This is a genomic window from Streptomyces sp. NPDC051738 (assembly GCF_044453205.1).
Taxonomy (GTDB): domain Bacteria; phylum Actinomycetota; class Actinomycetes; order Streptomycetales; family Streptomycetaceae; genus Streptomyces.
In genome coordinates, this window is sequence record NZ_JBITCM010000006.1 from 447,134 (window position 1) to 504,804 (window position 57,671).

34 protein-coding genes and 1 pseudogene (1 of these 35 cut by a window edge) are annotated in these 57,671 nt (G+C 69.6%); 32 read left to right on the forward strand and 3 right to left on the reverse strand.

Annotated features, from left to right (window positions below; genetic code table 11):
- Positions 1 to 124 precede the first annotated feature (124 nt).
- A complete protein-coding gene (locus tag ACIA8X_RS17430; RefSeq protein ID WP_393447999.1) occupies positions 125 to 1,042 on the forward strand; it encodes a 3-oxoacyl-ACP synthase in 918 nt (305 codons plus the stop codon).
- A gap of 193 nt (positions 1,043 to 1,235) precedes the next feature.
- On the opposite strand, the gene ACIA8X_RS17435 is transcribed toward ACIA8X_RS17430, so the two are convergent.
- Positions 1,236 to 1,502 carry a hypothetical protein gene (locus ACIA8X_RS17435; RefSeq protein ID WP_393448001.1) on the reverse strand — a complete coding sequence of 89 codons (267 nt, stop codon included), beginning with the start codon at positions 1,500 to 1,502 and terminating at the stop codon, positions 1,236 to 1,238.
- On the opposite strand from ACIA8X_RS17435, the gene ACIA8X_RS17440 reads away from it, so the two are divergent.
- From ACIA8X_RS17440 to ACIA8X_RS17530, 19 genes are all read left to right on the forward strand, one after another.
- A complete protein-coding gene (locus ACIA8X_RS17440) occupies positions 1,501 to 2,736 on the forward strand; it encodes an acyl-CoA dehydrogenase family protein (RefSeq protein ID WP_393448003.1) in 1,236 nt (411 codons plus the stop codon). The two genes, ACIA8X_RS17435 and ACIA8X_RS17440, sit on opposite strands and share 2 nt — an antisense overlap.
- Positions 2,737 to 2,846: 110 nt before the next feature.
- Entirely contained in the window at positions 2,847 to 4,142 is a 1,296-nt protein-coding gene (locus ACIA8X_RS17445; protein WP_393448005.1) for a lysine N(6)-hydroxylase/L-ornithine N(5)-oxygenase family protein, read from the forward strand.
- A gap of 3 nt (positions 4,143 to 4,145) precedes the next feature.
- On the forward strand, positions 4,146 to 5,222 hold the full coding sequence (locus ACIA8X_RS17450; RefSeq protein WP_393448007.1) for an NAD(P)/FAD-dependent oxidoreductase: 1,077 nt from the start codon (positions 4,146 to 4,148) through the stop codon (positions 5,220 to 5,222).
- Entirely contained in the window at positions 5,219 to 7,234 is a 2,016-nt protein-coding gene (locus ACIA8X_RS17455) for a class I tRNA ligase family protein (protein ID WP_399458623.1), read from the forward strand. The genes ACIA8X_RS17450 and ACIA8X_RS17455 overlap by 4 nt, the downstream gene beginning before the upstream one ends.
- Positions 7,231 to 8,769: an AMP-binding protein gene (locus ACIA8X_RS17460; RefSeq protein WP_399458624.1), complete on the forward strand. Its 1,539-nt coding sequence runs from the start codon at positions 7,231 to 7,233 to the stop codon at positions 8,767 to 8,769. The genes ACIA8X_RS17455 and ACIA8X_RS17460 overlap by 4 nt, the downstream gene beginning before the upstream one ends.
- Positions 8,759 to 9,019, forward strand: a complete 261-nt coding sequence (locus tag ACIA8X_RS17465; protein ID WP_399458625.1) for an acyl carrier protein — start codon at positions 8,759 to 8,761, stop codon at positions 9,017 to 9,019. The genes ACIA8X_RS17460 and ACIA8X_RS17465 overlap by 11 nt, the downstream gene beginning before the upstream one ends.
- 1 nt (position 9,020) lies before the next feature.
- A complete protein-coding gene (locus ACIA8X_RS17470) occupies positions 9,021 to 9,635 on the forward strand; it encodes a GNAT family N-acetyltransferase (protein WP_399458626.1) in 615 nt (204 codons plus the stop codon).
- A complete protein-coding gene (locus tag ACIA8X_RS17475; RefSeq protein ID WP_393448017.1) occupies positions 9,632 to 10,720 on the forward strand; it encodes a C45 family autoproteolytic acyltransferase/hydolase in 1,089 nt (362 codons plus the stop codon). The genes ACIA8X_RS17470 and ACIA8X_RS17475 overlap by 4 nt, the downstream gene beginning before the upstream one ends.
- A 28-nt stretch (positions 10,721 to 10,748) precedes the next feature.
- A complete protein-coding gene (locus ACIA8X_RS17480) occupies positions 10,749 to 11,684 on the forward strand; it encodes a thiamine pyrophosphate-dependent dehydrogenase E1 component subunit alpha (RefSeq protein WP_393448019.1) in 936 nt (311 codons plus the stop codon).
- 3 nt (positions 11,685 to 11,687) lie between these two features.
- Positions 11,688 to 12,695, forward strand: a complete 1,008-nt coding sequence (locus ACIA8X_RS17485; protein ID WP_393448021.1) for an alpha-ketoacid dehydrogenase subunit beta — start codon at positions 11,688 to 11,690, stop codon at positions 12,693 to 12,695.
- Complete coding sequence (locus ACIA8X_RS17490; protein WP_393448023.1) at positions 12,688 to 13,863, forward strand: 2-oxo acid dehydrogenase subunit E2; 1,176 nt, start codon at positions 12,688 to 12,690, stop codon at positions 13,861 to 13,863. The genes ACIA8X_RS17485 and ACIA8X_RS17490 overlap by 8 nt, the downstream gene beginning before the upstream one ends.
- A 482-nt stretch (positions 13,864 to 14,345) precedes the next feature.
- A complete protein-coding gene (locus ACIA8X_RS17495; RefSeq protein ID WP_399458627.1) occupies positions 14,346 to 16,145 on the forward strand; it encodes a flavin-containing monooxygenase in 1,800 nt (599 codons plus the stop codon).
- 259 nt (positions 16,146 to 16,404) lie between these two features.
- The gene (locus ACIA8X_RS17500) at positions 16,405 to 23,028 is read left to right on the forward strand and encodes an amino acid adenylation domain-containing protein (protein ID WP_399458628.1); all 6,624 of its coding nucleotides are present in this window, start codon (positions 16,405 to 16,407) and stop codon (positions 23,026 to 23,028) included.
- A gap of 174 nt (positions 23,029 to 23,202) precedes the next feature.
- A complete protein-coding gene (locus ACIA8X_RS17505; RefSeq protein WP_393448029.1) occupies positions 23,203 to 24,510 on the forward strand; it encodes an MFS transporter in 1,308 nt (435 codons plus the stop codon).
- Between the two features lie 19 nt (positions 24,511 to 24,529).
- A complete protein-coding gene (locus ACIA8X_RS17510; RefSeq protein ID WP_393448031.1) occupies positions 24,530 to 28,336 on the forward strand; it encodes an amino acid adenylation domain-containing protein in 3,807 nt (1,268 codons plus the stop codon).
- A complete protein-coding gene (locus tag ACIA8X_RS17515) occupies positions 28,333 to 29,388 on the forward strand; it encodes a TauD/TfdA family dioxygenase (RefSeq protein WP_393448033.1) in 1,056 nt (351 codons plus the stop codon). Before ACIA8X_RS17510 ends, ACIA8X_RS17515 begins: the two co-directional genes overlap by 4 nt.
- Before the next feature lie 171 nt (positions 29,389 to 29,559).
- Positions 29,560 to 29,778 carry an MbtH family protein gene (locus ACIA8X_RS17520; protein ID WP_393448035.1) on the forward strand — a complete coding sequence of 73 codons (219 nt, stop codon included), beginning with the start codon at positions 29,560 to 29,562 and terminating at the stop codon, positions 29,776 to 29,778.
- Between the two features lie 241 nt (positions 29,779 to 30,019).
- On the forward strand, positions 30,020 to 30,979 hold the full coding sequence (locus tag ACIA8X_RS17525) for a fatty acid desaturase family protein (protein WP_393448037.1): 960 nt from the start codon (positions 30,020 to 30,022) through the stop codon (positions 30,977 to 30,979).
- 45 nt (positions 30,980 to 31,024) lie between these two features.
- Positions 31,025 to 34,387 (forward strand): amino acid adenylation domain-containing protein, encoded by a 3,363-nt coding sequence (locus tag ACIA8X_RS17530; protein ID WP_399458629.1) that lies wholly within the window; start codon positions 31,025 to 31,027, stop codon positions 34,385 to 34,387.
- Between the two features lie 325 nt (positions 34,388 to 34,712).
- Here the strand turns inward: ACIA8X_RS17530 and ACIA8X_RS17535 are convergent, their stop codons facing one another.
- On the reverse strand, positions 34,713 to 35,756 hold the full coding sequence (locus ACIA8X_RS17535; protein ID WP_399458630.1) for a MupA/Atu3671 family FMN-dependent luciferase-like monooxygenase: 1,044 nt from the start codon (positions 35,754 to 35,756) through the stop codon (positions 34,713 to 34,715).
- A 222-nt stretch (positions 35,757 to 35,978) separates the two neighbouring features.
- Between ACIA8X_RS17535 and ACIA8X_RS17540 the strand changes: the two genes are divergently transcribed.
- From ACIA8X_RS17540 to ACIA8X_RS17575, 8 genes and pseudogenes are all read left to right on the forward strand, one after another.
- Positions 35,979 to 36,206 (forward strand): MbtH family protein, encoded by a 228-nt coding sequence (locus tag ACIA8X_RS17540; protein ID WP_393448043.1) that lies wholly within the window; start codon positions 35,979 to 35,981, stop codon positions 36,204 to 36,206.
- Complete coding sequence (locus ACIA8X_RS17545) at positions 36,203 to 36,460, forward strand: phosphopantetheine-binding protein (protein WP_393448045.1); 258 nt, start codon at positions 36,203 to 36,205, stop codon at positions 36,458 to 36,460. The genes ACIA8X_RS17540 and ACIA8X_RS17545 overlap by 4 nt, the downstream gene beginning before the upstream one ends.
- Positions 36,461 to 36,725: 265 nt before the next feature.
- Positions 36,726 to 38,132, forward strand: a complete 1,407-nt coding sequence (locus ACIA8X_RS17550) for an acyltransferase domain-containing protein (RefSeq protein WP_393448047.1) — start codon at positions 36,726 to 36,728, stop codon at positions 38,130 to 38,132.
- A 5-nt stretch (positions 38,133 to 38,137) separates the two neighbouring features.
- Positions 38,138 to 41,497: an amino acid adenylation domain-containing protein gene (locus tag ACIA8X_RS17555; protein WP_393448049.1), complete on the forward strand. Its 3,360-nt coding sequence runs from the start codon at positions 38,138 to 38,140 to the stop codon at positions 41,495 to 41,497.
- Entirely contained in the window at positions 41,490 to 44,048 is a 2,559-nt protein-coding gene (locus tag ACIA8X_RS17560; RefSeq protein WP_393448051.1) for a type I polyketide synthase, read from the forward strand. Before ACIA8X_RS17555 ends, ACIA8X_RS17560 begins: the two co-directional genes overlap by 8 nt.
- 22 nt (positions 44,049 to 44,070) lie before the next feature.
- Positions 44,071 to 47,319 carry an aminotransferase class III-fold pyridoxal phosphate-dependent enzyme gene (locus ACIA8X_RS17565; protein WP_393448053.1) on the forward strand — a complete coding sequence of 1,083 codons (3,249 nt, stop codon included), beginning with the start codon at positions 44,071 to 44,073 and terminating at the stop codon, positions 47,317 to 47,319.
- Between the two features lie 70 nt (positions 47,320 to 47,389).
- Positions 47,390 to 49,087: a carbamoyltransferase N-terminal domain-containing protein gene (locus ACIA8X_RS17570; RefSeq protein ID WP_393448055.1), complete on the forward strand. Its 1,698-nt coding sequence runs from the start codon at positions 47,390 to 47,392 to the stop codon at positions 49,085 to 49,087.
- A 210-nt stretch (positions 49,088 to 49,297) separates the two neighbouring features.
- A pseudogene (locus tag ACIA8X_RS17575) lies at positions 49,298 to 49,770 on the forward strand (transposase family protein); the annotation flags it as partial.
- Between the two features lie 23 nt (positions 49,771 to 49,793).
- Here ACIA8X_RS17575 and ACIA8X_RS17580 read toward each other — a convergent pair.
- Positions 49,794 to 53,045: a condensation domain-containing protein gene (locus ACIA8X_RS17580; protein ID WP_399458631.1), complete on the reverse strand. Its 3,252-nt coding sequence runs from the start codon at positions 53,043 to 53,045 to the stop codon at positions 49,794 to 49,796.
- 614 nt (positions 53,046 to 53,659) lie between these two features.
- On the opposite strand from ACIA8X_RS17580, the gene ACIA8X_RS17585 reads away from it, so the two are divergent.
- The 4 genes from ACIA8X_RS17585 to ACIA8X_RS17600 form a co-directional block, all read left to right on the forward strand.
- Positions 53,660 to 54,328 carry an LmbU family transcriptional regulator gene (locus ACIA8X_RS17585; RefSeq protein WP_399458632.1) on the forward strand — a complete coding sequence of 223 codons (669 nt, stop codon included), beginning with the start codon at positions 53,660 to 53,662 and terminating at the stop codon, positions 54,326 to 54,328.
- A gap of 336 nt (positions 54,329 to 54,664) precedes the next feature.
- Entirely contained in the window at positions 54,665 to 55,372 is a 708-nt protein-coding gene (locus ACIA8X_RS17590) for a thioesterase II family protein (protein WP_393459704.1), read from the forward strand.
- Entirely contained in the window at positions 55,369 to 56,217 is an 849-nt protein-coding gene (locus ACIA8X_RS17595) for a mycofactocin-coupled SDR family oxidoreductase (protein WP_393459701.1), read from the forward strand. The genes ACIA8X_RS17590 and ACIA8X_RS17595 overlap by 4 nt, the downstream gene beginning before the upstream one ends.
- A 58-nt stretch (positions 56,218 to 56,275) precedes the next feature.
- A protein-coding gene (locus ACIA8X_RS17600) for a non-ribosomal peptide synthetase (RefSeq protein ID WP_399458633.1) crosses the window boundary here: on the forward strand, positions 56,276 to 57,671 show its start. It continues 1,502 nt past the right edge of the window; the window shows 1,396 of its 2,898 coding nt (coding positions 1–1,396); the start codon lies at positions 56,276 to 56,278; its stop codon lies beyond the right edge, outside the window.

The following is a 57,671-nucleotide window of genomic DNA, read 5'->3' on the forward strand; positions in this document are numbered from 1 at the left end:
GCGGGACCTGTACATGATCGAGGAGGCCCGGTCGGGCGAATCGGCGGCGGGTGCCGGGCCCGAGGCCGAGCCGGCCACCGCCGTGGCTTGACCGACCAAATACACATCCCGTTGTGGAGCCTCGATGAGTTCCTCCTCTGTCTTCCTGAGCGGACCGCAGTACGTGCTGGGGGAGGTCGCGTCGCACCATACCGAGACTCCGGATCTGGAGGCGCGGGCCGGTGAACTAGGGGTGCCGTATGCCCCGGAGCTCTGGGGCTGGGGCCATGTGCACCGGAGCCACAAGTCGCTGGAGGACCTGGCGGTCGAGGCGGGCAAGGCGACTCTCCGCGCCGCCGGCGTCGACCCCTCCTCCGTCGACGCACTGGTGCTGTGCTGCACCAGTTTTCCAGGGGGGCCGGACAGCCACGGCAGTTTCGTGCGGACCATCTCGGAGGGGTTGGGAACGTGTGAGACCGACTTCCTCGGCATCACGCTCGACCGATGCACGAACCTGCTGGCGGGCCTGCGAGTCGCCGAGGCCTTCGTAGCTGCCGGAATCCATCGGCGGGTCCTGGTCATCACCACCGATCGAGTCACTGTCGAGGCGGAAAGACTGGCCAAGTTCGCCCTGTTCAGCGATGGCGCGGCCGGTGTGCTGGTGTCGGACACCGACGGGGAGTACGAGATCGTCGCAAGTGCCGCAGCGCACGAGCTGAAGGACCTGGACTGGTCGAACCAGATCAGTCCGGACCTCTCCCGCCGCGTGAACACGCAGCTGATGAAACGTGCGTCCATCGGAATCGACCAGGTCGACATCCTCATGCACGCCAATATCTTCGAAGCCATCATCGTGATGAAAGAGCTTCAGGCGGGATTTGCCGCAGCGCAGTTGTACACAGACAACATCGCACGGGTGGGCCACTGCTTCGCCGCTGACCCGATCATCAACCTGACGGACCTCGCAGCAGCCGGTCGCCTTCGCGACAACGGCCACTACCTGCTGGCCGCCTCGGTTCCTGGAGTACGGTACGGGGTTCTGCTCCGCAAGCAGACGCGCTAGCACTCGAACCGGCATCTTCGGAATGGTCGGCGGGGGGCGTTGTCTCGCTGGCGAGACATGCGTCGGCCGACACGTCGCAGCAGGCTCATGGCGAAGACGGCAGGCGGAGCGCGGATGCTGCGGTCGTACGGTTTCCGACACCAGACGATCATCAGGTTCCGTGCCTTCTTGCCGAATCCCCGCCACAAGGTGATCAACCGATATCGGTGAATTGAAGACGCGCCCAGTGATCCACGATTTCGCCGTCTGTCATGCCCGTGAGTCCACGACCATCGTCGTTTCCTGATGGGAGGAGGCCCGTCACGGCGCCGACATCGGCGTGGTGCCGCGAGAGGCGGCGGATCTGGCGGGGCTGCGCCTCGGCCGCGTAACTTTCATCGAGCATCGCCTGATCAAGGCGCCGCCGGGGTCGCGGCCGTTTCTCGACCGATGCTGACCTGCGGATCTGAAAGGGCGACATGACTTACGCGCTGCTCAGTGGTCTCGATGAGGACATCCTGGCGTTGCCGTTCTACGAGGAGCAGCACCGCACGTTGGCCGTGGAGCTCGCCGACTGGTGCGCCGGTCATTCCGGCCTTTGGTCACGTCCTCTGGAGCAGACCCCGGAGAAGGCCGGCAGGGAGATCCTGAGCGCGCTCGGCTCCGCCGGATGGCTGGGATTCCTCGATCCCGCGAAAGGGTCCGCCGCCGGTGACCACCGCTCGATCTGTCTGGCCAGGGAGATCCTTGCGTACGCCGACGATCTGGCGGACTTCGCCTTCTCCATCCAAGCGCTGTCGGCGACCCCGATCGTCCAATACGGAAACAGTGAGCAGCAGTTGGAGTATCTGCCGCGAATGGCGTCGGGCGAGGTGACGGGATCGTTCGCGATCTCGGAGGAGGAGGCCGGCTCCGACATCTCGGCAGTCGGTCTGACTGCCGACCGAGTGTCCGACGGCTATCTGTTGAACGGCCGAAAGGCCTGGATCGCCAATGCCGGCATCGCGGATCTGCACTGCGTGATCGCGCGAACGGGTGGGGGACCCGGTGCGCTGGGGCTCACGGCGTTTCTGGTGCCGGCGCGTACGCCTGGAGTCCGGGTGCTGGAGGAGGTGCGGTTGGTTGCTCCGCGCTCGTTCGGACACCTGGCCTTCGAAGACTGCCTGGTCCCCGAATCGAGCGTACTCGGACGCCCCGGACAGGGGTTCGTGGTCGCGACGGACCTGCTGGAGCGATTCCGGATGACGGTGGGGGCGGCCGCGGTGGGGTTTGCGCGGCGCGCTGCCGACTCGGCAGTCCAGCGGGCCCGTGAGCGGCGGATCCACGGCGGCAAGCTGATGGACCTTCAGCTGGTGAAGGGTGCGCTTGCCGACATGGAAATAAAGCTGAACTACTCTGCGATGCTGGTCGCGCGGGCTGCGTGGGAACTCGACCACAAGAACCCCGGCTACGCGAAGCACTCGAGTATCGCCAAGTTGGCCGCCACCGAGGCCGCACAGGAGATCGTCGACGCTGCCGTCCAGATCCACGGGGCAGCCGGCCTGGTTGCCGACAGCGTCCCCGAGCGCTTGTACCGGCAGGTCAGGTCCCTGCGTATCTACGAGGGAGCGTCCGAGGTCCAGAAGATGATCATCGCGGACGCGCTGGGACGACGGCCGCACGCGGGCCGATCCCGAGCAGCATCCGGACGCAGTGCAAGTCGAGTGGAGCGCTGACTTGTCCTCCCCTGTCGTAGCAATGACACGGGCAGATCCGTATCCATACATCCTGGCTCACCCTGGCTGCCGGGTACGGAAAGACATTTGATGCATACACGGGGAGAGCCATGAGTGACCAACAGCACTACGAGTGTGTCGGCGTCGGCGTCGGCCCTGCGAACCTGAGTCTTGCATCTCTGTTGCACGGTTGTCCGGGGCTGCCGAATCTCTTCCTTGAGAAGCGTGAGGAGTTCAGTTGGCATGATGGACAGCAGATCCCCGATGCGACCCTCCAGGTATCCATTTTCAAGGATCTGGTGAGTCTGTCGGACCCGACCAGTCCCTTTTCGTTCCTGTCCTACCTGAAGGACAAAGGGCGGGTCTACCACTTCATCAATGCTCAGTTCAGCGCGGTGCCGCGGCAGGAGTTCCGCAACTACCTGGAATGGGCCAGCCGGCGCAACCAGAACGTGGTATTCGGAGAGGAGGTCGTCTCCGTCGACTTCGACGGCGTATTCGTCCTGCGCACCAACCGGCGCACCGTCACGGCGAACAACGTGTCAATTGGCATCGGCAGCAATGCCTGGGTGCCGGCGGAAGCCCGTGACCACCTCGGCCTCACTCAGTTCCACGTCAGCGAATTCGTGCCTCTCAGCCGCGACTTGGCGGGGAAGAGAGTCTGCGTGGTCGGCGGAGGCCAGTCGGGCGCCGAGGCGTTCCTCGACCTCATCTCGCGTCCGTCCACTGAGCGACCGCGCCGGGTCTCGTGGGTGTCACGTCGCCGCAACTTCTACCCCATCGACGACTCGCCCTTCACCAACGACTTCTACATGCCCGGCTACTCGGACTACTTCGCCAGGCTGGACCAGGGGACGCGCGAATCGTTCAACCGGGAGCACGTCCTCACCAGTGACGGCATCTCCGAGGGCACACTCCGCGAGATCTATCAGCGCATCTATGCCGAGCGGTTCATCCACGGCAACACCGACCTGGTCTCGCTGTACCCGAACCGGAACGTGATCGCGGTCTCCGCCTCCGACAACGCGTGGTCGTTGAAGCTGTCCAACAGCAACCATCCGGCGGTCCTCGGGCAGGTCGACGCCGACGTAGTGGTCTGGGCGACCGGGTTCCGCACCGTTGCGCCCGACTTCCTCGCGCCGATCGCGAACCGACTCGAGCGTGAGGGCGACGAGTACCGCATCGACAGTGATTTCGCCGTGATGTGGGACGGCCCTTCGAACCGAAGCATCTTCCTCCAGAACGCGGCTCTGCGACAGCGCGGACTGGCGGACAAGAACCTCAGCCTGCTTGCCTGGCGGAGCCAGCGGATCATCGACCGCGTTCGATGTGTACGCAGCGACGACACGGTTCCTTCGTTCATCGAATGGTCGGCGAAGCTCAGCCCCGACGAGAGCGTGGGATGAGCCATGACGCATGTCGACTTCGCAGTCGTGGGCGGCGGAATCATCGGGTGCACGATCGCACGGGAGCTGGTGCTTCGGGCTCCGAACGCCTCCGTGCTGGTGCTCGACCAAGACGCCGTCGGATCCGGAGCCAGCCGCCGCTCGGCCGGTCTGCACTTCCCCCGTGGCGCGACGGAGCGTGTCCGCCGCATGTCCGGCTACAGCCAGGCCTGCTACCGGGCTCTGCTGGACGCTGATCCGACTCTGCCGATCCACCCGGTTCCCATGCTGGTGGTGTCCGACCGCGCGAGCGCGGGCCAGGTGGAGGCGGCCTATCTCGACGAGGCCCGGATGTCCCGCGTGGACGCGCTGCCGGACTGGCTGCCGCCACTGTCGGACGAGACGGCGGCCTGGAAGGGCGAGGGCTGCCAGTACGCCGACGTCGGCGCACTGGCCCGAGCACTGGCCCGGTCGCTGCGGCCGGGGACGAGTTTCCGGGACGGGGTCTGCGTCGCCGCTCTGGACCAGGCCGGGAACGGATACGAACTCGCGCTCGGCACCGGAGAACGCGTCACGGCCGACGCGGTCGTGCTCGCACCCGGCCCGTGGCTGGCCGCACCGGCCTGGCGGGAACGGCTCGCGCCCTTGGGCGCCAGGGTGAAGAAGGTCGTGGCGCTGCACATCGAACAGCCGCCCGCGGCCGAGGACGGAGTCGTCGTCTTCCATGACGAGGACGCGTTCCTGCTCCCACTCCACGAGCAGCGGCGCTGGCTCTTCAGCTACACCAGCCAGGTCTGGGACGTCGACCCCGACCGGCTCACCGGCAGCGTCTCCGCGTCGGACCTCGCCGAGGCCCGCGAGGTGCTGCTCCGCCGCGCCCCCCGCCTGGCCGACTCCGCCCGCAGCGGAAGGGTGTTCTGCGATGCGTACAGCGCGGATCGGGAGCCGCTGGTACGCGCACTGGACGAGGAAGGCCGACTGGTGTTCGCGGGTGCCGCCAACGGCTCCGGCTACAGGCTCGCACCCGCCATCGCCGCAGAGGCAGCGCACCTGCTCCGTAGAGCCGTTGAGAACGTTTCCCACCAAGGGGGCCAGCAATGAACGTGAGCGTCTTCTCCGCTGAGGAACTGCACCAGGCATTCGGCATCGAGATGAGCTCCGTGGAGTCGATGAGTGCCGGAGCCGGCTGGGGCCGGGTCGCTCCGGGCGTCACCTCCGATCCGCACCAGCACGACGAGATCGAGATGTTCGTCGTCGTCGCCGGAACCGGATGGGTGGCTTTCGACGGCCGCCGCATCCGGGTGGAGCCGGGAACGGTGTGCCAGTTCGAGCCCTTCGAGACGCACGTCATCGAGAACGACGGCGACGTCGACCTGGTCTTCTTCGACCTGTACTGGCGCGACCCGGTGCGCGCCGCCCAGGCCGCAGCGGCAGGCGGTACGCGCCGCCGGTTCCACGAGAGGCCGGTCTTCGTCTTCTCGACCCCGCCCACTCCGAACGGCGACCTCCACCTCGGTCACCTGTCCGGTCCCTACCTGGGAGCGGACGCCTACGTCCGGTTCCAACGCATGCAGGGCACTGAGGTATGGCACCTCACCGGGAGCGACGACTTCCAGAGCTACGTGGTCGACTGCGCCCGCCGTGAGGAGCGCGAACCGGCGCGTACCGCCGAGCACTACAGCGCCGAGATCGCCGCGACGCTCCGTCTGATGGACATCGAGGTCGACCAGTACACCGTGACCAACGAGGACCCCGGCTACCGGGACGGCCTGCGTGGGTACTTCTCGAAGCTGGTCGACTCGGGTGCGGTCGCCGTCCGGCAGACGGCCGCCCTGGTGGACGCGGAGACGGGCGCCTACCTCTACGAGGTGGACGTCTCGGGCGGTTGTCCCGGATGCGGCGGCGGCACCAGCGGCAACATCTGCGAAGAATGCGGCGAGCCGAACGTCTGCGTCGACCTGGTCGACCCGCGGAGCAGCCGGTCGGAGGCGCCGTCGAAGCAGCAGCCGGTCTCCCGCTTCGTCCTGCCGCTCCACGAGTTCGGCAAGGAGGTCACCGATCACCACCGCCTCGGCCGGGTCCCGGCCCGACTCCGCGAACTGGCGGACCGGGTGTTCGCGCGTACCGGCCTCGACATTCCCGTGACGCACCCTTCGGACTGGGGCGTCGCACCCGCGGAGACGACCGTGCACGGGCAGGTGATCTGGGTCTGGCCTGAGATGTCCTACGGCTTCCTCCACGGCATCGAAGCCCTCGGCGGGCGTCTGGGCCGCGACTGGCGAGCCGTCGCTCCCGAGCAGGACTGGAAGTTCGTCCACTTCTTCGGCTACGACAACAGCTTCTACCATGCTGTGCTCTACCCGGCGCTCTACCGGTCGGCGTACCCGGCGTGGAATCCCGACATCGACTACCACGTCAACGAGTTCTACCTGCTGGAGGGCGGCAAGTTCTCCACCAGCCGACGCCATGCCGTCTGGGGCAAGCAGATCCTGTGCCCGGAGACCGTGGACGCGGTGCGCTACTACCTGTCGCTCACACGTCCGGAGCAGCAACGGACGAACTTCGAGCTCGAGGCGTACACGGAGACCGTCCAGAGGGTCCTGGTGGACGGCTGGCAGAGCTGGCTGAACGACCTGGGCGCACGGATCGCCGGGCAGTACGGCGGGATCGCCCCCGACGCCGGCGTCTGGACTCCCGAGCACACGGCGTTCCTCAACCGCCTGGGAATACGGCTCGCCGCTGTCGCCGACAGCCTCGGACAGGAGGGATTCTCGCTGAACCGTGCGGCCGCCGAGCTGGACGGGATCGTCGTGGACGCTCGGCGGTTCGCCGAGGCAGAGGCACGGACCGCGCTGATCGCCGACTGGAACGACGAGGCCCGAACGGCCCTCGCGCTGGAACTGGCCGCGGCACAGCTGCTGGCGCGCGCGGCCGCGCCGGTCATGCCGCGATTCGCCGCCCGACTCGCCGAGGCGCTCGGGACGGCCGACCTTTCGTCCTGGCCCTCCCAGGTCGAGCTGGTCGCGCCCGGGACCGTGATCAGGCTTGAGGACCAGTCCTACTTCGCGGCTCTGCCGTCGGACTGGCCGCTCGCCGCGGAGACCACACGATGACGGACTCTGTGATCAACCGCGTGGTGGCGGGGCCTCCGGCTCCCGGCCACCGGATCTCGTTCCTCCGGCTCGGCAGCCGCAGGACGCTGGACCTGATCGAACTGTACGAACAGTCGGGCCGTGTCGCCGCCTACCTTCGGAGCCTCGGCGTCGAGTCCGGGGACCGCATCGGGATCCTGGCGGCCAACAGCCTGGAATGGGTCCTGCTGGACCTTGCCGCGCTGCGGCTCAAGGCCGTGGTCGCGGGTTTCGAGCCGGGCAAGTTCGCCGACGCCGGAGAGCTGGTGGCGCGCTACGGGCTCAAGGCTCTGTTCACCGACCAGGACGTGCCGGCGGGCGCGCCGGCGGCGGTCCGAGCCTTCGCCGACGTCGCCGAGGCCGCGGGACGGACATGGACGGAGCTGCCCGAGCCCGTCGTGTACGAGCCCGAGGAGGTGACGACGATCAAGTTCACCTCCGGCAGCACCGGCGTGCCGAAGGGGCTCGGGGCCACCGTCGGCAGCATCGACGCGTCGATGCAGGCCGTGCAGGAGATCTTCGAGCACCGGGGCGGTGACAACCTCTTCGTCTTCCTTCCGCTGTCGCTGCTGCAGCAGCGGTACTGGGTCTACTCCGCCCTCTGCTTCGGCCACGACGCGACCGTCACCACGTACGAGGCGGCCTTCGCCGCGCTCGCGACGGCCCGGCCGACCGTGGTGATGGGTGTGCCGGCGTTCTTCGAGGCCGCCAGGCAGCAGATCAGCCAGGACGCCGCGCGCGCGGACGGCGTCACGCCGGACGCGGCGCGCCGCGCGGCCGCGCGGCGGCTGTTCGGCGATCGGATCCGCTACCTGTGGACGGGATCGGCACCGGCGGACCGGGAGGTGCTGCGCTACCTCACCGACGCGGGCCTTCCCATCTATGAGGGCTACGGGCTGAACGAGACGTGCATCGTCAGCAAGAACCACCCCGGTGCCCACAAGGAGGGCAGCGCGGGGCGGGTGCTGCCGGGGAAGCAGGTGCTGTTCGACGAGGACGGCGTGATCCTGGTCCGCAGCGAGCATCCGGTGAACCGGCGCTACGAGTTCGCCGAGCCCGGCGACTCCGAGCGGATGTTCGTCGCGGACGGGGTGGTGCGCACCGGCGACCTCGGCTACGTGGACGAGGACGGCTTCCTGTTCATCCAGGGGCGCGCCGACGACGTCATCGTGCTCGGAAACGGCAAGAAGGTGATCGTCCGGCCGATCGAGGAGCACATGCGGACGAGTCCGGCGATCGAGGAGTGCGTGGTGTTCTGCCCCGCACAGACGTCCCTGGTCGCGGTGGTCTCGCCGTCCTCCGACACGCCCGACCTCGAGGCGATCGCCGAACAACTGGCCCGCACCAACGCCTCGTTCGGCCGTGACGAACAGATCCGCAAGGTCGTGGTCGCGAGCCCCCGGCCCAGCATCGCCAACGGAATGCTCACTTCGCAGTTCAAGCCGAAACGACAGGCCATCTTCGCCGCCTTCCAGGCGGAGATCACGAACAACCAGGACGGTATCCATGCCCAGTGACATCGAGACCATCGCGCGGGAGAACCTGTCGGCCGCGCTCCAGCCGGCCGCGGATCCGCAAGAGATCGACCCGGACGCCGCGTTGACCGACTACGGACTGACCTCGCTGCAGAAGGTCCTGTTCCTGACCCGGCTCTGCGAGGACCTCGCGGTCGACCTCGCGCAACTGACCGAGCGCGACGTCGCCGAGATGCGCACCCTCCACGACGTCGTCGACACCCTGTCGGGCTACGCGGGAAAGGCTGCTTAGAGTGAGTTGGGCGGAGCTGGCCGCGGCCACGCTGGAGAACGACCACGTGAGGCTGCGTCCGATCAGTCCCGAGGACCGCGAGTCGATCCACGACATCGCGATGGACCCGGTGATCTGGCGCTACTTCGTGAGCCTGGTCGAGACGGAGGAGGACTTCGACGCCTTTTTCCAGGGCATGGTCGCTGACCAAGCGGCAGGCAGGCGTGTGGTCTTCCACATCACCGACAAGACGACGGGGCGATGCGCGGGGAGTATGAGCTTCGGCAACCTCTCCGAGGCGGACTCGCGCCTGGAGATCGGCTGGTCCTGGTTGGGCGTCGACTTCCAGGGCCGCGGCATCAACCGCTGGGCCAAGTACCTCTTGCTCGAGCACGCCTTCGAGAACCTGGGCGCCGAGCGCGTGGAGTTCAAGACGGACCAGCTCAACGCGCAGGCCCGAGCGGGCCTGCGCAACATCGGCGCCCTGGAGGAGGGCGTCCTTCGCAGCTTCAACCCGATGCCGGACGGCAGGCGCCGGGACGCTGTCTACTACAGCGTGTTGCGCGGTGAGTGGTCGTGGCTCAAGGGCGAGCTGGCCACCAACGCGAAGGTGACCCGTCAGGGCATGGCGGTGTGACCGGCGGAGCGGGCGTCACCCATCTGCATCTCTGCGGCGATCCATATGAGGTCGGCCGACAGCACGGGGCAGCTCTCGCCGGTCCGCTGCGCGGCTTCGTCGACGACTCGCTCTGCCGCCTCAACCTGCTTCTGGACGAACCGGTCACGACGGCCGGGCTCGAACCGGTGCTGTCCGCGTTCGACAAGGTGATCACGGCAGAGCTGCCACGGCTGGCCGAGGAGATCACGGGTCTCGCCGACGGGATCGGAATCCACCGCGACCAGGCGCTGCTGCTGCAACTGCGCCGGGAGATCCTGGGCTACCGGAAGATCCCGGCGCGAGGCGACTGCACCACCTACGCCAAGGCCGGTTCCCATCCGGTCCTGGCCCAGACGGTGGACCTCAACGGCGACCTGGACGATCAGATCAGCGTCCTCGACGTCCGACTCACAGGTTCCCCGCGCCGGGCCCTGGTGCTCAGTTTCGCGGGCCTGCTCGGCTATCTCGGGGTCAACAGCGACGGCCTGGCCGTGGGCCTCAACCTGGTCCTCGGCGGCGACTGGAAACCCGGAGTCCCGCCGTACCTGGCCATTCGCCACGTGTTGGACTCCGCTGCCACCGTCGATGAGGCGGTCGAGTGCCTCCGCGGTCTCCCGCTGGCCAGCTCACGGTCGTTCATGCTCTGCGACGCGGGCAAAGCGGTCTGGGTGGAGGCTCTGGACGGCCGGTTCCGGTGCCTCGAAGCCCAACAGGCCGAGCACACCAACCACTTCCTCCACCCCGAGTTCGAACCCTTCGACGAGATCAACGTCTTCGCGCGGAACTCCTCACGCCGAAGGCTGGAGGCGTGCCGCGCCGGTCTCGCCGCGATGGCGCCGGCCGCAGGGGTGGAGGAGCATTTCGCTTTGCTCTCGGTCCCTCCCATCCGAGTTGTCGGAACCGGTGACATCCGATACGAGCGCACCGTCGCTGCTGCCGTCGCATTGCCGGGGAGCGGTCAGTTGCACATCAGGCCGGGTGATCCCGCCACATCTGTCACCAGGGAGTTCACCTTTGCGGACCCGGACTGCTGCACGCCAGACACTCATGCGACCTCATCTTGATCTTTTCGAAACTCCGACGGGCGGGAACATGAATGTGAAAGAAGGTACTGACATCAGCGTCGCCGGGATCGACGCCGGGATCGACGTCGACGACCTCTCCAGCCTGCTGATGATCAGGCACTTCGAGCAGACCGTCCTTGACCTGTTCGCGCGCGGGCTGCTGAACGGCACCACGCACACCTGCCTCGGCCAGGAGTACGTGCCGGTGGCCCTGGGGCCGCTGCTGGCCCCGGACGACTTCGTGTTCAGCAACCACCGCGGCCACGGGCACTACCTGGCCCGCTTCGACGACCCCGAGGGCCTGCTGGCCGAGATGACCGGCCGCGAGGGCGCCGTCTGTTCGGGCGTCGGCGGCAGCCAGCACATCTTCCGGGGCACCTACCTGTCCACCGGGGTGCAGGGCGAGAGCCTGCCGGTGGCCGTGGGCACGGCCTTGTGGTTCCAGCGGACCGGCCGGCCCGGGATCGCCGTGGCCTACATCGGCGATGGCACCTGGGGCGAGGGCGCCGTTTACGAGGCGTTGAACCTGGCCGCGCTGTGGCGGCTGCCGCTGCTGGTGGTCGTGGAGAACAACGGCATCGCGCAGACCACGCCGACCGCGCGCGCCATGGCCGGCGACATCGCCGGGCGGGCCGCGGCGTTCGGAATCGCCCATGAGTCCGTGACCGGCAGCGACGTCGCCGCGATCCGCGCGCGCCTGGCACCCGTGGTCGAACGGACGCGCACCGGCGGCGGGCCGTCCGTCGTGGAGTTCGCGACCCACCGCCTCGGCCCGCACAGCAAGGGCGACGACACGCGCTCCGCCGCCGAGGTGGCCGCCGAGCGGGAGCACGACTGGCACGACGCCTATCGGCGTCTGGACCCCGACCTGTTCGCCAAGGTCGAGGACGAGCAGCGGACGCGGATCGCCGAGGCCGTGGACCGGGTCCTGGCCCGTCCGGCCTCGGTGTGGGAGAGGGGCTGAGCCATGGAGCGTGTCGCTGAGAACCTGAACCGGGCGCTGCACGCGGCCTTCGCCGCCGACCCCGACCTGTTCCTGCTGGGGGAGGACGTCGCCGATCCGTACGGCGGCGCCTTCAAGATCACCAAAGGGCTGTCGTCGGGCTACCCCGACCGGGTCCTGAGCACGCCCATCAGCGAGCAGTCGCTGGTGGGCGTGGCCAACGGGCTGGCGCTGTCCGGCGGGCGCGCCATCGTCGAGATCATGTTCGGCGATTTCGCCACCTTGGCCTTCGACCAGATCGTGAACTTCGCGGCCAAATCGGTCGCGATGTACGGCCGCCGCGTCGAGGTCCCGGTGATCGTGCGCTGTCCCACCGGCGGGCGGCGCGGGTACGGCCCGACCCACAGCCAGAGCCTGCAGAAGCACTTCATCGGCGTGCCGCACCTGTCGGTGCACGAGATCTCGCCGTTCCACGACAGTACGGCGGTGCTGGCCGGCCTGCTCGCCGATGGCGAGCCGGCCGTCCTGTTCGAGGACAAGGTGCTCTACACGCAGCCGATGCACGAGCCGGGGACGGACGGGCCGTTCGTCGCCGATTTCCCGTTCGGAGCCGGCGGCCCGGCGCGGCTGCGGGCGTCGGACGGCGACGACGCGGCCGACTGCGTGATCATCGTGCCCGGCGGCGTGGCCCGGCGGGCGCTGGCGGCGGCCGGGACGCTGTTCGCCGAGCACGAGATCACCTGCGAGGTGATCGTTCCGACCCGGTTGTACCCGTTCGACGTGGAGCCACTGCTGCCCGCCCTGGCCGGCGCCGAGGTCGTGTGCCTGGTCGAGGACTGCGCCGCCGGCGGCACCTGGGGGTCGGAGGTCGCCGCGCGCGTCTATGAGCGGCTGTGGGGCCGGCTGCGGCGCCCGGTCGTGCTGTGCAGCGCCGAGGCCGAGGTGATCCCGACCGCCGCACACCTGGAACAGACCGTGCTCCCCCAAGCTTCTGACATCCACCGCGCCATCTGGGAGGCGTTGCATGCGTGAACTGCTGCTGCCGAAGTTCAACAACAACGACGAGGGCTGCGTCCTGGTCGGCTGGACGGTCGACGACGGCGCCGCGGTGTCCGCGGACGCGGTCGTCGCCGAGGTCGAGACTGCCAAGGCCCTGGAGGAACTCGTCGCGGATGCGGACGGCGTCCTCCACCGGCTCGTCGAGGCCGGAGCGCACTGCGAGTTCGGGCGGCCCGTGGGGCTGCTGTTCGACAGCCGCCAGGAACGGGACGACTACCTGGCGGCCGCCGTCGTGACCACCGCACCCGAGGGTGAGGGCGAGGGCGAGGACCACGATGGCGGCCCGGACCCGATCCTCAGCGACGCCGCGCGCACCCTCGCCCAGGATCACGGCATCCGGACCGAGCAACTGCGCACGCTCGGCAAGCGGGTGGTGAAGGCCTCCGACGTCCAGCGGCTCATCGACCAGGGGTTCATGGGCCAGGGGGCGGCGTCCGTGGCGGCTGGGGCGTCCGCGGCGTCCGCGGACGCCGTCGTCGTCAGCCTCAGTCCGCGCCAGCGCGCGGTGGCCGCCGTCGTCAGTGAGGCGCACCGCACCATCCCGGCCGCCTTCGCCGCGATCGCGGTCGACCTGACAGTGTTCCGCGCCACGCGCGGCGGCGCCCCATACGGCCTGGTCGAGCTCCTGGTCAAGGCCATTGCCGCTCGCCACGCCGACTTCCCGCTGTTCTTCGCCACGTCCGGTGCGGACCACACCCTCACCCTCGCGTCGGCCGCCAACGTCGGGGTCACCGTCGACGTCGGGACCGGGCTGTTCATCCCGGTGCTCAAGGACGCCGCCCGCCGTCCGATCGCCGACCTGGCCGACGACCTCATGGACTTCCGAGTCAGCGCCCTGCGGCAGAACTTCCGCGAGGACGCGTTCGCCGACGAGGCCATCACCCTCTCGCTGCATAACGATCCGGACATCATCCTGGCCGCGCCGATCGTCCATCCGGGCCGCACCTGCGTCGTGACCCTGTGCGCCGAGCGGAGCGAAGTCGCGCTGGCCGAGGACGGTATGCCGTTCGCCCGGCCGGTCACCACGGTCGCGGTCACCTACGACCACCGCTATCTCAACGGCCGCGACGCGGTCCGCTTCCTCACCGCGGTGAAGCAGGACCTGGAGACCGCCGACGCCATCGCCCGGCTCGCGGGCTGACGGGAGGACGACGAAGCCACTGCCGCTCTTCGACGCCCCTGTGGACCTCCGCGCGCTGCACGCCGCCTACCAATCAGCCGACGACCCGGCGTCGGCCGGTCCACGGATCGGGATCGCGGCCGGCTGCACCGCCGACCCGATCCTGCCCTACCTCGGCGCGGCGCTCGCCCGCACGCTCGGCTACCCGGCCTGGCCGGCACCCAGTCCCCGATCGCGGACAACCCGGCCTCGGGGATGGCAGACTCAACCAGCAACGGAGCTCCGGTTCAGGCGATTTGGCGTGAGAACCCTCGTCCTAGCGGAGCTCCGCTCTGCTCAGCGCGCCGACACGCGGCCCGCCATCCACCTCGATCCGATCTTGAAACGGCCGTGGGTCTGTCTCGCCGGCGAGACAGACCCACGGGCCTCGTCGAGTACCGACCACGACACATTCCAGGTGCTGGCCGGGCGGCCGGAGAAATGCATTCGGAGGAGAGACTTTTATGTCCAAACAAAAGGTGTCGGAGCATTTCGCGAAAATCGCCGCCGAGCGGGCCAAGAGACTGCGGCCGGACGGTATCGACCAATACCCGACCCTCAGTGGCGGGTTCGCGCAGATGAACGAGGACCCCTTCACCGATCGCATCGAGCGCGAGCCGTGCCGCGACCACGTCACGGTCGCGGTCATCGGCGGGGGGTTCGCCGGCCTGATGACGGGCGCCCACCTGAAGGAGGCGGGGGTCTCCGATGTCAGGATCGTCGACACCGGCGGCGACTTCGGCGGAACCTGGTACTGGAACAGGTACCCGGGCGCCCGGTGCGACATCGCGTCCATGATCTACCTGCCGTTGCTGGAGGAGACCGGCTACGTGCCCACCGAGTGGTACGTGCGCGGCCCGGAGATCCTGGAGCACTGCCAACGCATCGGCAAGCAGTACGGGTTGTACGAGAACGCGCTCTTCCACACCCGGGTCACCGGCTTGGTTTGGGACGAGTCCGCCCGGCTGTGGACGGTGCGGACCGATCGCGGTGACGAGTTCACCGCCCAGTTCGTGAGCCTGGGGCTCGGCCACCTGTCCGTGCCGAAGCTCCCCGGCATCCCGGGCATCGAGACCTTCGCGGGCCATGCCTTCCACGCGAGCCGATGGGACTACGCCTACACCGGCGACCCGGCCGGCGGACCGCTGGGCAACCTGCGGGACAAGCGGGTGGCGATCATCGGGACCGGCGCCACCGCGGTGCAGTGCGTCCCTCACCTGGCCACCGCATGCCGGGAACTGTTCGTGTTCCAGCGCACGCCTTCCGTCATCCAGGTCCGCGACAACCGGCCGATCGACCCGGAGTGGTTCGCGCAGATAGCCACGCCTGGATGGCAGCAGCGCTGGCTGGACAACTACGCGGCCAACATGACGGCGGCCGAGCAGCCGGCCGAGGATCTGATCAACGACGGCTGGACCGCCATGGCCAGGATGTGGCGCAACGCCGGAGAGGCCCCGCGGCCGGACTCGGACACGTCCGAGGAGATCGGCGCCGCGTACTACGCGGACATCGACAAGATGGGCCAGCTCCACGCCCGGGTGGAGGAGACGGTCAAGGACGCACGGACCGCGGAACTCCTCAAGCCCTGGTACTGGCTTCCGTGCAAGCGCATGACCTTCCACGACGAGTATCTGAACGCCTACAACGAGCCGACGGTCCGTCTCGTCGACACGGACGGCAAGGGGGTCGAGCGGATCACGCCGCGAGGTGTCGTGGTGGACGGCACCGAATACGAGGTGGACTGCATCATCTACGCGTCGGGGTTCGAGGTCGGCACCGCGCCCACCCGGCGCGCCGGATTCGACCCCGTCGGCAGGGACGGCAGGCGACTGTCGGAGCACTGGACCGATGGCATGCGCACGATGCACGGACTCCATGTGCACGGGTTCCCCAACGCGTTCCTCGTTCAGTCGCTCACGGGCGGGACGCGGTTCTCCAACCTCTCGCACAACCTGTCCGAGGCCGCCAAGACCGTCGCCACCGCCATCGCGCACGCGGTCACCACGGGGGCCGACGTCGTCGAACTCACCCGGCAGGCGGAGGACGCCTGGATGAGCAACGTGGGAGTCGATCCGGAGTGGCGCACGTTCCTGGGCACGGAATGCACCCCCGGCTACTCCAACAACGAGGGAACGGATCTCGGTCCGCATTCCCTTTGGGACGAAGCCGAGTTCCCCGATGGCCTGGGCTTCTTCCAGCACCTTCAGGAATGGCGGGGCAGCGGGGAGTTCGCCGGCCTGGAATTCCACCGTTCGGACAGGTGAAGTCACTTGCCTCGTCTCGCCGGCGAGACAGGCCTCCCGGGCTCCGTCGAGTGATGCCCGGGAGTCATTCACCCTGGCGAGTGCCGCCTGTTAGCCTCGCGAAGTCGATACAACTCCGTTTTATCTTTGCCAACTAATTCTGCCGAAATTAACGGCTCCCGATCCCGCTGCGGCCCGACGCCTGGCCGGTGATTTCGGCGCCTGAGCCATCGGCTGCGGATCGCGACTGGTAGCGGTCGGAAACAGCGAGGTAGCCTGCATGATTCCGTTGTCGTTTGCGCAGCAGCGGTTGTGGATCATCGGTCAGTTGGCGGGGCCGAGCGCGGCGTACAACATGCCGTTGGTGCTGCGTCTGTCCGGGGCGTTGGACCGGCAGGCGCTGGCGGCGGCGCTGGGTGACGTGGTGGGCCGGCACGAGAGCCTGCGGACCGTCTTCCCGGTCATCGACGGCGAACCCGTCCAGCAGATCGTGCCCGCCGACGCGGTCACGCTGCCACTGACATGGACGGACACCGACGACGAGCAGGTGACCGACCTCGCGGTCCAGGCCGCCGAACATGTCTTCGACCTCGCCACCGAGATCCCGCTGCGCGCCCACGCCTTCCGCACCGGACCCGACGAACACGTACTGGTGCTGCTGGTGCACCACATCGCCTGCGACGGCTGGTCGGTCGGCCCCCTCGGCAAGGACCTCGCCACCGCTTACGGGGCACGGCTCGCCGGCACGGCCCCGGCCTGGACCGAACTCCCGGTCCAGTACGCCGACTACACCCTGTGGCAGCGCGACCTGCTCGGCTCCGAAAACGACCCCACCAGCACCGTCGCCCGCCAGTCCGCCTTCTGGCGCGACGCACTGGCCGCACTGCCGGTGGCACTGGACCTGCCCTTCGACCGGCCACGCCCCGCGACGGCTGCCCAGCACGGCGCCCAGGTACCCCTCACCATCGACGCCGACGTCCACACCCGCATCACCGAACTCGCCCGACAGACCGGCGTGACACCGTTCATGGTCGTCCAGGCCGCCCTCGCCGTCCTGCTCTCCCAGCTCTCCGGCGAAACCGACATCCCGCTCGGCACACCGGTCGCCGGACGCACCGAAGAAGCCCTGCACGACCTGGTCGGCTTCTTCCTCAACACCCTGGTCCTGCGCACCGACGTCTCCGGTGACCCCACCTTCACCCAACTCCTGACCCGGGTACGGGAAGCAGACCTCGCCGCCTTCGAGAACCAGGACCTCCCCTTCGAACGCGTCGTGGAGATCATCGCTCCACCACGGACCGCGGCACGCCACCCCCTCTTCCAGGTCATGCTGTCCTTCGACACCAACACGGAAGCCGCCTTCGACCTCCCCGGACTCAAGACCAGCGAATTCGAGATCCCCGGACACGAAACAGCCAAATTCGACCTCAACCTCGAGTTCGAGGAGCGGTTCGGTCCGGAGGGACGGCCGACCGGTATCAAGGGGATTCTCGAGTACGCCACCGACCTGTTCGACCACCACACGGTCCAGGCATGGGCCGAGCGGCTCAACCACCTGCTCGGAGAACTGACCTCCGACCCCGACCAGCCCATCGACCTGGCGGACCACCAGACGCAGACCCGCGGGTTCCGCAGCGAACTCGGCGAGGTCGAGGCGGTACTCGCGGGGTATCCCGGCATCGCCGAGGCCACGATCGTCGCCCGCGAGGACATCCCGGGCGACAAGCGTCTGGTCGGCTACGTGGTGCCCGGCCCCGGCCTCGACCCGGAAGTCACCGTACGGCTGCCCGCGATCCTGCGTGAGCACGCTGCCGGGCTGCTGCCCGCGCACGTGGTGCCGGCCGCGGTCGTGGTCCTGGACCGGCTGCCGCTGACGGATCACGGGAAACTGGACCACGAGGCCCTGCCCGCACCGGACCATGCCGTCGTGGCCGCCCGCCGTGCTCCGACGACCGTCCAGGAAGAGATCCTGTGCGCCGCGTTCGCCAAGGTGCTGAACCTGGAGCTGTCCACCGTCGGCATCGACGACAACTTCTTCCTTCTCGGCGGCCACTCCCTGCTCGCGACCCGGCTGGTCGCCCGCATCCGCGCCCTGCTCGGGGTCGAACTCGGCATCCGTTCGCTGTTCGAAGCCCCCAACATCGCCGCCCTGGCCAAGGCGCTGGCCGGGGCGGGCCCCTCGCGTCCGGCGCTGGTGACCGCGGATCGTCCGGAGCCGCTGCCGTTGTCGTCCGCGCAGCAGCGGTTGTGGTTCCTGCACGAGTTGGAGGGACCGAGCGCCACCTACAACATCCCGGCGGTCATCAGGCTTTCCGGTGCGATCGACACCGGTGCGCTGGGCGCGGCGTTGCGGGATGTCCTCGGGCGCCACGAGGTGCTGCGCACGCTCTTCCCGTCGGTCGAGGGACGGCCGTACCAGCGGGTGGTGCCGGTCGAGGAGCTCGACGAGGTGCTCACCGTGGTACCGGCCGACCGGATCGGGCCGTCCGGCGTGACCGCTTCGGTCGCCGAGACGGAGCGCCACTGCTTCGACCTCGCGGCCGAAGTGCCGTTCCGGGCCTGGCTGTTCGAAGCCGGTGCGGACGAACACGTGCTGGTGATGCTCGTGCACCACATCGCCGGAGACGGCTGGTCGCTGGTCCCGCTGGCCCGAGACCTCTCGGTGGCGTACACGGCTGGCCTGGCCGGCCAGGAACCGGGATGGGCGCCGCTGCCGGTCCAGTACGCGGATTACACGCTCTGGCAGCGTGAACTGCTCGGCGAGGCGACGGACCCCGAGAGCCTGATGAGCAGGCAACTGGCCTATTGGCGCGGTGCGTTGGCCGACATACCGGAGGAACTGCCGCTGCCCGTCGACCGTGCCCGCCCCGCGGTGGCCACGCACCAGGGCGGGAGCGTGACGCTGGAGATCCCCGCGGCGCTGCACGCCCGGGTCGCCGAACTGGCCCGGGACGAAGGCGCGACGGTCTTCATGGTGCTCCAGGCCACGTTGGCCGTGCTGCTCTCCCGGCTCGGCGCCGGCCAGGACATCGTGATCGGAACCCCGACGGCCGGGCGCACCGACACCGCGCTCGACGACCTCGTCGGGTTCTTCGTCAACACCCTCGTCCTGCGCACGGACGTGTCCGGCGGTCCGTCCTTCGGCGAACTGCTCGCCCGGGTGCGGGAGCAGGCGCTCGACGCGTTGGCGCACCAGGACGTGCCGTTCGAGCGCCTGGTCGAGGAGCTGGCCCCGGCCCGCTCCATGGCCCGCCATCCGCTGTTCCAGGTCGCGCTCGCGCTCCAGAACAACGCCGATCCCGTGCTCCAACTGCCCGGCCTGCGCACGAGCGTCCTGCCCGACGAGGACACCCCGGCGAAGTTCGACCTCTCCTTCGACCTGCGCGAACACTTCGACGAGCACGGCCGGCCCGCCGGAATGACCGGCGAGGTCTTCTACGCCGTCGACCTGTTCGACCATGCAAGCATCGAGCAGCTCGCCGAACGCTTCACCCGTGTCCTCGACACCCTGGCCACCGGCCCGGACCAGCGGGTCGACCAGGTCCCGGTGCTCTCGGCCGCGGAGCAGGAGAAGGTGCTGCACACCTGGAACGACACCTCCCGCTCCGTCCCGCCCACGACCCTGCCGGCGCTCTTCCAGGACCAGGCCGCCCGCACCCCAGGGGCCACCGCGGTCGTCTTCGACGGCACCACCTTGACCTACGGCGAGCTCAACACCCGCGCCAACCGGCTCGCGCACCACCTGATCGAGCACGGGGTCGGCCCCGAGGACATCGTGGGCATGGCACTGCCACGGTCGATCGACCTCGTCGTGGCGATGCTCGGCGTACTCAAGGCGGGCGCGGCGTATCTCCCGATCGACACCGAATACCCGAAGGAACGGGTCCGGTTCATGATCGAGGACGCGAAGCCGTCGTACGTGGTGACGCTCCAGGCCACCGTGGCATGGCTGCCGGCCGACGCACCCCTTCTGGTCCTGGACGACGCTGCCACCCAGGAAGAGCTGACCGCACACCCGGCCTGGAGTCACGACCCGACCGACATCGAGCGCACCGGCCCGCTGACCCCCGCCCATCCTGCCTACGTCATCTACACCTCCGGCTCCACCGGAACTCCCAAGGGCGTGGCGGTACCGCACCACAGCATCACCAACTTCATCACCGTTCACCGTGAGTCGGTCTTCGCCTGCGCCGCCGATCTGTCGGACAGTCGCCCGCTGCGGGTCGCGCTGACCACCTCCATATCCTTCGACGCGGTCTGGGACCAGCTGTCGTGCCTGCTGGAGGGGCACGAGCTGCACGTCGTGAGCACGGAGGTGCTCTCCGACATCGGCCTCCTCGCGACCTGGCTGGACGCACACGACGTCGACTTCCTTGAGCTGACCCCCACGCACATGGCCGCCGCTGTGTCGGAAGGCCTGTTCGACAACGGCCGCCGTACTCCGGCACTGCTCGTGGTCGGTGGCGAGGCCGTGCCCGACTCGCTCTGGGAGTGGCTCGGATCGCTGGGTGAGGGCACCCGCAGCTTCAGCTTCTACGGGCCCACGGAGTGCACGGTCTACCAGGTCTTCGCCGAGCCGCGATCCACACCGCGGCCGATACTCGGCGGACCCACCTTCAACATGCGGGTGTTCGTGCTCGACGACGGCCTGGAACCGGTGGCCCCCGGTGTGACGGGCGAGTTGTACGTGACGGGTGCCGGTCTGGCGCGTGGCTACCTGAACCGTCCCGCACTGACCGCGGAGCGGTTCGTGGCGTGCCCGTTCGGTGCGCCCGGCGAGCGGATGTACCGGACCGGGGACCTGGCGCGGTGGCGGGCGGACGGGACCCTCGAGTTCGTCGGCCGGGCCGACGACCAGGTGAAGATCCGGGGGTTCCGGATCGAGATCGGGGAGGTCGAGGCGGTGCTGGCCCGGTATCCCGGTATCGCCCGGGCCGTGGCGGTGGTCCGCGAGGACATCCCTGGTGACAAGCGTCTGGTCGGTTATGTGGTACCCGCCCCGGGTCAATCCCCGGAACAGATCGCGCAGTTGCCCGGCCTGTTGCGCCGGCATGCCGCAGGGCCGCTTCCGGATTACATGGTGCCGGCCGCGGTCGTGGTCCTGGACCGGCTGCCGTTGACCGCCAACGGCAAGCTGGACCGCAAGGCCCTGCCCGACCCGGACTACACGGTCGCCTCGACTCACCGCGCTCCGACGACCGTGCGGGAGGAGATGCTGTGTGCGGCGTTCGCCGAGGTGCTGGGTCTGCCCGGTGTCGGCGTCGACGACCACTTCTTCGAACTCGGCGGGCACTCCCTTCTCGCGACCCGGCTGGTCGCCCGCATCCGCGCCCTGCTCGGGATGGAGATCACCATCCGCGCGTTGTTCGAGGCCCCCACTGTCGCCGCCCTGGCCGGTGCGCTGGTCGAGGCGGGACCCTCCCGTCCGGCGCTGGTGGCCGGGGTTCGTCCAAAGGCGCTGCCGTTGTCGTTTGCGCAGCAGCGGTTGTGGATCATCGGTCAGTTGGCGGGGCCGAGCGCGGCGTACAACATGCCGTTGGTGCTGCGTCTGTCCGGGGCGTTGGACCGGCAGGCGCTGGCGGCGGCGCTGGGTGACGTGGTGGGCCGGCACGAGAGCCTGCGGACCGTCTTCCCGGTCATCGACGGCGAACCCGTCCAGCAGATCGTGCCCGCCGACGCGGTCACGCTGCCCCTGGCCTGGACGGACACCGACGACGAGCAGGTGACCGACCTGGTGATCCAGGCCGCCGGACATGTCTTCGACCTCGCCGGCGAAATCCCGCTACGGGCACAGGTCTTCAGCACCGGGCCGGACGAACACGTCCTGGTCCTGCTGGTCCACCACATCGCCTGCGACGGCTGGTCGGTCGGGCCCCTGGGCAACGACCTCGCCACCGCCTACACCGCACGGCTCGCCGGCACCACCCCGGCCTGGACCGAACTCCCGGTCCAGTACGCCGATTACGCCCTGTGGCAGCGCGATCTGCTCGGCTCCGAGAACGACCCCGCCGGCACGGCAGCCCGCCAGTCCGCCTTCTGGCGCGACGCCCTGGCCGCACTGCCGGTGGAACTCAACCTGCCCTTCGACCGGCCGCGCCCCGCCACCCCCGCCCGGCACGGCGCCCGGGTCCCCGTCACCATCGACGCCGAAGTCCACACCCGTGTCACGGAGTTGGCCAGGCGGACGGGCGTCACCCCGTTCATGGTGGTCCAGGCCGCCCTCGCCGTCCTGCTGTCCCGGCTCACCGGCGACACCGACATCCCGCTCGGCACGCCCGTCGCCGGACGCACCGAGGAAGTCCTCCACGACCTGGTCGGCTTCTTCCTCAACACCCTGGTCCTGCGCACCGACGTCTCCGGTGACCCCACCTTCACCGAACTCCTCACCCGGGTACGGGAGACAGACCTCGCCGCCTTCGAGAACCAGGACCTCCCCCTCGAACGTCTGGTGGAGATCATCGCCCCACCCCGGACCGCGGCACGCCACCCCCTCTTCCAGGTCATGCTGTCCTTCGACACCAACACCGAGGCAGCCTTCGACCTCCCCGGACTCGACATCAGCGAGTTCGAGATCCCGGAACACGAATCCCCCAAGTTCGACCTGAACTTCCTGCTGCGGGGGTCGTACGAGCCGGACGGGCGACCGACCGGCATCACGGGGATCATCGCGTACGCCACCGACCTGTTCGACCACCACACGGTCCAGACCTGGGCCGAGCGGCTCAGCCTGCTGGTCGCGGAGCTGACCTCCGACCCCGACCAGCCCATCGGCAAGGTGGAAGTCCCGGAACCGGCTGGGCGGAACGCGAACCCTGACCGGTCGGCGACCCGGCCGGCGCTCGGCCCCGGCAGGCGGCGGGTGCTGGCCCGCCCCGGTCTCCCGCCGGAGCAGCCGCTCGGCTGAGCCACACGTGACCGAGTGCCCGGGAGAAGTCCAGGCACGCCCCCCACACCGCCCGGCACCTCCCCGATCACCCGTGCGGCGAATTCGACCCGATAGGAAGACAGTGATGGACCAACGCGCCGAGACCCCGCGTTCCCGACCGGGAACCGAGATCCGTCAGGCGGTGCGGCGCTCATGAGCGAGGACACCTCGAGCGCCGGGAAGAAGCCGGCTTCGCTGTTCCGCCAGCGGAACTTCGCGCTGCTGTGGACGGGGCAGTCGGCCTCGCTCTTCGGTTCCCAGATCACCTACGTCGCGATGCCGCTGACCGCGGTCCTGCTGCTCGATGCGACGCCGATGGAAGCCGGCGTGCTCGTCTCCCTCGAGACGCTGCCGTTCCTGCTCTTCGGCCTCTTCGTCGGCGTGATGCTGGACCGCCGGGCGCGCCGGTCCGTGATGATCGTCGCCGATGTCGTGCGTGCCGCGGCCCTCGCCTGGATCCCCGTCGCGCACTGGCTCGATGTGCTGAACATCGGTCAGCTCTTCGTCGTGGTCTTCGTCGTCGGCGTGATGACCGTGTTCTTCGACCTCGCCCACCAGTCCTACACACCCGGTCTGATCGGCCGGGACCGGCTCGGCGAGGCGAACGCGAAGCTGGAACTGTCGGACTCGATGGCGCAGGTCGTCGGGCCGGGCGCGGCGGGCCTGCTGGTCAGCGCGCTCAGCGCCCCGGTGGCGATCGCGGTGGACGCGGCGAGCTACGCCCTGTCCCTCTTCACGGTGGCGGGACTGCCGGCCGATGAGGCGCCGAAGCCTCAGCCCGGGGCGGAGACCCCCTCGGTGCGGGCCTCGATCCGTGAGGGGTTCGCCGCGATCGTGCGGCACCCGTTGTTGCGCTGGTTCACCACGGCCGCCCTGATCATCAACCTGTTCTCCGGCGCCCTGATGTCGGTGTTCTTCCTCTATCTGCTCCGGGTCCTCGACATGGGCTCGAAGCAGGTCGGCCTGATCGTCGCGGTCGGCAGCGTCGGTGCCCTGGTCGGCGTCCTTCTGGTCGGCCCGCTGACCGGACGGTTCGGCGTCGGCCCGACCCTGATCCTGACGATGGCGCTGCCCGGCCTCGGCTATCTCGTCCTGGCGGCCGTGCACGGCCACTCACTGGCCGCGCTCGCCGTCGTCGCGGCCTCCTCCTTCGTCGTCCAGTTCAGCGTTCCCGTCTTCAACGTGACGGTGATCAGCTTCCGGCAGGTCTCCACCCCGGACGAGCTGCTCGGGCGGGTCAACGCCACGGCCCGTACCTGCGCGCTGGGCGCGTTCTCGCTCGGCTCGCTGCTCGGCGGTGCGCTCGCCTCCGGAACCGGGCTGCGGACGGCGATCGTGCTGGCCGCGAGCGGGACGTTCCTGGCCTCCCTGGCCCTGCTGTTCTCGCCCGTGCGCACGGTACGCCGCCTTGAGGCGCACGCCACCGATTCCGACTCGGCCGCCGCGCCGGAGCCCGCATGACCATTCAGGAGCAGACATCATGACGAGCGTCGAGACCTGGCAGGAGGAGGGCTATCAGCTCTCCCCGCAACAGCTCGCCCGGTCGGGCGAGGCCCGGAGCACGGCGGTGCGCACCGTCCGCACCGCCACACGGATACCGGTGCCGGACCTGGAGGCCCGGATCGCGTCGGCGGTCGCGACGCACGAGAGCCTGCGTACGCGGTACACCGAGTTCGCGGGGCTGCCCACGCTCGTCCAGGTCGTGGATCCGGTGGGCCCGGTCGCGATCGAGCAGTCGGGAACGGATCGCACCGTGTTCCGTGCCGGCGCGCTGACCGTCGAGTACGAACTCGGTCCGGACGGCACGCGGCTGGTTCTCACCCTGCCGCGGCTGAGTGTCGACGACGCTTCCTGGACCCGGCTTGTCGGCCTGCTGATGGAGGACCTGGAGGACTCGGTCGCCGCGGCCGGGGAGACGGTGCTGCAGTACGCCGATGTCGCCGCCTGGCTCGGTGAAGTGCTGGACGAGTCGGCGCAGCCGCCGATGGCCGACGAGGCGGCGCGGCAGTCGTCGAAGCCGTCCTCGGCGCTGCCCTTCCTCACTCCCGTCGCCCTCCGGGACGCGGCCGCCGAGCCGGTGAGCGCCTCGGCCGTCGTCGAGGGGCCGGCTCTGGAACGGCTGGACGAACTCAGCGGACGGTGCGGCGTGAGCGAGGCGGCGGTGCTGCTGGCTCTCTGGCGCTCGCTGTACGGCCGGTACTGCCGCGATGCCGACGACCATGTGCTGGTGCTGGCCGACGGCCGGTCCACGGAAGGCCTGGAGAACGTGCTCGGCCTGTTGGAGCGTCCGGTACCGGTGCGGCTGGAGATCGGCGCGGACACCCCGGTCGCCGACGCGCTCCAGGCGTCGCAGGACGCGCTCCGCTCCGTGGCGGCGATCGAGAACCAGATCGACCCGGGGACCGCGGCCTCCGCACACCATGCCGCGGACGTCTGCCCGCTCTCGTACCGGCACCGCCTGGACCGGTGGGCCGAGGAACTCATCGCCGGTGCGTCCGTCCACGAAGCTCCTGGTGCGCTGCACCTCGACTGCGTGCGCGGGTCGCGGAGCCTGCGCCTGACCTTCGTCGGGGGCGCGGGCCGCGTCGCCCAGGCCGACTTGGACCTCGTCGCGGAGGCGTTCGGACATCAGCTGACCGATCTGCTGTCCGGTGGCACGGAGCGCGCCGTCGGCGGCCTGCGCCTCACCGCGCCGAACGCGCCGAACGCCGAGGCCGGGCCCCGTGCGTCGTACACCTCGGTGCTCGACCGCTTCCTCGCGCAGGCGGAGCGCACGCCCGCGCAGCCCGCGCTGCGCTGCGGCGAGACCGTCGTGTCCTACCGGGACGCGGCGCAGAGCGCGGACGCGGTGGCGCACCTGCTGCGCGAGCACGGCGTGCGGGCCGGGCAGCGGGTCGCGCTGTTCGTTCCCGCCTCGGCGGAAACGGTCGTCGCGATGCTCGGCGTCTGGCTCGCCGGCGCGGCGTTCGTCCCCCTCGACCCCACGTGGCCGCAGCAGCGGATCGAGACGATCCTGCGGGAGGCCGACCCCGCGCTGCTGCTCACCCCCGATCCGAAGGCCGATCACCAGGCCTCCGTCCGCATCGTGTGCACGGCCGACGCGGTCGTCGCCCCGGGGCGCGCGGTGACATCCGGCGCGGCGGCCACGGGCGCCGCCTATGTGATCTTCACGTCGGGCACCTCGGGGCTTCCCAAGGGCGTCGTCATCGGGCACGAGCAGCTGTCGCACTACGCCTCGGCGATCGGCGAGACGCTCGCCCTGTCCGAGGGCGCCGAGTTCGCGGCGGTCTCCACCCTCGCCGCCGACCTGGCCTACACGGCGGTCTTCCCGACCCTGGCCGGCGGTGGCTGCGTCCAGCTCATCCCCACCGAGACCGCCACGAGCCCCGCGGCTCTCACCGAGTGGTTCCGGGGGAGCCCCGCGGCCGCGATGAAGCTGGTCCCCTCGCACCTCTCGGCGCTGCTGGCCGAGGCTGCCGATCCGCTCGCGCTTCTGCCGAGCGAGGTGCTCGTGCTCGGCGGCGAACTGCTGCCGCGTCCGTTGTACGAGCGGCTGCGAGAGATCGCGCCGTCCTTGCGTCTGTACAACCACTACGGCCCGACCGAGTCGACGGTGGGCGCCGCATGCCTCCCGCTGGACGCCTCGATCGATGAACGCTGTTCCTCGATCCCGGTGGGCTCCGGCCTCGGGGAGAACGTCCTGACGGTGGTCGACGCGGGGGGTGCCGCGCTGCCGCCCTGGTGCCCCGGTGAGGTGCTGATCAGCGGGCCCGGCGTGGGCCTCGGCTACCTCGCGCGGTTGCGCGAAGGCGGGTCGGGCTTCGGTACGGCGGACACCGCGGACGCCCACCGGACCGGTGACCTCGGCCGCCTGGTGCCCGGCAACGGCATCGAGATCCTCGGCCGGATCGACGACCAGGTGAAGCTGCGCGGATACCGCGTACAGCTCGGCGAGATCGAGACGCTGCTGGCGGATCGGCCCGGCGTCGGCGCCGCGGCGGTCGTGGCGCGCGCGGACGCCGACGGACTCGTCACGCACCTGGACGCCTACCTCACCGCCGCCGGGGGAGTGGACATCTCCGTCGAGGACGTGCGGGCAGCCGTGGTTCTGCACCTCCCGGCCGCCCTCGTGCCGACCGGGTGGCAGGTGCTGGAGCGGTTCCCGCTGACCCGCAACGGCAAGCTCGACCGCCGCGCCCTCGCACCGATCGCGCCGCCGAAGGCCCGGGCCGGCCGGCCGCGCGACTCGGTGGAACAGCGCCTGCTGGCGATCTGGTCCTCGATCCTCGACCAGGACATCTCCTCCCCCGACGCGGACTTCTTCGAGTTCGGGGGACAGTCGCTGCGTGCGATCAAGCTCATGGCCCAGATCAACAACGCCTTCGGCCTGCGCCTGCCGATGTCCGCGGTGTTCAGCGCCCCGACCGTCGCGGCGATGGCGGAGCTGGTGCGCAGGAGCGACGTCCAGGACTCCAACCTGGTCCCGCTGCGCGCCGCCCGCAGACCGCATGAGCGGGCCCCGGTCTTCTGCGTCCACCCCGGCGGCGGCAACACGCTCAGCTACTGGGAGCTGGCCCGGCTGATACCGGCGGACCGGTCGGTCTACGGCATCGAGGCCTGGGGTCTGCACGGCAGGCCGCCGCAGGACGATTTCGCCGCCATGGCCGAGGAGTACGCGGCGAACATCGCGGCCGTCGGCGATGCCGCTCCCGTGATCATCGGCTGGTGCTTCGGCGGCATCATGGCCTACGCCACGGCCCAGGCGCTGCGCCGTTCCGGGCGCGAGGTGGCGCAGCTGATCATCGTCAACTGCGGCGTCCCCGGTGACGCGGAGAGCGCCCTGGCGCGGCAGCCCGCCGACCATCTCCTGCGCCGCTTCGCCTTCCACTACCAGCTGGACCTGCCGGAGGGGCCGCTCGGTCATCTCGGTCATCAGGAACTGCTCAAGGCCATGCAGGACGTCGGGCGGCTGCCTCCCGACTCCGGTGAGGCGGAGCTGCGGAACCTGCTGGACGTCTACATGACCAACATGACTGCTCTGGACCGCTACTTCGTGCAGGAGCAGGCCGAACTCGGCCGAGCCGACTTCCCGGTGCTGCTGGTGCGCGCCGAGCCGGCCGACGAGCCGCAGGATCCGGACCGTACGTGGGGCTGGGGATCGGTGGTCGGGCCTGAGCTCGGCTTCGCCTCGGTGGCGACGACCCACCACGGCATCATGCGACAGCCCGCGGTGGAGGAACTCGCCGAGCTGATCCGACGGGAGATCGAAATGAGGACCACGACATGAACGACGGCACTTCCACGACCCCGGGCCCCCACCCGCTGCTGGGCGCGACCCGGCGGCAGGTGCGGATACCCGGCGGGGACGCGGTGAACATCGGCTTCCTGCCGGAGTCACCGACGACCCCCGTCCTCATCACGCCGGCCGGTCCCGGCGTCGACCTGCCCGGCTGGCTGCGGGCGAACCGGGAAGAACTCGAAGCACGGCTGCTGCGGCACGGCGCGGTCCTGCTCCGGGGGTTCCACGCCGGTTCGGTGGAGAAGTTCGAACAGGCCGCCTCGGCGATCTGCGGCACCCTCTTCCCTGAGTACGGGGACCTTCCGCGAGAGGGCGGGTCGGCCCGCGTATACAAGTCGACGCCGTATCCGGAAGACCTCTCGATCCTGTTCCACAACGAGAGTTCGCATCTGCCGCAGTGGCCGATGCGGCAGTTCTTCTCGTGCATCGTGGCCCCGCAGTCCGGTGGGCAGACGCCGATCGTCGACTGCCGGACGGTTCTCGCCCGGATGCGTCCGGAGCTGGCCGAGCTCTTCGCCACCAAGAAGCTCCGTTATGTCCGCAACTTCATCGAAGGCGTCGACGTCAGCTGGTCGCGCTTCTTCGGCACCGACGATCCCGCCGAGGTCGAGCGCAAGTGCGCCGCGGAGGGGACGAGCTTCGAGTGGACGCCGGACGGAGGCCTGCGGACCTCGCGTCAGGCCGAGGCGGTGCTGCGCCACCCGACGACCGGCGAGGCCGTGTTCTTCAACCAGCTGGCGCTGCACCACCCGTCGTCGCTAGACCCGGAAACGCGCTCCTCGCTGCTGGAGATCTGCGGCGATCAGGGGATGCCGCGCAACGTCTTCTGGGGCGACGGCACTGTCATCGACGACGCCCTGGTGGACGAGGTCCGCGACCTGATGGACCGGGAATCGGTCGCCTTCTCCTGGCAGGAGGGTGACGTCCTCGTCATCGACAACATGCTGGTCGCGCACTCACGCAGCCCCTTCACCGGGCCGCGGAAGATCGTGGTGGCGCTCGGCGACATGACCGGCGAGGCCGTGCCTGCCATGAGCTGAGCTCGGTTCGAGCCCTGGGCGCAGACCAGCTCCTGCCTTCGTTCCGGCGGCGATCAGGAATAGCGATATCCCATTACGCCGACGCCGGTGTCTCGCCGGCGAGACACGGTGACCGCTGGTTATCGTCACTGTTACGCTGACGGCCGTTTGATCAATTCATCGGGGGAATCCGTGGCAAATCCGTTCGACGATGAAGAGGGCGCATGCCTGGTTCTGGTGAACGACGAGAACCAGCATTCGCTGTGGCCCGCCTTCAACGCGGTACCGGCCGGCTGGAAAGTGGTGTACGGCCAGGAAACTCGCAAGAATTGCCTTGAATACGTTTCCGCGCACTGGACGGACATGAGGCCGGCCAGCCTGATCAGGGCGATGGGCGATGAACTGCGGTAGAAGCGAAGTGAAAAACTTGGAATACCCCGCACTGTCCGCATCATCCGGCGAAAAGGCCTGACCACACCACAGCCGCGGCGCGTATCCCGCCGCGTTGCCTCGCCTTGCCACGCAAGCGGAGTGCTCGACACTTCTTCATCCGCCACTTCAAACTTCGTGCCTCATCCACACGAAGTCGCTGATGCCTGCCCGACTGCCGCAGCGATCTCGCGGGAGGCTGCCACAGGGGAAGGTGCCAAAAATGACTTCCGACGCAAGCACGGCGTCGCCACAGGGCCTGTTCCGACGGGCCAAGGTGAATGCCGTCGACGAGCGGACGTTCATCTTCAAACTCTTTGTCGCGTACGCCCTTTGGGCGCTCGGCGTGGCCCTCGCGCTGTTGACCGGGCTGTGGCCGCTGCGGGTGCTGGGTGTCATATTGATCGGCGCGATGTACGCACACTGGCTGGAACTGCAACACCAGTGCCTGCACCACTCGGCATTCCGGCGCGCCCGCCGGCACCGGATCGCCGGCGTCCCGCTGGGCGTGCCCATGCTGGTCTCGTACAGCCATTACCGCGTCCTGCATCTGCAGCACCACCGCTATCTGGGCACCGACCAGGACTCGGAGTTCTTCGGCTTCGACTCGCGTCAGCCTGTCACCTGGAGGGCGCTGGTCCGCGAGGCCCTGGCCTTCGGCCGGCTGGGTGGCGCGGTCGCGGACGTCGTGCGCGCCTGGACCGGTTCCTGGACCTACGACTCCGGCCAGATAGCACCGGCCCGCAAGCGTGAGGTGGTCGCCGAATACCGGCTGTTCAGCCTGCCGATCCTCGCGGCCGTCGCGCTCGCCGTGCTCGGCCAGGGCGAGCTGGTGCTGTGGGTGTGGCTGTTGCCCTTGCTGGTCGCGGTGCCCCTGCACTTCCTCGTCGAACTGCCCGAGCACATCATGTGCGACAACTCCAGCACCGACGTTCTGGCCAACACCCGCTCCATCACCGGCAGTTGGTTCAGCACCTGGTACACCAACGGCAACAACCTGCACATCGAGCACCACGCGGCCATGGTCGTCCCGATCAACCAGCTCCGCGAGCGCCACGACCTGACGCTGTCGTACGCGAAGCACACCTCCCCCAGCTATCCGCAGTTCTTCCGCGCCATCGCCAAGGAGGCCGCCGCCAACGGCCGGAAGGCCCGTGCACAGGACGGCACCCGTGCCGAATAGCACAAGTCGCGCATGCATGGGACGCACTCACGAAGGTAGGACGGCATGAGCGACACCTCGGAGCGGCTGCGCGAGCAGTCCCCCGCCCAGAACGCCCTGCACACGCGGCGGCTTGAGGAGCGCACCGCGGCGGCACCGGGCGGGATCACCAGACGCCCGGCGGGCACGGGCGCCCCCTTGTCCTTCGCACAGCAGCGCCTGTGGTTCCTGGACCAGCTCGGCAGCGGGAACGCGGCGTACAACATGCCGTACTCGCTGCGGCTGTCGGGTCCGGTGGACCTGGACACGGCGGTGCGGGCCTTCCAGGCCCTGGTGCGGCGGCACGAGACCCTGCGGACCACCTATCCCTCGGTCGACGGCGAGCCGGCGCGGATCATCGCCCCGGTGGACACCCACGTCCGGGAGCCCCGGCTCGTCGACCTGCGCGGCGCGGACGACGCCGAGGAGCAGGCACGGCGGCTCGCAGCCCAGGACGCGCGGGCGCCGTTCGACCTCGGCCGGGGTCCGCTGCTGAGGGTGACGCTGGTGGCGCTCACCGAGCGGGAAACCGTCGCGCTGATCAACCTGCACCGCATCGTCACCGACGACTGGTCGATGACGGTGCTGACGGACGAGTTCTGCCATCTGTACGACGCCTTCCGCACCGGCGGCGCCGATCCGCTGCCGCCACTCGCCGTCCAGTACGCCGACTACGCCCACTGGCAGCGCGAGCAGTTCACGGGCGGTGCGGCGAACCGGGTGGCGCACGGACTGGCGCACTGGCGAAAGCGGTTCAGCGGCGAGCTGCCCAGTCTGCGGGTGCCGACCGACCGCACCCGGCCGGCCGTGCGGACGTACGCGGGCCGGACCCGGTCCTTCACCCTGCCCGCCGAACTGACCGCCGGGCTCCGGGAATTGGGCAGCACCGCGGACGCCGGCCTGTTCGTGACGCTGCTCGCCGGATACACGGCCCTGCTGCACCGCTACTCGGGCCAGGACGACATCGTCGTGGGCACGTCCGTGGCCGGCCGTGACCGGCCGGAGACCGAACCGCTCGTCGGCCCCTTGGCGAACACGCTGGCCCTGCGCACGGACCTGTCGGGCGACCCGACCTTCCGCGAGCTGCTCGCACGTACCCGGCAGGCATGCCTGGCGGACTTCGCCCATCAGGACGTTCCCTTCGCGCGCGTGGTCGAGGAGGTACGCCCGGAACGCGACCTCAGCCGCGCCCCGCTGTTCCAGACGACGCTGTCGCTGCACGACGCCCCGCGGCCCGCACCGGAACCGGCGGGGCTGCGCGTCAGCCCGTTCGAGGGCGAAGGCCGGACCACGGCGCTGTACGACCTGAGCCTGCACGTCGTCGACGAGGGCGACCGGCTGCGCTGCGAATGGGAGTTCAACGTCGACCTGTTCGCCGACGCCACCGTCGAGCGGATGGCCGCCCATTTCGAACGGCTGCTGCTCGGCGCCGTGGCGGACCCCGGTCTGCCGCTGTCCCTGCTGCCGCTGCTCTCGGAACCGGAGCGGGCCGAGCTCCTGAACCGGGACAACCTGATCTCCGTCGAGGTCGCACCCGACACGTGTGTGCACCACCTGTTCGAGGAGCACGTCCGCGCCACCCCCGACGCCGTGGCGGTGGTGGACGGCGAGGACCGGGTCAGCTACCGCGAACTCGACCGGCGGGCCGGGATCATCGCCGCCCGGCTGCGCGCGCTCGGCGTCGGCCCGGAGTCCCGAGTGGGGCTCTGCGCGCCGCGCTGCCCCGACTCGGTGGCGGCCCTGCTCGGCGTCCTCAAGGCGGGCGGCGCGTACGTGCCGCTCGATCCGGCCCACCCGGTGGACCGCCTGCGCTACGTGCTCTCGGACGCCTCCGTACGCCTGCTCCTGACCCGCCACGACGTGGTGGCCTCGGTACCCGGGCTCACCGAAGGGGTGAGCGTCGGCTACGTCGACGACTGGCTCGCCGAGGGCGCCGTTGCGGCGCAGGACGAGCCGGCCGCCGTCCCGCCGGTGCGGCACGCCGAACCGAACGCGGACAACCTGGCGTTCCTCGTGTACACCTCGGGCTCGACCGGCCGGGCCAAGGGGGCGATGCTCACCCATGGTGCCCTGATGAGCGCCTTCCGCTCCTGGGAGCGGGTCTACGGCCTGGGCACGGTGGTGCGCCGGCATCTCCAGGCCGCGAACATCGCCTTCGACGTGTTCACCGGCGACATGGTCCGCGCGCTGTGCTCCGGCGGCACGCTGGTGCTCTGCCACCGTGAAGCGCTGCTGGATCCGGCGCGGCTGTACACGCTGCTCCAGCGGGAGCGGATCGACTTCGCCGACCTCGTCCCGGTCGTCATCCGCCGGCTCAGCGCCTATGTGGCCGAGCAGGGGCGGATGCTGGACAACTTCAAGGTGCTGGCCGTCGGCGCGGACATCTGGTTCATGCAGGATTACTGGAACCTGGCGAAGCTGTGTCCTCCCCGCACCCGTCTGGTCAACTCCTACGGCATCACCGAATCGACCGTGGACAGCGGCTTGTTCGAGACTCCGATGCCCGAGCGCGGTGACGAGGAGCCGGTGCCGATCGGACGCCCGCTGCCCAACACCCAGTTCTACGTGCTCGACAACCGGCTCCAGCCGGTGCCCTTCGGAGTGAACGGCACCCTCTACATCGGCGGCCTGGCCCTGGCCCGCGGCTACGTGGGGCGCCCCGAGCTCACCGCCGAGCGGTTCCTTGCACACCCCTTCTCGGAGAGGCCGGGAGCCCGCCTGTACAACACCGGCGACCTGGCGCGGATGCTTCCCACGGGTGACGTGGAGGTGCTGGGCCGGGTGGACCGGCAGGTCAAGCTGCGCGGCTTCCGGATCGAGCTGGAGGAGGTCGAGTCGGTGCTCGGCCAGCACCCGGACGCCCAGGACGCCGCGGTGATCGTCAGGGAGGACGCCCTGGGGGAGCGGCGCCTGGCCGGCTATGTCGAGCCGCGAGCGGGACGCAGCCCCGACCCGGTAGCTCTTCTGCAGTACCTGCGCACCCAACTGCCTTACTACATGGTGCCGTCCACCATCACGCTGCTCGAACGGATACCGCTGAACGCGAACGGCAAGCACGACCGCAAGGCTCTGCCCGCTCCGGCGCCCGTGGCGGATGCGGTCGAGCGGCCTGCCGCCGGGTTCGCCACCGCCACGCAGGAGCGCGTAGCGCGGATCTGGTCACAGGCGCTGGGGGCCGACGTGGTCACCGCCGAGGACGACTTCTTCCAGCTCGGCGGAGACAGCCTGCTGGCGCTGCGGATCCTGTTCGCACTGCGCCGAGCTTTCGGCGTGGACCTGCCACTGATCACCCTGTTCGCGGCGACGACGGTGGAGGAGCTGGCCCGCCGCGTCGACCTCGCCGCGTCGACACCCGTGGGAGCCGGCGATCTGGGAGAGCCCCAACTCTGACTCGTCCCACAGCGCTTCGCCGAGCTCGCCGACCGGCTCGACGCATTCCACCACAGCCGCGCGTGGCGGACTCACCGCCGATCGACGGCGGTTACGCGAACGGATCCGGTACGAGGCAGGCGAGCGGTTCGCTCGCAATGAGAAGACCGTGTTGATCGCGAAGGATCTGCGGGTGAGTGAGCGGTCGGTGGAACGCCGGCGCCGTGCCTGGCGGGCGGGTGAGAGAAAGGCCGTGAACTCCCGCTCGGTGCGGGTCGGCCCCGGCGCGGGCACGGTGGATCCGCACCCTGGCCGGGCGACCGCGGCGGCATGGGAAGGATCAGGGTCAGATCGTGCGCTGGTCGGACGCGTCGGCGCCGCACGCGTCCTGCAGTCGCTTGAGGTAGGTCAAGCCGGTCATGACCTCGTCCGTCGGCAGTCCGAAGTCGATGAGACACGCGATCTCGTCCACGCCGAGCTCCGCGAGCCGCGCCACGACCTGCTCGCCCTTGTCGACCGAGCCGAGCAGGCCGACGTTGTCGAAGTAGTGCTCGAAGGCCCGCTCGACGAGCATGTCGATCTCGTCCGGCTCCAGGTCTCCGGTGCTGAGGTCCGACGACAGGATGAGCCCGAGTGAGCTGCGCATGTAGTCGCTCAGCGACGGCCGGACCAGCTCTCGGACCCTGTCGGTGTCCTCGCCGAGGTACGTGTGCACCATCACCGCGACGTGGCCCGGCCAGCCGGCGTCGGCCGCGGCCTTCCGGTACTCGGCGAGGTTGTGCGCCAGTTGTTCGGGACTCTGGCCGAGCAGGTGGGTGAGGAGCCCGGCTCCGATCCGGCCGGCGCTCCGGAAGGTCTCGACGTCGCCGACACTGGCGACCCAGATCGGCAGGTCGGTCTGGACCGGCGGCGGGAACGACCGCACCTTCACCGGGTTCCCCGCGCCGTCGGTGACCTCGATCGCCTCGCCGCGCCACAGCGCACGCACCTGCTCGATCCGCTCGTACATCTCCGTCCGGCGGTTCGTGTAGGCGGCCGGATTCAGGGCGAAGTCGACGGCGTGCCAGCCGGAGGCGAAGGACACCCCGACTCGGCCCCGGGAGATGTTGTCCACCACAGACCACTCCTCGGCGATCCGCAGCGCGTGGTGCAACGGTGCCACGACGCTGCCCGCCCGGATCTTGACACGCTCCGTCGTCGCGGCGATCGCCGCACTGGTCACCGAGGGGTTCGGATAGGTCCCACCGAAGGGGTGGAAATGGCGTTCCGGGGTCCACACCGCCGCCAAGCCGTTCTCGTCGGCGAAGCGGGCGCCTTCGAGCAACAACCGGTACCGGTCGGCCTCGGCGCCTCCGCTGTCGTTGGCGAAATAGAAGAGGCTGAGATCCATCGTGCGTTCTCCCCAGCGGATACGGGTTCGGAGTCGGGGGTGTGTCGCGAATATCGGTCAGTAAATGCGCCCGATCCTGATTCATAGCACCCTCGTTCTTCGCGGACACACTCACCGCGGACCGCGGTGGAGAACGGCCGTCGGAGTGTTGTCTCGCCGGCGAGACATGCGCACGATGGACACGTCCTTCGGGAAATCAGGTTTCGTTCACACAGGAGAGCCGTGGCCAATCCGTTCGAAGACGAGGCAGGCGTTCATCTGGTCCTGGTCAACGGCGAGGAGCAGTACTCGCTGTGGCCGGCGTCCCATGCCGTGCCCGCCGGCTGGTCGGTCGCGCACGACGCGGACACCCGGGCGAACTGTCTTGAATACGTGTCCGCACACTGGTCGGACATGCGGCCTGCCAGCCTGCGAGAGCTGACCGATGAAGTGCGAGAGGTGGCCAGGTGACGGTCGACAGCGGGTTCCGTAACCCCATGGACGAGCTGGTGGTCGGCAAGGTGCGGGAGCTTCTGGGGAATCCTGACATCGGCGTCGGCGACGACTTCCTGGCCGTCGGCGGCAACTCCATCATCGCCGTCCGCCTCGGCCAGGCCCTGCGCAAGGAGCTCGGGATTTCCCGGATCACGGGCGTTATCCTCAAGAACCCGTTGCTCAGCGACCTCAGCGACGTGCTGAGCGAACTGGTCGGCGAGACGTCCTGACCATTATGTTCGTGGTTCGGTGATAGCGCCCTCGGTCAACGGCGCTTCGACCTCTTCTGGAAATCGGCGTCATCCCATTCAAGCCCGTTGGATGTCGTCGCGGGCTCACCTGACTGACTTTTTCCAGACTTGATAGATCGGTTGGAGTTCCTTCGTGCCCGGAATGCCCTACGACAATGTTCAGGTCATGTCGGATTCAGACGGTGATCCCTCGACCGGAGGTCATTCCAGAACTGTCGCCGCATCGTCGGCGCAGGGGGACCTCGTGACGGCGGCCGGAACGCGGCCGTTGACCGGGTTCCTGTTTCCGGGGCAGAGCTCTGAGTACGTCGGCATGGGCGTCGAACTCCATCGCGAGCACCCGTTGTTCCGCGCGGGCATCGACCGGCACGCCGATCGGTTCCGCCGGCTCACCGGCGTCGGTCCGCTCGACGTGTTCGCCGACCCGGCCGCCCAGACTCGGGCCGAGCTGCTCCAGCCCGCGGTCTTTCTGCTGCAGGTCGCGTTGGCGGAGTTCTGGACCTCGTGCGGGGTGCGGCCGGACGCGGTGGTCGGCCACAGTCTCGGCGAATACGCGGCCGCCTGTGTGGCGGGGGTGTTCGGCGTCGAGGAAGGGCTCGAACTCGTCAGCGCCCGCGGCCGGGCCTTCGCGGCCGTGCCCGGCGCCGGCCGGATGGTCGCCGTGGGCGGTCCTGACCCGGCGGAGCTGGAACGCCTGGTCGCGGCACACGGTGGCGCGGCGTCGGTGGCCGCGTACAACGCCCCGGAGCGGATCGTCGTCTCGGGGACCGACACAGCGATGGGGGAGTTGGTGGCGGCGTTCGAGCGGCGAGGCCGGCTGACGATCCCGCTGGAGACCACCCACGCCTTCCACTCGACGCTGGTCGCCCCGGCCGTCCCGGAGCTGGTCGCGGCGGCGGGCCGGATCCGGCACCGGAGCCCGGCCGTGCCGCTGGCGCTGAACCTCACCGGGGGTTGGGCCGCGGGCGGGGAGCTCGGCGCGGAGTACTGGGGCCGGCAGCTCACCTCACCGGTCAGGTTCATGGGGGGAGTCCGGGCACTGATGGACAGCGGCTGCACGCTCTTCTTGGAGGTGGGGCCCGGGCGGACGCTGACCACGGCCGGCCGGGCGCAGAGCGACGGGAGTGAGCTCTGGCTGGCGGGGTTGTCGCCTCGGACACCGGATTCGGTGACGGTCTTGGAACACCTGACTCGGTTGGAGGAGGCGGGGATTCCGGTCGACTGGGTGAGGTACCACGCGCCGTTCCGTGCGATGGGGCGGACGGTCGGTGATCGGCCGGGAGCGGATCGGCCGGCTCCGGCGCCGTCCACCGAGCTGCCGTTCCGGATCGAGCGGGTCGTGATCCACGAGTCGGCGAGCGCTGCGGGGTCCGGAGTCGCGGTGGTCCGGCACCGGGTGGGCGAGACGGCGCGAGAGGTGGTCGACGTCTCGGTCGTCGACGACGCCGGCCGGCCGGTCGTCGAGGTCTTCGGGCTCGAGCTCGGGGCGGGGGCCGGTGAGGAGGCGGGCGGGCCGGACCGGTTCTCGCCGGAGGAGGCGGAGCGGCTGTTGGCCTCGCTCGACGCGCTGACCGAGGACCAGTTGCACGCCCTCCTGCCTCTGTGGGCCGGCCCAGATGCTTCCACCCCCGTCGGATCGACCGAGGAGTGACACTCATGACTGACTACGACCTCCGGAAGAAGCTGGAGGCGGCGCTTCGGGCACGGGCCGGACAGGCGCGCACCGAGCATCCGCTCTCGTACGCGCAGAGCTCGATGTTGATGCTGCATCAGATGGACCCGGACAGCGCGTCCTACAACGTCGCCCTCACCGCCCGGTTCACCGGCGGATTCGACGCCGCCGCGTTCCACGGCGCCCTGCGGTCGCTCGTCGGGCGGCACGCGGCGCTGCGCACCACCTTCAGCCGGGTGGGCACCGACGACCGGGACGGGGACGGCACCGCCGGCCGTCAGACCGTCCACGGCTGGCTCGAACCCGACTTCGCCGAACTGGATGCTCGTCAGTGGACTGAAGGAGAACTTCGCGAAGCGGTGCGAGTCGCCTACCGCGAGCCGTTCGACCTCGTGACCGGGCCTCCCCTTCGAGCGCGGGCATACCTGGTGGCGCCTGGAGAAGCGGTCGTTCTGCTGGCCGCCCACCATGTGGTGTGCGACTTCTGGTCGCTCGGCACCATGCTGGCCGAACTCGAGCAGCTGTACGTCGCCGAGACCGAACGGCGCCCGGCGCGGCTGCCTGGGCGCAACAATCCGTACAGCGACTTCGTCGCGTATCAGCGTGAGCTGATCGCCGACGAACGCGGCGGCCGGGCCCGCTCCTACTGGCACGCCCAGCTCTCCGGTGACCTGGAACCGGCCGAATGGCCCCGGTTCGATCTGGACCCGGCGGACGCCGGTGGCGGCGGTTCGCTCATGTTCCCCATCCCCGCAGAACTCGCCGCCGACGTGTTCGCGCTGGCCAAGGCGGAAGCGGTCACGCCCTACGTCGTACTTCTGACGGCCTTTCAGGTCCTCGTCGGCCGCTATACCGGCCGGCGTGACGTGCTCGTCGGGAGCCCGTTCGCCGGCCGCACCGACCCGGCGCTGGCCGAATGCGTCGGGAACTTCGTCAACTCCGTCGTGCTGCGTGCGGACCTGAGCGACGCGGTCTCGTTCCGCGAGCAGCTCGGCCGGACCCGCCGCACCGTCGCCGAGGCGTTCGAGCACCAGGACTATCCGTTCGAGCTGCTAGTCAGCGAGCTGGCGCCGCGCCGGGTGGACGGTCGCAATCCGATCTTCCAGGCGATGTTCATCTATCAGAAGTCCAGTCGGCATCCGGCGCACGCCGCCCTCCACGCGGCCGAGGAGGGCGCGGCCCCGGTCGCCTGGGCCGGACTGTCCGCGGCGCCGTTCCCGCTGGCCAAGCAGGACGACCAGCTCGAGCTCACGCTTGAGGTCGTCCACGACGGCGACCGGCTCGTCGGACTGCTCAAGTACCGCAAGTCCGTCTTCTCCGCGGCCGCGGCCGGCCGTGCCGCCGAGCACTACGCGACGCTGTTGCGGGCCGCGGTCGCCGGCCCTGACCGCAGTGTGGCGGATCTGCCGATCCTGAGCGCGGCCGGGCACGGCGTCGACCGGCACCCCGTGCCGGTGTCCGTCGCGTCGGACGACAGCTTGGCGGCCCGCTTCCGGCAGGCCGCGGAGCAGCACGCCCATCGAACGGCAGTGCGCTGCGATGGAGAGCAGCTCACGTATGCCGAGCTCGACGAGCTGGCCGGGCGCTGGACGGCCCGGCTGCGGGCCGAGGGCGTCGGGCCGGGCAGCCGGGTCGCCCTCCTGCTCGAGCCCTCCCTCGACACGGTGGCCGCGATCGTCGCGGTCCAGCGGGCCCAGGCGGCCTACGTGGTCCTGGACCCGTCCGATCCCGCGGCATGGTGCCGGACGGTGCTCGACGACAGCGGAGCGCGCGTGGTGCTCACCCAGCCGGACCTGGCCGGTCTGCTGGACGGTGCCGCGGTGCCGGTCCTGATCATGCCGGAGACCGAGCTGCCGCCGGCCGGCGAGCCCGGCGATCTGCCGCGAGCCGGCGACGTGGCCTACACCGTCTACACCTCCGGCTCGACCGGGACGCCCCAGGGGTTCGACGTCGAGCACGGCAATGTCCTGACGCTGCTGGAGTCGATGCGTGCGCACGTCGTCATCGACGAGACCGCGGTCGGGGCGTTCTTCCACCCGGCCGGTTCCGATCTGTCGCTGTGGGGCACCCTGCTGGCCGGGGCGTGCCTGGTCGTCGTGCCGTCGGGGGCGGCCCGATCGCCTGACCTCTTCCACAAGATGCTCGTCGAGGAACGGGTCACCCACATGGTCCAGACCCCCTCCGCCCTGCACGGCCTGTCCGCCGTGGTCCGGCGGACCGGGGCCCAGGGTCTGGCGCTGAGGCACGTCTTCTCGTGGGGCGAGCCTCTGCCCGCGCCGCTCGCCCGGACCGTCCGCGAGTGGTGCGGGACGCTGTGGAACATGTACGGCCCGGCCGAGACCACGGTCTGGGTCACTGCGCAGCCCGTCGGGCCCGAAGACTGCGCAGGAATCAGCGTGCCGGTCGGACTCCCGCTGGCGAACGCCCGGGTCCACGTCCTCGACGAGCACGGGCAGCCCGTGCCGCCGGAGTTCACTGGCGAACTGCACATCGGCGGACAGTGCGTCAGCCGGGGTTACGTCAACCAGTCGCAGCTGACGAAGGAACGCTTCCTCGACAGCCCGCTCGAGCCGCAGGGCCGGCTGTACCGCACCGGCGATCTGGCGCGGGTCAACACCGGGGGGCAACTGGAAACCCTGGGACGTGTCGACGACCAGGTGACGATCAGCGGGTTCCGGGTCGAGCTGGAAGGCGTGGAAGCCCAGCTGGACAAGGTGCCCGGTGTCAGAAGGTCGACGGCGTTGGTCGTCGGCGCGGGCGTCGACGACAGCCGCCTCGTCGCCTGCGTGATTCCCGAGCCGGGGTGGAACCTGACGGAAGGTGCCCTGAGAGCGGAGTTGCGTTCCACGCTGCCGCCTTACATGGTGCCCACCGCGATCGGGTTCCTCGACGCGTTCCCGCTCGACGCCGGTCAGAAGGTCGACCGCGCGCGACTGGCCGAGCAGTTCGCGAGCGTGGCCGCTCGAACCGGCGCCGCCGTGGCGCCGAGCGACCGCGAGCGCCGGGTGACGGCCGTCTGGCAGCAGGTGCTGCAGCGCCAGGACATCGGCCGCGAGGACAACTTCTTCGATCTCGGCGGCAACTCCATGATGCTGCTGCAAGTTTACGAACTGCTCGCCGGCGACGCCGCGGACCCGCCGTTGAAGGGGTCCGAGTTGTTCCGCTATCCGACCGTGGCCAGTCTGGCCGCGCGCCTCGGCCGGGCCGATGCCGCGCCCGCCGTCGTCGGCGGAGGCGGGGGCCGCGACCGGGATCGGACGTCGAGCCGACGCATCCGACTGGCGGACGACACGGTCCGCGACGCGCGCCTGCGGGCCCGGGAACGGGGCGGGAAGAATGCCTGACGCCGACGAGATCGACGTGACGATCCGGTCGAACGACGTGGCCGTGATCGGGATGTGCGGCCGGTTTCCCGGCGCCCCCGACGTGGACGCGTTCTGGAGCCGGCTGCGGGCAGGGGACGAGCTGCTGACCACCTACACCGACGACGAACTCCTCGCCGCCGGTGTGCCCGAGCGGGTACTCCGCGATCCGCGTTACGTCCGGCGAGCGGCCATCCTGCCCGACGCCTTCGACTTCGACCCCGAGTTCTTCGGCTATACCCGGCGCGAGGCGAAGCTGATCGATCCCCAGCAGCGGATCATGCTGGAGGTCGCGTGGGAACTGCTCGACACCATCGGCTACTCCGGCGGGGTCGGCGATCAGGCGGTCGGGGTGTTCGCCGGCGCGGCGATGAACACGTACCTGACGAACGTCGTTGCCCGGTCCTGCGACCTGCTGACCTACGACGGCATCGAGCTCATGGTCGCCAACGACAAGGACTATCTGACCACGCGGATCTCCTACAAGCTGGGCCTGAAGGGGCCGAGCGTCGCCGTGCAGACCGCCTGTTCGACATCGCTGGTCGCGGTGCACGTGGCCGCGCAGAGCCTGATCGCGGGGGAATGCGACATCGCGCTGGCCGGCGGCGTCTCGGTGATCGCCAACGCGTATCCGGGCTATGTGTACCGCGAGGGGATGATGTTCTCCCCGGACGGCCGGTGCCGTCCCTTCGACGCGGACGCCGACGGCACCACGTTCGGCGACGGCGTCGGCCTGGTGGCCCTGAAGCGGCTGGCCGAGGCGATCGAGGACGGCGACCGGATCCTGGCCGTGCTGAAGGGATCGGCGGTCAACAACGACGGTTCCGACAAGATCGGCTACACCGCCCCGAGCGTCGAAGGGCAGCGGGCGGTGATCAGCGAGGCGCACGCGGTCGCCGGGGTGGACAGCGACACCATCACGTACGTCGAGGCGCACGGGACCGCGACCGCCCTGGGCGACCCCATCGAGTTCACCGCTCTCAGCGAAGCCTTCGCCGGCGGCGGCGCCCAGCCCGGACAGTGCGCGCTGGGCTCGGCCAAGGCGAATGTCGGGCACCTGGCCGCCGCCGCCGGGATCACCGGGTTCATCAAGACGGTGCTGGCCCTGCGGCACCGGGAGATCCCCGGCCACCCGACCTTCACCCGGCCCAACCCGGAGATCGAGCTGGGCGGCAGCCCGTTCCACATCAATACTCTGCCGATGGCATGGCAGCCGGGCCCGACCCCGCGGCGGGCCGCGGTCAGCTCGTTCGCCATCGGCGGCACCAACGCGCACGTCGTGCTGGAGGAGGCGCCACCGCTGCCCGCGCGGCCGACGCCGGACGCCGGTCCCCGGCTGCTCGCGGTGAGTGCCAAGAGCGACCGGGCGCTGCGCGAGCTGGCAGGCCGGCTGGCCGACGTGCTGGCGCGGCCGGACGCCCCCGACCTCGCCGACGCCGACTACACGCTGCGGGCCGGCCGGCGCGGGTTCGCGCATCGCCGCGCGGTCGTCGCGGACGACCACGCCACCGCCGTGGCCGGACTGCGGGCGATCGCCGCGGGGGCCGCGGCGGCGCCGACGGCGGAGGCCGCCCCGGCCGTGTCGTTCCTGTTCGGCGAGGTCCCGGTCGAGGATTTCCGGGTGCTGGCCGAGCGAGTGCCTGCCGTGGCCGACATCGCGCAGCGGTCCATCGACAGCGCCCTGATCAGCGCGCAGAGTCCGCCGGCCGCGCGGGTGACCGCCGGACTGGTGCTCGCGACGCTGTGGGCCGAATCCGGCGCACGGCCCGACGCGGTCGGCGGTGCCGGAGCCGGTGAAGTCCTCGCGGCCTGCTTCAGCGGGGTCCTCGACGAGACCGAGGCGCTGGCCCTGCTGTCCTGGCGGGCCGGGCTGCTCGACGGCCCGCCGGAGGTGCGGCCGCGGGTCCCGCGCGTCCCGATCCTGTCGGCCGTCGTGGGCGGCGAGCTGCCCGAGTCGCGAGCCCTCGACCCGCTGCACTGGACTCGGGACGTGTGGGAGGGCGGCCGGTTGGCCGAGGCTTTCGGGGGCCGGACCGCGGACGGGGCGACGGTGGTCGTCATCGGAACCCCGGCTGAACCGCCGCCGGGGGACTTCGGCCCGGACGGCGGCTCCGAGTCGTCGCCGGTGGCGCGGCTGCTCCACGACGCGGCCCGACTGTGGACCGCGGGTGTGCCGGTGGACTGGTCGTACTGGTCCGGCCAGGAGCCCCACCGGGTCCCGCTGCCGGCACATCCGATGTATCGCAGCAGGCTGCGGCTGGACGAACCGGACCAGGCGCCGCCGGCGGCCCCCGTCGGCCCGCCGCGCGGCGAGGAGCTGAAGCGGCTGCTGGCGAAGCTGTGGACCGAGGTGCTGCGCACCGAGGTCGACCGCTACGACCAGAGCATCTTCGACATCAACGACGACTCGGTGCTCGCCGTGCGGCTCGCCCGTCGGATCGGGACGGAGCTCGGCGTCCCCCTGCCGACGATCGATCTGCTGAAGAACCCGACGATCGACCGCCTGGCGGCGCACCTGGCCCGGGTCGGCTGACGTGAACCACGAGGAGAACACCGTGGAGCCACTGCTCCCAGAGGTCGTCGCGATGGTCGGCGGCTATTTCGACATCCGGCCGGACGCGCTGGATCCGGACGTCTCGTTCGCCGACCTCGGTGCGGACTCGATGGTGCTGCTCGGCATGCTGCGGCTGGTCGAGGAACGCTTCGGCTGCAAGGTCTCGCTCCGGCAGCTGTTCGGCGACATCCAGACGCCTGCCGCGCTGGCGGCGCACCTGGCGGCGAACGCGTCGGCCAGGACGCCGCCGGAGGCTGCGGCGACCCCGGCCACCGGTGCTGTGATCGCCGCGGCCGTCGACGTGCCGCAGACCCTCGCACCCGCGCCGGTGGCGCCGGTTTCGGCTGACACCGTGTCGGCGCCCGGAGCCACGACGGCAGTCGAGCGGCTGATCACCGAACAGCTCGCCGTCATGCGAAGCCAGCTCGAACTCCTGGCGGGCGGTGCCGCCTCGGGCGCCGGACCGGTCGTCGTCGAACCGGCGCCCGCAGCCCGTCCGGCGGGGCGACCGGCCTCATCCCGGCCGGCCGCCCCGCTCGCACCCGGTGCGCGCGGCGGAGCCGGCCTCGTGGAGTCGGAAGAGCGTGTCCGGTATCTCAAGGTCCTGGCCGAGCGGTTCGGCAGCAGGACGAAGGGCTCGAAGGAGTTCGCCCAGCGGTTCCGCCCGCTGATCGCCGACAGCCGCTCGTCCATCGGCTTCCGGCCGACGACCAAGGAGATGCTGTACCCGATCGTCGCCGAACGCGGGCAAGGCGCGCGGCTGTGGGACATCGACGGCAACGAGTACGTCGACCTCACCCTGGGTTGGGGCGTCCACCTCCTCGGGCACAACCCGCCCGCCGTCATGGCGGCCATGCGCGAGCGCCTGGACCTCGGCTTCGTCATCGCCTCGCGCACCGAGGTGGTCGAGGAGGTCGCCGCCGGCCTGATCGAACTCACCGGCATGGAGCGGGTCGCCTTCCTGAACACCGGCACCGAAGCGGTCATGACCGCCCTGCGCATCGCCCGGACCGCGACCGGCCGCGACGACGTCGTGGTCTTCTCCACCGCCTACCACGGTCACGCGGACAGCGTGCTCGCCGCGGCCTCCTCCGAGAACGGCGTGCGGACCACCCGGCCGATCACCTCGGGCATCCCGGCGCGCGCGGTGGAGAACGTGCACGTGCTCGAATTCGGCACCGACGAGGCCCTGGAGTTCATCGACAGGCACGGTCCGCGGCTCGCAGCGGTGATGACCGAGCCGGTGACCCTCCGCACCCCCGGAGTGCAGAACCCTGAGTTCCTGCGCCGGGTTCGGGAGATCACCCGGCGGCACGGCACGAAGCTGATCTTCGACGAGATGGTGACCGGTTTCCGCTGCCACCCGGCCGGTGTCCAGGGGCTCTACGGCATCGAGGCCGACCTGGCCACGTACGGCAAGATCATCGGCGGCGGCATGCCGATCGGCGTGATCGCCGGCCGGGGCGGGATCATGGACACGATCGACGGCGGCGTGTGGGACTTCGGCGACGACTCCCGCCCGACCGCGGCGTCCACCTTCTTCGCCGGCACGTTCAGTCAGCATCCGATGACCATGGTGGCGGCCCGGGCGGTTCTGGACCACCTTCGCGGCGAGGGCCCGGCCCTGCAGCGGGACCTCGATCGCAAGACCGAGGTGTTCGTCGACCGGCTGAACGCCGACTTCCGCGAGCTCGACGTGCCGATCGAGGTCCGCCGGTTCTCCTCGTTCTTCCGGTTCGAGCACGAACAGAACATGGACCCCCTGTACTTCAACCTGCTCGAGCGCGGCGTGTTCGTCTGGGAGCTGCGCAACTTCTTCCTGTCCACGGCGCACGAGCAGGCCGACCTCGACCACATCCGGGCAGCGGTCCGCGACTCGATCACCGAGCTGCGGGAGCACGGTGTGCTCGGCCCCGACCGGGCGGCCCCGGCCGGGGCCGTGGTGTCGCCGCCCGCGCCGCGCAGCACCCTCGCGCAGCGGCAGCAGGCGGCACTGGACGAGGGCGGCGTGCCGGCGTATCAGATGTCCGTCGGCTTCTGGCTGGACGGTCGGCTGGACCGGGACGCGCTGCGCGGCGCCGTGCAGGGCCTGGTCGAGCGGCACGAGACCCTGCGGACCACGCTCGCTGCCGACGGCGTGACGCTCGTCGTGCATCCTGCTGCGGAGACGGTGCTGGACGAGGTTCTGACCGAACACGTCTGCCCGGATGACGACGACCTCGACCGCTTCCGGCAGTCCTGGGCCGAGCAGCGGCTCGACCTCGCGGCCGGGCCGGTGTTCCGCGCCGCGATCGTGCAGACCGCTCCGGAGCGGCATCTGCTGCTGATCTCCGGGGCGCACGCCGCGGTGGACGGCTGGTCGTTCAGCGTCCTGGTCGACGACCTCGTCGCGCTGTACAACGCCGGCTGTCAGGATGTCAGGCCCCTGCTGCCGCCCGCGGCGCAGTTCCGGGACTACGCCGCGTGGCACGAGCGGGTCGTCGGCGGCCCCGACGCCGCCGAGCACCGGGACTACTGGCGCACTCTGCTCCAGGGCGCGGCGGCTCCAAAGCTGCCCGAGTCCGGAACGTCCGGGCCCTTCCCCTACAGGGCGGTGCGGCACAGCGTCCGGCTCGACTCCGAGTTCTGCGACCTGATGCGAGACACCGGCCGAGAGCAGGGCGCGACGGTGTTCGCCTACCTGGTCGCGGCCTGGGGCGCCGTGCTGCACCAGGTGACGGGGCAGGACGACATCGTCGTCCCGGTCCTGGCCGCCCGCCGCCCGCCGGAGCTGGACCAGGTGGTCGGGTACTGCTCGAATCTGCTGCCGCTGCGTCTGCGACGGACGGCGGACGTCCTGGCCGCGGACTACGTGGCCGACGTCATGGAACACCTCGTGACCGGGCTCGAGACCCAGGACCACCCGTTCGCCGACCTGATCATGGAGCTCACGCCCGGAAGCGGCTTGCGCGCCGACCTGCTCGCGACGTCCATCTCGTTCTACCGCCGCGTGTCGGCGCCCCCGATGGACGGGCTCACGGTGTCGGAGGCCGACCCGCTGCCGATCATTCACACCGGCCACCCCCTGGCGCTGAACATCATCGAGGGCGCGGACGGCTTCCGGTGCGACTTCGAGATCGCGACGGACGTCGTCGCCCCCGACCTCGCCGCCGACGTCGCGCGCCGCTACCAGAACCTGCTCGCCGGCCTGGTCGCGCACGGCGAGCGCCCACTGGCCCAGCTGGACCGGCCCGACCATGACGACCTCTGAGCACCACCCAGGACACGACCACGACAGCCCTCGGACAAACGGGAGCCGCAAGACCATGATCACGGCAGGCTTGAAACTCACGCAAAGCGGCGGCATAGCGATCCTCGACGAGGACCGTCTGGTGTTCAACGTCGAGATGCAGAAGATCGGCAACGGCGCCCGATACAGCAACGTCGACGAACTCGACGACCTGGTCGGCGTCATGGACAAGTTCGACCTCAAGGTCGGCGACGTCGGCACGTGGGCGTTGGACGGCTGGGACGGCGCCGCCGCCGGCCGCGTCAAGGTGCTCGCCGGCGGGATCCAGACCGAGGTCCTGGTCGCCCCCTACCGGGAGACCGACCTGGTGCCCGACCCGGCGCTGCCGGGCCACCGCGGCCGGATCGTGATCGGCGGCCAGGCGCTGGACTACGACAGCTACGTCCACGTCGCCGGCCACCTGGCCTCGGCCTACTGCACCAGCCCGTTCGCGCGCCGCGGCGAGCCGTCGATGGTGCTGGTCTGGGACGGCGGCTGCTTCCCGCGGCTGTACTGCGTGGACGCCGACGGCCGGATCGAGGCCGGCGGTGAGGCGTTCCCGCTCATCGGCCACACCTACTCGATGACCTCGCAGTACTGGGGCCCGTTCAAGCGGCAGAACAAGTCGAAGAACGTCGACGACCTCTCCGTGGCCGGGAAGATGATGGCGTACATCGCCCTGGGCACCTCGCGGGAGCAGATCAAGCAGATCTTCCGCGAGGAGTTCTTCGAGTTCTTCGACGCCGACTCGCCGCGGGTGCGGGAGTACCGGCGGGCCATCATCGGGTGCGGCAGCACCGGTGAGCCGTCGCACGCCTACGTGCATCAGTTCCTCTCCGCCGTGCAGGCCCGCACCGCCGCGCTCGGGATCTCCGACGAGGACGTGCTGGCCAGCGTCCACACGTTCATCGAAGAACTGCTGATCGACCGGGTGACCAAGAAGATCCAGGCGTGGAAGGGCGGCGGCGCCTGGAACCTGTGCTTCGCCGGCGGCTGCGCGCTGAACATCAAGTGGAACAGCGCCCTGCGCTCTCACCCGACGATCAAGGCCATGTGGGTGCCGCCGTTCCCGGACGACTCCGGCGTCGCCATCGGCACGGCCTGCCTGGCCGCGGCCGGCGGCTCCGGGCTCCGGCCGATCCAGTGGGGACCCCGGCTGGGCCCGGATCTCGAACCGACGCCGGACGTGCCGCGCGGCTGGAGCACGTCGCCCTGCACGCCGGAGGAACTGGCCCAGATCCTGCACACCACGGGCCAGCCCGCGGTCGTGCTCGACGGCCGTGCTGAACTCGGACCCCGCGCGCTCGGCGGACGCAGCATCATCGCATCGGCGGTCGAGGCGTCGATGAAGAGGCTCCTGAACGACGTGAAGAGCCGGGAGCATTACCGGCCGGTCGCGCCCATCTGCCTGGAAGAGCATGCCCCGACCGTCTTCGACCCGGGCACGCCGGACCCGTACATGCTGTTCGAACACTGGGTCCGTCCCGAGTGGATCGACCGCGTCCCCGCCGTCATGCACCTGGACGGCACCGCACGGCTGCAGACCGTCAACGCGTCCGACGACCCGAACCTGCACGCCATCCTGCGCGAGTACTACAAGTGCAGCGGCATCCCGGTCCTGTGCAACACGAGCGCGAACTACAACGGCCGCAGCTTCTTCCCCGACGTCGCGTCGGCGATCGAGTGGGGCCAGCTCGACCTGGTGTGGAGCGAGGGCGTCCTGTACCGGCGGGAAGACTCGGCGTTCTGAGAGGGCGTTTGATCTGGGCAGTTTGTCGTTTGTGCCTTAGTGGGTTCCTCACCAGGCGGGTGGCATTTCGTCCGTTATGCGGAGGAAGTGGGGGGCGGGGAGTGTTGTGCGAGGGCCCGGCGGCCGCAGGCCGCCGGGCCCTGATGATCGGTAACGGTGCGACGGGATCGGAGGTGTTCGACGTCTCAACTCACCGGCACAGGAGCCCTGTTGGTTTCCTGTCCTGCCGCACTCGACCTGCCCCATGCCCTGGTCGAGTGGGTCACCTTGCTCATCGTCACCCGCGAGGGTGCCGCCGCTGCAAGCTCCCGCCGCACCAGCGTGCCCTGGTCGGTCTGGTGTACCTGCGCCGACACGACACTCTCGCCCAGCTCGCCGCCGGCTTCGGCATCTCTGCCGACACCGCCCACGCCTACACCGCTGCGGTGATCGGCCTGCTCACCGACCGCGCGCCCGGCCTACTGCGCGTGCTCCGTGAAGCCGACCCCGACTACGTCCTGCTCGACGGCACGCTCGCAGAGTGCGACCGGGTCGGCGACAGCCGGGCCGACTACTCCCACAAGCACCGCCGGCACGGAGTGAATGTGCAGGTGGTGACCGATCCGGCCGAGCAGCTGCTGTGGATCTCGCCTGCCCGTCCAGGCCGTTCACACAACGACAAACTGCCCAGATCAAACGCCCTCTGAGTACGAACGCGTCGCCACCGTCATGAGCCCGCTCTCCTGCCCAGCACGGGCCGGGGCGCGCTGACCTCGGCACTGAGCTGAGCGGCGAGCTCCCCGAGCGACCGCATTTCGAAGAACGCCCGCAGCCGCAGCTCACAGCCCATGACGGCGCGCACCCGACCGATGACGATCATGGCGAGCAGCGAATCTCCGCCGAGATCGAAGAAGTTGTCGTCAACGCCCGTCTGCGGAACGCCGATCACCTCGGCCACGATCTGGCACAGCTGCCGTTCACGGGGGTCGGCGGACGCCGAGACGCTTCGGACGGTGTCCGACACGGTGCTCGACGGCGCGCTGCCCGACAGTGTCTTGCGGTCCAACTTCCCGTCGGGCGTGGTCGGAAGAGCGGCGAGAACCTGCACCCGGTCGGGCAACAGTGCGGAGGGGAGCCTGCCGCGCAGGAACTCCCGGACGGTGGCGGGCGTCAGCGCGTCCTGGCCTTCGTCGCCGGGCACGACGTACGCGACCAGTTCGGCCATGCGGGTGCCGGCCTGGGTCGCCACGACGGCGGCGTGGGCGATGGCGGGATGCCCGAGCAGCACGCCCTCCACTTCAGCCGGCTCCATGCGCAGGCCGCGGATCTTGACCTGGTCATCGAGGCGCCCCCACAGTTCCAACTGCCCGTCGGGACGCAGCCGGCCCTTGTCGCCGGTGCGGTACATGCGCCGTCCGGGGACATGACTGAAGGGGTCGGCCACGAATCGCTCGCTGGTGTGCGCCGGCTGTCCCGCATACCCCTGGGCCACGCCGAGTCCACCGATGCAGATCTCACCGACGAACATGGGCGGCAGCAACTGCAACTGGTCGTCGACGACGTAGATCCGTGACGTGCCGGCCGCGCGCCCGGCCACCGGCTTCGGGTGTTCGCGAATCTCCGCCCTGGCCGACTCGACGGTGCACTCGTTGAGGCCGTAAGCGTGGAACGCGAGCAGCCCGGGTTGGTCGTGCAGGCGCTGCCACAGCCGGTCGGACGGTCTCTCGCCACCGGTCACCACGATCTTCGGCGGGTGCGGGAGCGTCAGGAGGCCGTCGTCGACCAGCATTTCCAGCCGGCCGCTTGCACAGTCGAGTACATCGATCGCCGTTTCGGGATCCGATCCACGGGCGAGGAGCCGATACGGGTCCGTTCGCTCCTCTTCGTCGATCAGCAGCAGCCGGTGCCCGAAGGCGATCATGCCGAGACAGTGGTTGACGAACACGCCGGAGGTCAGGGAACTCAGCGCACCGACATTCACCTGACGGCCTTCGGGCAACCGCGCGTACACCGGAGCCAGTTGGGTGGTGGCGAGCGCGAGAAGGCTCGCCTGATCGATGACCACACCCCTCGGCTGTCCTGTGGAACCCGGTGTGAAGACCACGTAGGCCGGAGCGGCGGCCGGGCGACGCGCGAAGCCGCCGTCGGCCGGATCATCTCCGGAGGTCTTCTCCGCGTCCGCCAGGAGGGCGGCCGCCGAGACGGCCTCCACCTCGGCGAACACCTCGTCCGCGATGACGAGAGCGACGCCCGCCTCCTTGAGGAGCAGGCGGCGGCGGAACTCGGGCTGTTGCGGATCCAGCAGCAGGAAGGCGCCGCCCGCGCACCAGGTGGCGAGCATCGCGACGAACAGATCGCTGCGCCTGTCCAGGCAGATCCCCACCACGGTGCCGGTCCGCACGCCGCGCGCATCGAGGCCCGCGGCCATCGTCCGCGCCCGGCCGGCCAGTTCGGCGAAGGTGAGCCGCGCACCGTCCGCGACGACTGCCTCCCGTTCGGGCACGGTGGCCGCGGTCAGTTCGAAAAGGTCCCACGCGGACGTGGGTTCCGAGGGAGTACGGCCGCCCTCCGGTCCACCGCTCGCGCCGAGCGCCAGCGTTTCCGTCAGTGCGGCCTGGTCGAGCAGCGGGATGCTGCCGAGCGCGACATCGGGTTGCCGGCTGAGTGAGCTCAGCAGGTCGCCGTAGGCCTTGGCGAACCGCTGCATGGCCGCCTCGGAGAACCGCTGGCGGTTGAATTCGACGTTGAGTGAGACTTCGCCTGCCAGCCGCTGTATGTCCAGCGACAGGTCGAACTGAAGCCCCGACAATTCCGCAGGCTCCGGCAGGAGCGTCACCTGGAGACCTTCGAGTGCCCATACGTCGCTCAGGTCGAGCATGCCATAGGTGATGGCAGCCTGGAACAGGGGGTTGCGGTCGGCGTCACGCTCGGGAGCCAGTGCGCCCACCACCACCTCGAACGGAACGTCCTGGTAGTCCAGTGCGTCGTGAACCGTTTCGGTCACGAGACCGAGAAGCTGATCGAAGGTCAGTGCCGAATCCACCTGGCAGCGCAGTGCCACCGTATTGGAGAAGAATCCGATCGTTCCGAAAAGTTCTGGGCTCGGTCGGCCGTGCGTCTGCGTTCCGACCGATATGTCGCTCGTTCCCGCCCAACGCTGCAGCAGAACGAAGTATACGGACAGCAGGCCGGCGAACGGGGTCACCGAGCGAGCCCGGCAGAACTCTTCGAATTCTGCCACCACATTCTGCGGGACGGCGATCGGCAACCTCGATCCGATCATTCTGCCCGGGATATCCTCTCCGTCCTCGGGCATCGACGCCGGCTGAATACCTGCCAGCTGGCCACGCCAGTAATCCAGAGCGGCCTCATCCACCTTGGAGGCGTTCTCCGTCAGGCAGAAGTCGGCGTACTGTGCGGCCGGTACCGCGAGGGCGGGCGCGTGCGGGTCTGCGTAGGCGAGACCGAGTTCTTCGGCGAACACCTTCCCGGAAATTTCGTCCGTGATGATGTGGTGGAACGCGAAGACCACCAGGTGGAGGCTCGGCGATATCCGTATCACCGACGTTCGCCAGAGCGGGCCCGACGAAATGTCGAACGGGAGGTCGACGAACCTCCTGGCCTCGGCGTCTGCCCACGCTCGGCGCTCGTCCTGCGAGTCGCCCTTGGCCTCCACGAGGTCGATCAGGACCTGCTGTGTGGCGTCGCCGTCCTCGTCGTGCACCAATTGGAAGACTTCGCCGCCGCGCTCCAGGAATGTGGTTCGAAATGCCTCGTGCCTGCTGCGCAGCACCTGAAGCGCGCGCTCCAGCCTGTCTATCGAGAGATCTCCGTCGACGGTAAGAACCGGCCTCCAGACGTCAGACGAGTTGTTCGGTCGCATCACCGAGGAGAAGTACATCCTGCGCTGCGATGATGAGGCGGGAACCATACGCGAATGACGCTTGCCCGCGAGACTGTCACCCTCAAGATCCGGCATATCCAGCCCATGTGTGTGACGTATTCGGGGCACGGAAGCCCTCCCCTGTCGATCGGCCGTTCCTTCGGTAACACCTTATTTTCAGGCTCGATCAACGCAATCGTTCGAGCGTGTGTCAGACGGCCTCACTCGCTCCGCATCAAAAGCCCGTCGCCGCGAGAAGAACGTGGACCCAAACATGACGCCTATCCTGGGTCATATCCAGCCCTGGCGCGGGTAGTTCGCTCCGCTCACGTGTCTCGCCGGCGAGACACCGCCAGGACGCAGACGCACTCTCGCACCGATCTGTCGGGAATGTGACGAATTGTCCGATAGGGGGCACGGGGGGCGCTGAAATGGGTGATGCAAATGAGGAAGCCGGTGCCAGGGAGATTTTGCTTAAAGAAAACCTCTTATCGATGAACGACTCCTCGGCCCGCGTGAACTCTCGCGCTCGCGTCGATCCTGAGCGCACAATTACGCCCCGGATGACGTCCAACTGTTACGGTTGGCCAATATATGCGAAAGCATCAACCAACGGGGGATCGTTGCGCACTGCTATCCTAACAAAGAGGACAAACGAGACAACGGCGCGGAACGTTGCAACGGCAGGCACTGCGGGACAGCTGCTGGGTATGGGCGTGCAGTTCCACAAGTCCGGCCTGTCGTTCACATCCAGGCAGAGCCTCAATACGTGGGAGCAAGTCGGGACCGGACTGCTCTCCTTCGCGGACTCTTCTACCTGGTGGGTCGCCGACTGGCTGGTTTATGGCGAATCCGAGTTCCAGGACCGTTACCACGAAGCCGTCAAGCGGACGTCGCTCAGCTACCAGACGCTTCGTAACTACACGTGGGTCGCGCGCAAGTTCCCGCTGACCCGCAGGCGGCAGAATCTGAGCTTCAGTCATCACCTTGAAGTGGTGGCGCTCGATCAGCCGGAACAGGACTACTGGCTGAAGAAAGCGGAAGCGATGGGCTGGAGCAGGAACAAGCTTCGCGGGGAGGTTCGTAGCAGCCTCCGCGCGCGGCGGGGCGAGGTGACCGAGTCCGAGAGCCGCGCTGAGCTGGACAAGGTCGGTCCCGCCGGGGCCAGTTCGGCTTCGGAGCGGGTCGAACCCGCCGCGACCGGATCCGGCTCGGGTCCGGACCGGCGCGATGCCGATCCCTCGCCCGAAGCGGGCCTGCTGCACATTGAACTCCCGGCCGAAATCCTGGCACAGATCCGGACCGCTGCCAGGAAGGAAGGCGCGCCGGTCGAGACCTGGGCGATGGAGATACTGCGGCGTGCTGCCGGCGGGTCCTGAGGCGAGGGTGCCGTCGCACGTCGGGAGACCCCCTGGGTGCCTTCCCGACGTGCGGTGGCCGCCGGTACCGTCCTGAAGGCGAGCCACGGCGAATGTTGTCACTCGCCGTTGGTCAGGCCCAGGTAAATGCCTTCGGCGTCCTCGAATGGATTCGCCGCAAAATATCCTGAAGAACGAACCTGGCACCCGGTGCAGGTGCGCTTGTCCCGCCGGCGGGACAAGGTTTTCACCGGCAACACAAACCAGGATTCCTCATTTGTCTGGACGTGTTCAACCGGTGTCCATGATGATGAAGGCGCTGTTGGGCGAATGGCATTCCAAGTATGAGGATGATAAATGACCCTGTCATTGTTGTGCGTACCCTTCGCCGGGAGCGGCGCCGGCTTCTACAGGGCCTGGCCGAACGGCGGTGAGCAGGGTCTTCGGATCGTCCCTTTGCAGATGCCGGGCCGGGAGGAGCGTTTTCTGGAGGACCCGTACAAGGACGCCGCGGAGGCAGCCAAGGACCTCGCCGGCACCGCGCTCCGCCTGGTCGGCGGGGCGGAACGAGTGGTGCTCTTCGGGCACAGTCTCGGCGCCGTTCTCGCCTACGAGACGGCTCGTGAACTCCAGGCGCAGGGTTTCACCGGGCTGGAGCATCTCTTCGTGAGCGGGTCCCCCGGTCCCCGGAGCGGTCGCACCGGGCGGACCGCGGAACTCGACGACGACACCTTCGTGGAGCGGGTCGCGGAGCTCGCCGGGTACCGGCATGCGGCACTCGACGACCCCGAGCTGCGGGAGCTGCTGCTTCCGTTGCTACGGGCGGACGTGGCCCTGCACGAGGACTACCGACCCGTTTCGGACGAGCCGTTGACGCTGCCTGTCACCGCCCTGCGGGGGACGGACGACGCCCTTGTGAGCCGGGCGCAGTGCGCGACCTGGGAGATGGCGACGACCGGGCCGTTCGAGCTGAAGGAACTCGCGGGCGGACACATGTATCTGACCGACAGGGAACAGGAATTGCTCGCTGTCATCGACGGCGCGGCGCGAGGCGCCCGCACATGACGCGCGACAGGAGAAGTGCCGCAGGCGCGGCCCTGGAGGGCCGGACCGTGGTGATCACCGGCGCGGGCCGTGGCCTGGGACGTGCCTGTGCGCTGCGGTTCGCGGAAGAGGGAGCCGACCTCGTTCTGCTCGACGTGGGCGAGGACATCGGTGGCGTCCCCTACCCCCTGTCGACGAGCGGTCAGCTCACGCACACCGCCAAGCTCTGCGAGGAGCGCGGCGCGGCGGTGCTGGCGGAGTCCGTCGACGTACGCGGCAGTGTCATGTCGGCTGTCGAAAAGGCGCTCGACCGCTTCGGCCGTATCGATGTCCTCGTCAACAACGCGGGTATCGCCGCCCCTTCGGGAAAGGCTGTCCACGAGATCACCGAGGACGAGTGGCGTCTGATGATCGACGTCGACCTCTCCGGCGCGTGGCGCATGATCAAAGCCGTGGCGCCGACGATGATCGCTCAGCGGCGAGGCAGCGTCATCAACGTCTCATCCACCGCCGGTCTGGTCGGCTACCGGCACTTCGCGGGGTATGTCGCCGCCAAGCACGGGCTGATAGGGCTGACCAAGGCCGCGGCTCTCGACTACGGGCCGTACCAGGTCCGGGTCAACGCCCTCTGCCCGGGCTCCGTCGCGGACGACCCGGTGGTCGACGGCCGGATGCTGTCCGAGATCGCTCGCTCCCTGGACGTGGCCGTGGAAGACCACGAGAGGGTTTTCGTCCAGGCGCAGCCGATGAACTCGCTCATCGCTCCCTCCGACATCGCCGGCGCCGCCCTCTGGCTCGCCGGTGACGATTCCCCTCAAGTGACCGGCAGCGTACTGACGGTCGACGGGGGCTTCACCGCGCGCTGACCCGCGTCGGCCGCCGTGTTCCCCGCACCCTTCTTGGCGCACCGACAGGAGTTCTCCGATGGCGACAGCCCACTGGTCCGTGCCGCTGCAGTGCTACGAGCAGGCCGCCATGTGCCACAGCTTGACGGTCAGGTGCCCGCAGCCACCCAGCAGTAGTGAGCTTCGGCGACGGTTGGAACAGGTCGGCGAACTCGCCGAAGGCGTGCTGTGGGAACGGCGCACCCGGGAGCGCTCGACGGCACCGGCGGCACAGCAGTACGCGGAACAGGAAGCCCGCCGGCCGCTGCGCGCCATTTCCGGTCCGCGGCTGCGCATCACGCTCGTGCGGCATACGGACGACGTCGCCGATCTGGTGCTGGTCGCCGCCCGTGACGCCCTGTCCCGGGCGGCACTGAGCGACTTGGCCGGGTTCCTCACCGGCGGTTCCCTGCCCCGGGCAGGTCGGCATGGCACCGCGCGTGAAACGAGCGGGGCGGGCGCCGCCCCACTCGCGGGGCCGGAGTGGGGCCTCGGTAACCTCGCGCGCCGCGGTCTCGTCGGCGCGGCCCGTTTCTCTACGACGGTCTGCGAAAACCCGGTGGACCAGAAGCTGTTGATTTCCGCGACCGCCATCGTCCTGGCCCGGTACGACGCCGAGGAGACACCGCAGATCGCCCTGCTCGATCCCGACGCGGCAGGACCGGAAGCGTTGTCCAAGTATGTCCTCAAGTACGACGAGACCATGTCCGTCGCCGGTTTCCTCGCCGGTGGGCCCGAGACACCGGAGCCGGCCGGTGAACCGGCGACAGAACTCGGGGGTGGCCTCGCGATTCCTGTGGGCATGGTCTTCGGCGAGTGGGACGACGCGCGGCAGTACCACCCCTGCCTCGCGCCCGTCTTCCCCCTCACGCTCCAGGCCGAGCAGCGCCCGGACCGGTCCTGGAGCGGCACCTGCTGGTACGACGAGGGTGCGATCGATCCGCGGATCGCGCGCGCCTTCGCCGAGCAAGTGGCCTATGTCGCACAGTGGTTGGCGGATCTGGGCGAGTCCGGGGAAGAACTGCCGCTGTCGGCCACCCCCCTGATGCCGGCCGAACGCGCCGCGGACATCGTGCGGCGGGGAGCGACTCCTGCGGTCGCCGCGACCCCCACGGCCGGTTCGACTGTCCACGGGCGCTTCGAGGACCTGGTACGCCGCCATCCGGACGCGGTCGGCGTCACGGACGGCACTCGCACTCTGACCTATCGCCAGCTCGATGAGCAGGCCGAACTCATGGCCGAGGGGCTGCGCTCCTCGGGGGCGGTGCCGGGGAGCATGGTCGGCGTGTGCCTGGAGCGCGACGCGACCCTCGTCGTCACCTTGCTCGCGATCCTCAAGTCCGGCTGCGCCTACGTACCCCTGGACGTCGAGTATCCGCACGAGCGCCTGCGTTACACGGTCGGCAGCGCCGGGGTGCGCGTCGTTGTCGCCGCAG

Coding starts and splice junctions, on each gene's coding strand:
- ACIA8X_RS17535 (WP_399458630.1), bottom strand. CDS start 35,756: ATGGATCTCAGCCTCTTCTATTTCGCCAACGACAGCGGAGGCGCCGAG.
- ACIA8X_RS17495 (WP_399458627.1), top strand. CDS start 14,346: ATGTCCAAACAAAAGGTGTCGGAGCATTTCGCGAAAATCGCCGCCGAG.
- ACIA8X_RS17485 (WP_393448021.1), top strand. CDS start 11,688: ATGGAGCGTGTCGCTGAGAACCTGAACCGGGCGCTGCACGCGGCCTTC.
- ACIA8X_RS17515 (WP_393448033.1), top strand. CDS start 28,333: ATGAACGACGGCACTTCCACGACCCCGGGCCCCCACCCGCTGCTGGGC.
- ACIA8X_RS17510 (WP_393448031.1), top strand. CDS start 24,530: ATGACGAGCGTCGAGACCTGGCAGGAGGAGGGCTATCAGCTCTCCCCG.
- ACIA8X_RS17455 (WP_399458623.1), top strand. CDS start 5,219: ATGAACGTGAGCGTCTTCTCCGCTGAGGAACTGCACCAGGCATTCGGC.
- ACIA8X_RS17460 (WP_399458624.1), top strand. CDS start 7,231: ATGACGGACTCTGTGATCAACCGCGTGGTGGCGGGGCCTCCGGCTCCC.
- ACIA8X_RS17480 (WP_393448019.1), top strand. CDS start 10,749: ATGAATGTGAAAGAAGGTACTGACATCAGCGTCGCCGGGATCGACGCC.
- ACIA8X_RS17500 (WP_399458628.1), top strand. CDS start 16,405: ATGATTCCGTTGTCGTTTGCGCAGCAGCGGTTGTGGATCATCGGTCAG.
- ACIA8X_RS17555 (WP_393448049.1), top strand. CDS start 38,138: ATGACTGACTACGACCTCCGGAAGAAGCTGGAGGCGGCGCTTCGGGCA.
- ACIA8X_RS17440 (WP_393448003.1), top strand. CDS start 1,501: ATGACTTACGCGCTGCTCAGTGGTCTCGATGAGGACATCCTGGCGTTG.
- ACIA8X_RS17585 (WP_399458632.1), top strand. CDS start 53,660: ATGGGCGTGCAGTTCCACAAGTCCGGCCTGTCGTTCACATCCAGGCAG.
- ACIA8X_RS17530 (WP_399458629.1), top strand. CDS start 31,025: ATGAGCGACACCTCGGAGCGGCTGCGCGAGCAGTCCCCCGCCCAGAAC.
- ACIA8X_RS17435 (WP_393448001.1), bottom strand. CDS start 1,502: ATGTCGCCCTTTCAGATCCGCAGGTCAGCATCGGTCGAGAAACGGCCG.
- ACIA8X_RS17465 (WP_399458625.1), top strand. CDS start 8,759: ATGCCCAGTGACATCGAGACCATCGCGCGGGAGAACCTGTCGGCCGCG.
- ACIA8X_RS17595 (WP_393459701.1), top strand. CDS start 55,369: ATGACGCGCGACAGGAGAAGTGCCGCAGGCGCGGCCCTGGAGGGCCGG.
- ACIA8X_RS17490 (WP_393448023.1), top strand. CDS start 12,688: ATGCGTGAACTGCTGCTGCCGAAGTTCAACAACAACGACGAGGGCTGC.
- ACIA8X_RS17580 (WP_399458631.1), bottom strand. CDS start 53,045: ATGCCGGATCTTGAGGGTGACAGTCTCGCGGGCAAGCGTCATTCGCGT.
- ACIA8X_RS17445 (WP_393448005.1), top strand. CDS start 2,847: ATGAGTGACCAACAGCACTACGAGTGTGTCGGCGTCGGCGTCGGCCCT.
- ACIA8X_RS17430 (WP_393447999.1), top strand. CDS start 125: ATGAGTTCCTCCTCTGTCTTCCTGAGCGGACCGCAGTACGTGCTGGGG.
- ACIA8X_RS17450 (WP_393448007.1), top strand. CDS start 4,146: ATGACGCATGTCGACTTCGCAGTCGTGGGCGGCGGAATCATCGGGTGC.
- ACIA8X_RS17590 (WP_393459704.1), top strand. CDS start 54,665: ATGACCCTGTCATTGTTGTGCGTACCCTTCGCCGGGAGCGGCGCCGGC.
- ACIA8X_RS17560 (WP_393448051.1), top strand. CDS start 41,490: ATGCCTGACGCCGACGAGATCGACGTGACGATCCGGTCGAACGACGTG.
- ACIA8X_RS17525 (WP_393448037.1), top strand. CDS start 30,020: ATGACTTCCGACGCAAGCACGGCGTCGCCACAGGGCCTGTTCCGACGG.
- ACIA8X_RS17505 (WP_393448029.1), top strand. CDS start 23,203: ATGAGCGAGGACACCTCGAGCGCCGGGAAGAAGCCGGCTTCGCTGTTC.